Source organism: Pseudomonas sp. GXM4 (genome assembly GCF_008923895.1).
In the GTDB taxonomy this organism is placed as follows: Bacteria; Pseudomonadota; Gammaproteobacteria; order Pseudomonadales; family Pseudomonadaceae; genus Aquipseudomonas; species Aquipseudomonas atacamensis.
In genome coordinates this window covers 1-46,351 of the sequence record NZ_WBRZ01000013.1, presented here as the reverse complement: position 1 = coordinate 46,351, position 46,351 = coordinate 1, and the positions used below count along the sequence as shown (strand labels likewise).

The 46,351-nt window shown below is 57.3% G+C and carries 42 protein-coding genes and 2 pseudogenes; 19 read left to right on the top strand and 25 right to left on the bottom strand.

Features of this window, described 5'->3' with window-relative positions:
• Positions 1–53: 53 nt before the first annotated feature.
• Positions 54–527, bottom strand: a complete 474-nt coding sequence (locus F8N49_RS04170; RefSeq protein WP_024014870.1) for an Lrp/AsnC family transcriptional regulator — start codon at positions 525–527, stop codon at positions 54–56.
• A gap of 145 nt (positions 528–672) precedes the next feature.
• Here F8N49_RS04170 and F8N49_RS04165 point away from each other — a divergent pair, with 145 nt between their 5' ends.
• A complete protein-coding gene (locus F8N49_RS04165) occupies positions 673–1,302 on the top strand; it encodes a LysE family translocator (RefSeq protein ID WP_122748235.1) in 630 nt (209 codons plus the stop codon).
• Here F8N49_RS04165 and F8N49_RS04160 read toward each other — a convergent pair.
• Genes F8N49_RS04160 through F8N49_RS04135 form a run of 6 tightly spaced genes read right to left on the bottom strand, consistent with a single transcriptional unit; the run spans position 1,299 to position 9,509 of the window.
• Positions 1,299–3,434: a hypothetical protein gene (locus F8N49_RS04160; RefSeq protein ID WP_151550871.1), complete on the bottom strand. Its 2,136-nt coding sequence runs from the start codon at positions 3,432–3,434 to the stop codon at positions 1,299–1,301. The two genes, F8N49_RS04165 and F8N49_RS04160, sit on opposite strands and share 4 nt — an antisense overlap.
• Positions 3,421–4,605, bottom strand: coding sequence for a DUF3142 domain-containing protein (locus F8N49_RS04155; RefSeq protein ID WP_151550870.1), 1,185 nt, complete (start codon positions 4,603–4,605; stop codon positions 3,421–3,423). Before F8N49_RS04155 ends, F8N49_RS04160 begins: the two co-directional genes overlap by 14 nt.
• 59 nt (positions 4,606–4,664) lie before the next feature.
• Entirely contained in the window at positions 4,665–5,492 is an 828-nt protein-coding gene (locus F8N49_RS04150) for a class I SAM-dependent methyltransferase (protein ID WP_122698764.1), read from the bottom strand.
• Positions 5,486–6,640: an acyltransferase gene (locus tag F8N49_RS04145; RefSeq protein ID WP_151550869.1), complete on the bottom strand. Its 1,155-nt coding sequence runs from the start codon at positions 6,638–6,640 to the stop codon at positions 5,486–5,488. Before F8N49_RS04145 ends, F8N49_RS04150 begins: the two co-directional genes overlap by 7 nt.
• A complete protein-coding gene (locus tag F8N49_RS04140) occupies positions 6,637–7,938 on the bottom strand; it encodes a glycosyltransferase (RefSeq protein WP_122612813.1) in 1,302 nt (433 codons plus the stop codon). Before F8N49_RS04140 ends, F8N49_RS04145 begins: the two co-directional genes overlap by 4 nt.
• Positions 7,932–9,509, bottom strand: coding sequence for a glycosyltransferase family 4 protein (locus F8N49_RS04135; protein WP_151550868.1), 1,578 nt, complete (start codon positions 9,507–9,509; stop codon positions 7,932–7,934). The genes F8N49_RS04140 and F8N49_RS04135 overlap by 7 nt, the downstream gene beginning before the upstream one ends.
• Positions 9,510–9,936: 427 nt before the next feature.
• Between F8N49_RS04135 and F8N49_RS04130 the strand changes: the two genes are divergently transcribed.
• The 8 genes from F8N49_RS04130 to F8N49_RS04095 are packed head-to-tail and all read left to right on the top strand — an operon-like array spanning position 9,937 to position 18,925.
• Positions 9,937–10,851 carry a GDP-mannose 4,6-dehydratase gene (locus F8N49_RS04130; protein WP_122748229.1) on the top strand — a complete coding sequence of 305 codons (915 nt, stop codon included), beginning with the start codon at positions 9,937–9,939 and terminating at the stop codon, positions 10,849–10,851.
• Positions 10,848–11,819 (top strand): GDP-mannose 4,6-dehydratase, encoded by a 972-nt coding sequence (gene gmd, locus F8N49_RS04125; RefSeq protein ID WP_122698768.1) that lies wholly within the window; start codon positions 10,848–10,850, stop codon positions 11,817–11,819. Before F8N49_RS04130 ends, gmd begins: the two co-directional genes overlap by 4 nt.
• A gap of 3 nt (positions 11,820–11,822) precedes the next feature.
• The gene (locus F8N49_RS04120) at positions 11,823–13,265 is read left to right on the top strand and encodes a mannose-1-phosphate guanylyltransferase/mannose-6-phosphate isomerase (RefSeq protein ID WP_151550867.1); all 1,443 of its coding nucleotides are present in this window, start codon (positions 11,823–11,825) and stop codon (positions 13,263–13,265) included.
• Positions 13,266–14,063: an ABC transporter permease gene (locus tag F8N49_RS04115; RefSeq protein WP_151550866.1), complete on the top strand. Its 798-nt coding sequence runs from the start codon at positions 13,266–13,268 to the stop codon at positions 14,061–14,063.
• On the top strand, positions 14,063–15,316 hold the full coding sequence (locus F8N49_RS04110) for an ABC transporter ATP-binding protein (protein WP_024014881.1): 1,254 nt from the start codon (positions 14,063–14,065) through the stop codon (positions 15,314–15,316). The genes F8N49_RS04115 and F8N49_RS04110 overlap by 1 nt, the downstream gene beginning before the upstream one ends.
• A complete protein-coding gene (locus tag F8N49_RS04105; protein WP_151550865.1) occupies positions 15,313–16,680 on the top strand; it encodes a glycosyltransferase family 1 protein in 1,368 nt (455 codons plus the stop codon). Before F8N49_RS04110 ends, F8N49_RS04105 begins: the two co-directional genes overlap by 4 nt.
• A complete protein-coding gene (locus F8N49_RS04100; RefSeq protein ID WP_122748225.1) occupies positions 16,664–17,794 on the top strand; it encodes a glycosyltransferase family 1 protein in 1,131 nt (376 codons plus the stop codon). Before F8N49_RS04105 ends, F8N49_RS04100 begins: the two co-directional genes overlap by 17 nt.
• The gene (locus F8N49_RS04095) at positions 17,795–18,925 is read left to right on the top strand and encodes a glycosyltransferase family 4 protein (RefSeq protein ID WP_071173909.1); all 1,131 of its coding nucleotides are present in this window, start codon (positions 17,795–17,797) and stop codon (positions 18,923–18,925) included. It abuts the gene before it with no gap.
• 7 nt (positions 18,926–18,932) lie between these two features.
• On the opposite strand, the gene F8N49_RS04090 is transcribed toward F8N49_RS04095, so the two are convergent.
• The 5 genes from F8N49_RS04090 to F8N49_RS04070 form a co-directional block, all read right to left on the bottom strand.
• Positions 18,933–19,559: a glutathione S-transferase family protein gene (locus tag F8N49_RS04090; RefSeq protein ID WP_122698774.1), complete on the bottom strand. Its 627-nt coding sequence runs from the start codon at positions 19,557–19,559 to the stop codon at positions 18,933–18,935.
• 104 nt (positions 19,560–19,663) lie between these two features.
• Positions 19,664–20,590, bottom strand: a complete 927-nt coding sequence (locus F8N49_RS04085) for a LysR family transcriptional regulator (protein ID WP_122748224.1) — start codon at positions 20,588–20,590, stop codon at positions 19,664–19,666.
• A gap of 254 nt (positions 20,591–20,844) precedes the next feature.
• On the bottom strand, positions 20,845–21,237 hold the full coding sequence (locus tag F8N49_RS28510) for a hypothetical protein (protein ID WP_151550864.1): 393 nt from the start codon (positions 21,235–21,237) through the stop codon (positions 20,845–20,847).
• 107 nt (positions 21,238–21,344) lie between these two features.
• Positions 21,345–21,905, bottom strand: coding sequence for an arsinothricin resistance N-acetyltransferase ArsN1 family B (locus F8N49_RS04075; RefSeq protein ID WP_151550863.1), 561 nt, complete (start codon positions 21,903–21,905; stop codon positions 21,345–21,347).
• Between the two features lie 411 nt (positions 21,906–22,316).
• Positions 22,317–22,751 (bottom strand): helix-turn-helix domain-containing protein, encoded by a 435-nt coding sequence (locus tag F8N49_RS04070; RefSeq protein ID WP_151550862.1) that lies wholly within the window; start codon positions 22,749–22,751, stop codon positions 22,317–22,319.
• Positions 22,752–22,844: 93 nt separating this feature from the next.
• Here F8N49_RS04070 and F8N49_RS04065 point away from each other — a divergent pair, with 93 nt between their 5' ends.
• The 6 genes and pseudogenes from F8N49_RS04065 to arsH all read left to right on the top strand — a co-directional run bounded on the left by F8N49_RS04065 (position 22,845) and on the right by arsH (position 27,401).
• The gene (locus tag F8N49_RS04065; protein ID WP_151550861.1) at positions 22,845–23,807 is read left to right on the top strand and encodes an arsenic resistance protein; all 963 of its coding nucleotides are present in this window, start codon (positions 22,845–22,847) and stop codon (positions 23,805–23,807) included.
• A 250-nt stretch (positions 23,808–24,057) separates the two neighbouring features.
• Positions 24,058–24,509 (top strand): annotated as a pseudogene (locus tag F8N49_RS04060) (arsenate reductase ArsC).
• The gene (locus F8N49_RS04055; protein ID WP_151550860.1) at positions 24,506–24,862 is read left to right on the top strand and encodes a metalloregulator ArsR/SmtB family transcription factor; all 357 of its coding nucleotides are present in this window, start codon (positions 24,506–24,508) and stop codon (positions 24,860–24,862) included. Before F8N49_RS04060 ends, F8N49_RS04055 begins: the two are co-directional and overlap by 4 nt.
• A gap of 26 nt (positions 24,863–24,888) precedes the next feature.
• Positions 24,889–26,172, top strand: a complete 1,284-nt coding sequence (locus tag F8N49_RS04050) for an arsenic transporter (RefSeq protein WP_151550859.1) — start codon at positions 24,889–24,891, stop codon at positions 26,170–26,172.
• Positions 26,173–26,187: 15 nt separating this feature from the next.
• Positions 26,188–26,658, top strand: coding sequence for an arsenate reductase ArsC (locus F8N49_RS04045; RefSeq protein WP_151550858.1), 471 nt, complete (start codon positions 26,188–26,190; stop codon positions 26,656–26,658).
• Positions 26,659–26,687: 29 nt separating this feature from the next.
• A complete protein-coding gene (gene arsH / locus F8N49_RS04040; protein WP_151550857.1) occupies positions 26,688–27,401 on the top strand; it encodes an arsenical resistance protein ArsH in 714 nt (237 codons plus the stop codon).
• Between the two features lie 94 nt (positions 27,402–27,495).
• Here arsH and F8N49_RS04035 read toward each other — a convergent pair whose 3' ends face one another.
• The 6 genes from F8N49_RS04035 to F8N49_RS04010 form a co-directional block, all read right to left on the bottom strand.
• Complete coding sequence (locus F8N49_RS04035; protein WP_151550856.1) at positions 27,496–27,858, bottom strand: copper-binding protein; 363 nt, start codon at positions 27,856–27,858, stop codon at positions 27,496–27,498.
• A complete protein-coding gene (locus F8N49_RS04030) occupies positions 27,855–31,013 on the bottom strand; it encodes an efflux RND transporter permease subunit (protein WP_151550855.1) in 3,159 nt (1,052 codons plus the stop codon). The genes F8N49_RS04035 and F8N49_RS04030 overlap by 4 nt, the downstream gene beginning before the upstream one ends.
• A complete protein-coding gene (locus F8N49_RS04025) occupies positions 31,010–32,491 on the bottom strand; it encodes an efflux RND transporter periplasmic adaptor subunit (protein ID WP_151550854.1) in 1,482 nt (493 codons plus the stop codon). The genes F8N49_RS04030 and F8N49_RS04025 overlap by 4 nt, the downstream gene beginning before the upstream one ends.
• Complete coding sequence (locus F8N49_RS04020; RefSeq protein WP_151550853.1) at positions 32,488–33,744, bottom strand: TolC family protein; 1,257 nt, start codon at positions 33,742–33,744, stop codon at positions 32,488–32,490. The genes F8N49_RS04025 and F8N49_RS04020 overlap by 4 nt, the downstream gene beginning before the upstream one ends.
• A gap of 99 nt (positions 33,745–33,843) precedes the next feature.
• Entirely contained in the window at positions 33,844–34,185 is a 342-nt protein-coding gene (locus tag F8N49_RS04015) for a hypothetical protein (RefSeq protein WP_151550852.1), read from the bottom strand.
• Positions 34,186–34,373: 188 nt separating this feature from the next.
• Positions 34,374–35,006 carry an antitoxin Xre/MbcA/ParS toxin-binding domain-containing protein gene (locus tag F8N49_RS04010; RefSeq protein ID WP_256675390.1) on the bottom strand — a complete coding sequence of 211 codons (633 nt, stop codon included), beginning with the start codon at positions 35,004–35,006 and terminating at the stop codon, positions 34,374–34,376.
• 227 nt (positions 35,007–35,233) lie between these two features.
• Here F8N49_RS04010 and F8N49_RS04005 point away from each other — a divergent pair, with 227 nt between their 5' ends.
• Entirely contained in the window at positions 35,234–35,782 is a 549-nt protein-coding gene (locus F8N49_RS04005) for a 3'-5' exonuclease (RefSeq protein WP_151550851.1), read from the top strand.
• Positions 35,783–35,810: 28 nt separating this feature from the next.
• Here the strand turns inward: F8N49_RS04005 and F8N49_RS04000 are convergent, their stop codons facing one another.
• The 5 genes from F8N49_RS04000 to F8N49_RS03980 all read right to left on the bottom strand — a co-directional run bounded on the left by F8N49_RS04000 (position 35,811) and on the right by F8N49_RS03980 (position 41,707).
• The gene (locus F8N49_RS04000) at positions 35,811–36,293 is read right to left on the bottom strand and encodes a Mov34/MPN/PAD-1 family protein (RefSeq protein ID WP_151550850.1); all 483 of its coding nucleotides are present in this window, start codon (positions 36,291–36,293) and stop codon (positions 35,811–35,813) included.
• Positions 36,290–38,074, bottom strand: coding sequence for a ThiF family adenylyltransferase (locus tag F8N49_RS03995; RefSeq protein ID WP_151550849.1), 1,785 nt, complete (start codon positions 38,072–38,074; stop codon positions 36,290–36,292). The genes F8N49_RS04000 and F8N49_RS03995 overlap by 4 nt, the downstream gene beginning before the upstream one ends.
• Complete coding sequence (locus F8N49_RS03990; protein ID WP_151550848.1) at positions 38,058–39,308, bottom strand: nucleotidyltransferase; 1,251 nt, start codon at positions 39,306–39,308, stop codon at positions 38,058–38,060. The genes F8N49_RS03995 and F8N49_RS03990 overlap by 17 nt, the downstream gene beginning before the upstream one ends.
• Positions 39,309–40,475, bottom strand: a complete 1,167-nt coding sequence (locus tag F8N49_RS03985) for an SAVED domain-containing protein (RefSeq protein WP_151550847.1) — start codon at positions 40,473–40,475, stop codon at positions 39,309–39,311. It abuts the gene before it with no gap.
• 380 nt (positions 40,476–40,855) lie between these two features.
• Positions 40,856–41,707 carry a sterol desaturase family protein gene (locus tag F8N49_RS03980; RefSeq protein WP_151550846.1) on the bottom strand — a complete coding sequence of 284 codons (852 nt, stop codon included), beginning with the start codon at positions 41,705–41,707 and terminating at the stop codon, positions 40,856–40,858.
• Between the two features lie 156 nt (positions 41,708–41,863).
• On the opposite strand from F8N49_RS03980, the gene F8N49_RS03975 reads away from it, so the two are divergent.
• Entirely contained in the window at positions 41,864–42,757 is an 894-nt protein-coding gene (locus tag F8N49_RS03975; protein ID WP_178116898.1) for a cation transporter, read from the top strand.
• 27 nt (positions 42,758–42,784) lie between these two features.
• On the opposite strand, the gene F8N49_RS28195 is transcribed toward F8N49_RS03975, so the two are convergent.
• Positions 42,785–43,018 carry a helix-turn-helix domain-containing protein gene (locus F8N49_RS28195; protein WP_256675391.1) on the bottom strand — a complete coding sequence of 78 codons (234 nt, stop codon included), beginning with the start codon at positions 43,016–43,018 and terminating at the stop codon, positions 42,785–42,787.
• A gap of 315 nt (positions 43,019–43,333) precedes the next feature.
• Between F8N49_RS28195 and F8N49_RS28190 the strand changes: the two genes are divergently transcribed.
• A complete protein-coding gene (locus tag F8N49_RS28190; protein ID WP_256675392.1) occupies positions 43,334–43,498 on the top strand; it encodes a hypothetical protein in 165 nt (54 codons plus the stop codon).
• A 53-nt stretch (positions 43,499–43,551) separates the two neighbouring features.
• Here the strand turns inward: F8N49_RS28190 and lspA are convergent, their stop codons facing one another.
• On the bottom strand, positions 43,552–44,055 hold the full coding sequence (gene lspA / locus F8N49_RS03965) for a signal peptidase II (RefSeq protein WP_151550844.1): 504 nt from the start codon (positions 44,053–44,055) through the stop codon (positions 43,552–43,554).
• Positions 44,056–44,811: 756 nt separating this feature from the next.
• Between lspA and F8N49_RS03960 the strand changes: the two are divergent.
• A pseudogene (locus F8N49_RS03960) lies at positions 44,812–46,137 on the top strand (OprD family porin).
• Positions 46,138–46,351: the final 214 nt, after the last annotated feature.

The following is a 46,351-nucleotide window of genomic DNA, read 5'->3' as shown; positions in this document are numbered from 1 at the left end:
GGAATTCGTTCCCCATGTGGGAGCGAGCCTGCTCGCGAATGGTGCCACCCGGTCTACAGCGGCAGATGGCCTAACGGCAACGCGCCCGGCGCTTTCACTGTGTGAATGGCAAAGTTGCTGCGAATATCGCTCACCCCCGGCAGCTTCAGCAGGTGCGCGCTGACAAAGCGGTCATAAGCGCGCAAGTCAGGCACCACTACCTGCAACAAAAAGTCCGATTCGCCGGACACCAGAAACGCTGAGACCACCTCAGGCAGCGCAGTAACAGCGGCATAAAAAGCCTCGGCGCGTTCTTCGTTGTGCCGCTCGACCTTGACCCCGACAAACACCGTCAGCCCCAGCCCGACTTCATCGCGATCCAGATTAGCCTGGTAGCCTCGGATCACCCCCGCCTCTTCCAGCATGCGCACCCGGCGCAGACACGGCGAAGCCGACAGGCCGATTTCTTCTGCCAGCTCGACATTGCTCAAGCGCCCGTTGCGTTGCAGCGCGGCGAGAATCTTGCGGTCATAGGCGTCGAGTTTCATCTTTGGCAGATCCCGATAGTCTGACGGTTGAAAACCAGCAGGTTATGCCAAAGCTGCGAACAATTGAAGCCGACTACGCAAGCACCTGCCCTGCCCTCTCGCTCTAGACTGGCCCGAGCAAATCGACATCAAAAAGGGGTGTGATGTGGCAAGTCTGTGGCTGTTTATCCTGACGCTGGCGGTAGTCCTGCTACTGCCGGGACCAGACATGATCCTGCTGTTGCAAACCGGTGCGCGGCAAGGTCGAGCTGCGGCGCTGGCCACGGCGTTGGGTTTGGCCATCGCCCGCGCCTGCCACGTGGCACTGGCGGCATTGGGGCTGGCGGCGCTGTTCAAAACGGCGCCGTGGACCTTTGACGTGGTGCGCATCGCCGGCGCGGCCTATCTGATGTGGATCGGCATCCAGTGTTTTCGCAGCTCGCTGGTGCCGAGCCTGCAAGCCCAAGAGCAGGCGCCTGCCCAAGACCAGTGGCGCGGTGCGATCCGTCGCGGTTTGCTGACCAACCTGCTCAATCCCAAGGCGTTGCTGTTCTGCTCAGTGCTGTTGCCACAGTTTATCGTCAGCGGCGGCGCGCCGGTGCTGACGCAGTTCGCCGTGCTCGGCCTGGTGCTGGTCAGCGTCGGCCTGCTGTTCGACAGTGTTGTCGCCATGACCGGCGCGGCACTGGGCCGTTGGCTGCAACACAGTCCGACCGCCCAGCGCATTCAGCAATGGCTGTTCGGCAGTCTGTTGATTGGCTTCGCCGTACGCCTGAGCTTCATTCAACAGGCCTAGCCTTTGAACACCTTGCGCTGACGACGGGTGATCAGCAGTAGCGCAGCAACAGCGACCAGGATAACCGCGCCGATCTGCACCGGCCACTTGTACGGCCGCAGCGTCCCACGCACGGCATCGGTCACCTGGGTGACGTAGCGCTTGTCGGCATTCTCAAAATCCGGGTACGGGCATTGATTGCCGAAGTCTTGCGCCCACGGCACATAAGGGCCTTCCTTGACGTAGCGCTGATACAGCGCACTCTGGTCTTCAAGGCTGCTGTTCCAGCCGGCGGCATTGCACAACACCGCAGCAAACGCCTGACTGGTGTGCGGCAAGTTATCGGCGGCGCGACTGGCCAGTGCCGTGGCGACAAAACGATAGTGATAACGCTGATCCGGTTGCGCGGCGCTGGCCTGCTGGCGCTGCACTTCCACCGTGGAAATCAGCGGGCCGACATCCAGCTTCGTGCTCTCCAGCGTGTAATTGCCGCCGAAGGTGGCGTAATCAGGGGCCATCTCATAACCGAGGATGTCCATGCCCCACTCCCGGGCCGTCCATGCGGCGTTGTACAACGCACTGGCGCGTTTGCTCGGCCACCACGCCGACTCGGCCTTGAGCCGTTGCTCGCCATAGAGCCGGGCCTTGTGCCGCAGATCGTCACTGGCGAAATAACCGACCGCTTCCTCGTAACGGCCCTCACGCAGCAAGCGCCGACCGAGCAAATTGCGCAGATTGGCGGCCACCGACAGCGGCACATAGTTGTCGCGCTCCTGCTGCGTCAATGGCGGCGGCGCCGGCACATTCTCATCGACGTACTGCTTGAGCTCATCGACCGTCAGCACCCGCTCGGCAACGGTGGCGGCATCGAACCAGTAAAGGCTGTTGCTGCGATACAGCTGCACGAACGCTTGCAGGTATTCGCCGCGTTGCAGCGCCAGGATCGCGCTTTCGCCCTCCACCCGGCATTTTGGCTGTACCGTTTCAAACGCCCAGTCCGGCGTGCGGCGATAACCCCAGTCTTCATTCTGCGGAAAGGCCTGGGCGGCTTTGGCGTAAGCGGCGGCAGCGGCAGTCGTGTCGCCGTCACGCACTGCCAGTTTTGCCCGCAGCCACCAGGCCAGCCCGCCGTCGCCGGCGTTTACCAGAAACGCCTTGGCAGACGCGTAGTCGCCCTGTTGATAACTCATCGCCGCCAGTCGATCGGCATTGTCGAGGCTGCCACGGGTGCTGTTTTGCAAGAGTGTGACGAGTTTCTCTTCATTCGGCGGCTGCTCACCGAAAGACCAGCCCTGACGGCTGACCAGCGACGCCGTGACCAGTTGCTGCACCGCTGGCTGCTGCAGTAGTTTGGCCAGCTGAGATTCCGGCAATTCGGCCAGTTCGTTCATCAGTTGCTTGAGCGAGGTGTAACCGACGGCCGAACCGTGCAGGTTCTGTGCTTCGTACAGTTCGATGGCGCCGCTCCAGTCGCCCGCGCTGCGCAACACCCGCGCTTCTTCACCAAGGCTGGCAACGCCCAGTTCCAGTGGATCGCTGAAGCCGTCGATGCTCAGTTGCCGTGCCTGGCGAAAGGCATCGCGCGCCTGCTCCAGCGCTTCGATGCGATCGTGCGCCTCGTTGCTCATGGCAAAGGCGATGCGCCCGAGGGAATACGCCGCCCACGTGCTGCGCAAAGGACGCTGGTCCACCGGCAGCGCCAGCACTTTGTTGAAATACTCCGTGGCCAATTGATGGTCGCCGGTGGCAAAGGCCACGGCGCCGGCGACATACAAACGGATTTCCGCCGGCAGACCGGCGCCCTGCTCCTCGGCCTGACGCGCATCGCTGAGCCCGCGCAGGCGCTTGACCACCGCGTATTGCTCGGCGCTCAGGCCAACCTGCTCAGCCTGTTCGCGCGCCAGTTCTGACGCGTTGTCTTCGGCATAATCGTTGGGGTTGTGGGTCGCCGCTGTGACATTTTTCAGCCCGGCAATGGTTTTACCGAGGCGACTGACTTCGAAGCTGAAACTGCCTTCGGGCAAATCGGCCAAGGTCTGCGCGCGGTTGTCGAGCAGGCGCATCGGGAAGTCCGGGCCGCAGGCCAGCGCCGAACCCAGCGGCAGGCTGAGGCTCAGGCAGAGCAGATGGCGGGGCCAGTTACGGGTCAACATGCGAACCTCCTTGATCAATATATGCACAACGCGCCCAACCGACAGCGCGCTGTCCGCCCGCCGGCAAGCGGCCGTCACGCAGGCGGGTGAAGGTAAGCAGATTGGCACTTTGTTGCAACGAGTAACCGGCGAGCGCATCGGCACCTGCACAATCCTGCGCCTTTAGCGTGATTTGTGCGGGCCACGGGCTGTCGAGATTGCCGTGGCTTTCGAGCTGGATGTCATAGAGACCGCCCTGCTCTTTGAATGACAGGCGCAACTGACTGTTCAGCACATCTCCGCGAGCCACCGCGCGTAAAGTAGTCAGGCTCCAGGCGCGACGATCGTTGGCCAGCGGCAGGCGAAACCAGATCAGCCCGGCCAGATGCTCGAGCGGATCCTCGCGCAAAGTCTTGGCCAATTGGCTGAGTTGCAGCGGATCGGCGAGCAACTCCCGGCGCTGCCCGCCGCGCTCCAGTTGCACTTCGCTTTCCACTACCGGCGCGCCACCGTCATCGCTCAACAGCGCAACGCCGTAGGCCGGCAGCGCCAGATAGAAGGGTTTGTCGCTGATACGTGCCCAGGCCTTGGCCCATCTCAACGCCTGCTCGGGATCGAACAGACCCAGTCGCGGATCGCTCACGGCGTGGACTTGCAGCACGCTGCTGTCGACGCTTTGCAACAGCGCCGGCAACTGCGCGCTATCGAGCCAGGCCGGTAGCGCGGTGATGCTCAAAGGCAACGATGGCGGCAAGGCCGCACGCAAATTTTTGAGGAATTCAGCGTACGCCGGCAGCCGCGCGTTGCCGGCATCGTGGTCGATTTCGATACCGTTCAGCGTAAGGCCTTGCGCTTGCCAATCGGCAATGATCTGCAGAATCTGCGCGGTGACCTGCTGCTGGTCCAGTGACTGCAGCTGACCATCGAGGCGAATCACTGCGATCAGAGGGCGACCATCGGCTTTCAACAAGGCTGGATCAACCCGCGCCCGGCTCCAGCGCTCGCCAGGAAAGGCCTGCAATGCCAGCACGCGCAGCGTCGAGAAATCGTCGTGGCTGTTACGCAGTGCCGGTTCATGGGCAGGTGTCCATTGGCGCTGCCAGACGTAGAGTTGCTGGTCGAGGGCCGGCGCGACGTGTTGCTCGCAACCTGCCAGCAAGACGCTAAAGATCAGACCCGCAATAAACCGCATACCTTGGAAATCCCTGAAACCACAGGGCTGCAAGGTTACACAAAACCCTGCGCAGACGATCAGGGTTTGCGCGCGATAATCACCTGACTCTTGGCCACCACCGCATCCAGCGCCTGCTTGATCTGTGCACCGCGCGGGGAATCCAGCACCGCTTGCCACGTGTTGGCCCAGTGCTCGAGCATCGGGTGATCGGGGTTGCTGAGATCGACCTTGGCTTCCCAGAACAACATCATCCACATCGACCAGTAGAAGCCATATTGGCTGTGGCTGATGATCTCCAGCCCGGCCTCGCTGACCATGGCCTTGAACTGGTCTTCGCTGATGATGCGTATGTGGTTGGGTTTCTGAAAATACTCCGGCGCGGCGATGTCCTTTTGCAGGTCCTCGGAGCTGGGATGCGGCACGCTCAGCAGATACAACGCGCCCGGTTTACCGACACGCACCAGCTCGGCAAGAAACTGCGCGGGATCATCAACGTGCTCGATCACCTCGGTGGAGACCACACGCGTTGCCGTTGCGTCGGCAATCGGTAGCGGGTTGCAGTCGGTAACGTGGCATTCGATGTCCCGGGCCGGCGTGTCGCTCAGACGCTGGCGGGTGGCTTCGACCTTGGCCGCATCGATATCGGCAAGAATGATCTTCGCCCCGCGCATACCGCAGAAGTGCACGTTGCCGCCATCACCGCAACCGACATCAAGCAACGTGTCGTCAGCACTCACAGCGAATCCCGTATACAGCTCGTGGGTTGCCTGGTTGTACCAGCCGCTGAGTTTCGCGTCGTAAAGGCCGAGCGAGAACGGATCAACCTTGTCGGCAACCGCAGCGACCGGTTCTGCTGCAGTCTGTGCAGGCGTTATCGCCGAGAGTTTCTTCAAAAAGCTCAGCATGAGGTGGCTCCGGTGGAGGTAACAGCAGTTCGGGAAGCATTGAGGCGCTTGACCAGTGCAGCACCGCGATTGCGCATCGGCATTTCGACCAAGCGATAGTTGAGTTCGCTGAGCAGCGCGATCAGGCCAAAGGCAATCAGCACCGTAAGGATGGGATGTCCGGCCGGGCTCGGCAGACCGCTGCCCTGCAAGCGAAAGATCAGCTCACGCAGCAGCAGATAAGCGGGGATGTGGATCAGGTAGATGCCGTAGGAGCGGCTGCCGATCCAGGCCAGGCAGCGCTGAATGCGTCCGGCAGGCATCAGGTAGTCACGGTTGTACGAGGCGATCCAGACCAGCAGCGCACTGAGCACGGCGATCGAACCGATGCGGAAACTGGCCAAGGTAAAACGGTCGGTCGCCATGAAGCTCAACAGCGCTGCAATGACAATCAAGGCTGAAATGCCAAGCCATGGTCGGCGCAAGAACGAGGGCTGCCAGCGCTGATAACCCGGCTGCGCACTCCACATCGCCAACAGTACGCCAAGGGCCAGCGCGTCGGTGCGCACTACCATCAGCAACGGCGTGCGCACGGTCAGAATCTGCACCGCGACCAGCGCCAGCAATGCCCAGATCAGGTGTCGGCGAAACAACAGGATCAGCAAAGGAAAGAGCAGATAGAACTGCTCCTCCAGCGCCAGGCTCCAGTAAACGAAACTGCTGCCATATTCGTATTGGAAGAAGCTGTCGGCGAAGCGGAAATTGGCGTATTGCAGCACCCCGGCCAGGGTCGCCTGAAGATTGGCGGATAGCGTGCCGAACGCACCGGATCGATTGAAAAACATACAAGCCAGCAGGATCAGCGCCAGCCACAGCCAGGCTGAAGGCAGCAACCGAAAAGCCCGGCGCAGCCAGAAATGGCGTACATGTTGCCAGCGCTCCCGGCCCGTCGTGCAGCCTTGCAGCACCGGGATCAAGCTCCGGGCGATGACAAAACCAGAGATCGCAAAAAACAGGTCAACGCCCCACCACGTCTGCGCCCATTCGTGGATCCGGGCCAGCGACGGCACCGGGTCGGTGAACAGATTGTCCGCCAGATGGTGGAACAACACCGCGAGCACCGCGACCGCACGCAGGACTTCAACGTCCATGATGCGCTTGGCGTTCATGCCTGGGGGGCTTCCAAGGCAGGCGCACGATGCTCGAACAACTGCGTCAGAAACCCTCGCAAACGCTGTTCAGCCACAGCCTGGCTGCAGAACGCCTGCAAACTGTCGACTGCCTGCGCGGACATATCGGCATAGCGCTGCGGCTGGTTTTTCGCGACGTCATAACTGGCCCGATAGGCCTCGCATAACGAGGTCCAGTTGGTCACGTAACGCAGGGTTCTAAAGGCCTTGCGCGGGTCGTGAGGCCAGGCTGTCAGCTCATCCGTGGACTCGATCAGAAAGGCATTCGCGGTGCTCAGGTAATCGATCATCGCCGTGGTACGCGGCGCGACCGCCGGCTTGCCGCAGGACATGAACTCCATCAGCGGCAGGCACTGCCCTTCACCGTACGAGGTGTTGACCACATACCGCGTGGCCTGCACCAGTTGCTCGTAGTCCGGATCGGCGAGGTAGCCGTAGATCAGAACGATCCGGCAGCGATAAGACTGGTTTTTGTACAAGTGATGAAGAATATCGCTGAGCGCTTCTTCGGCGTCATGGTGAGTGAGCTTGAGCACCAGCGTCGCGTCTTCGACATCGCGGAAACACACACAGAACGCACTGAGCATGTCTTCCCAGTTCTTGCGCCCGTCACCGGGATTGAACACCGAGGTGTAAACCACACCGTCAAGCATCAGCGTCTGTTCGGAGGCCGGCGCGGCGAAGTCGATGCCGTCGCCGCTGCGCAGGTGCGCCGGCCCGAATGCATTCAGATTGAGGGTGCGGCTGTCCGCGACCAGGCCTTTGATCGTCAGGCTGTACGCGGCGGCCAGCGCTTGCTCGGGCATCTTCGCGCCACGGGCCGCAAAACGGTCCCAGACCGGCGCCGGCACCGCGACGATCGGGTACTCGGCACCCATGGCCTCACGCACGGCGTTGACCGTATAACTGGAATGGGTAATCGCCGCCCCGCAGGCATGCAAGACGCTACGCCAGTCGTTGCGCGGCTCGCCCGCGAAGGCTTCGTTGGGGATCGTGCTGAACTCCCACGCAAACACCGGCAGCGTCGGACAGGCCAGGTGAACGGGGGTGCGATGCGGCGGCGAGAACGACAGAAACACGCAAGGCTCGCCACGGCTCAGGCATTCCAGATACAGCGCATCGACTTCTGTCTGCGGATCGGCCACTTCCACCACCCGACCGATGCGTTCGAGCACCGGACGATATTCCTTGAGCACGAAGTAATAGCTGTACTCCGAACGCCCGAGGTTCTGCGCAATGGTGTGCCGGTTGGTTTCCGAATGAATGATGATCAGCATGAGGCGTTATCCGTCACAGGCGCAGCATCGGTGGGGCCTGCTGTCAGCGCAAAGAACTCCGCGAGCCGTCTGCGCACCGGCGCGAAGGCGCAGTATTGCTGCATGCGCGCGACGGCGGCGGCAGACATCCGCTGATACTCCTGCGGCTGAGCCTTGGCCATTCGATAGCTGTTTTCGTAGGCGTTTTTCAGCGAGCCCCAGTCGGGGCGGTGCCGCAGCGTGCGGTAGATGATCCGCGTGTCCTGCGGCCAGATCGTCAGCTCTTCACTGGACCTGACCACGAACGCCACCGAGTCATCGATGTAATCTTCCATCGCCGTGTGATCGGGGGCGATCACCGGTTTACCGCTGGACATGAACTCCATCAAGGGCAGGCATAGCCCTTCGCAACGTGACGCGTTGACGTAGAAACTGGCCGCCTGATAGAGCCTGGCGTACTGCGCGTCGTCGAGGTAACCGTGCATCACCACGACCCGACAGGCGAACGGTGTGAGTTGCGCCAGCAGGGTCATCAACTCGCTGTAATAGGACGCCAGATCATTCTGGGTGATCTTGAGCACCAGCGTCGCGTCGGGCGTTTCGCGGAACGCCCAGCAGAATGCGCTGATCAGTCGATGCCAGTTCTTGCGGCCATCCTTGGGGTTGAATACCGAGACATACACCACACCCTCAATTGTGGTTTCGACCACCGATGAGGTGTCCGGCAGATCGAGTGGCGCCGGTTCGATCACGGGCACCGGCGCAGCGCCGCACACCTCAGGCCAACGCTGTTGCAGCCAGCCATGCAGAGCGTCCGGCAGCAGATCGCGAATGCCTTCCCAGTACCAGTTGTGCAGAAACTTCACCCGCGGCACCGGTTCCGCCTGTTCGCGTCCCAAGTCCAGCGCCCACAGCCGCAGGTAATGTCGAGCGATGACCAGTCGGCGTTTGAACGTCAACGGTGGCGGGCGCGCGGCTTCAATTGCTGCGGCCAGTGCAGCCTGCTCTTCAAGGCTGATTGGCGTCGGGATCAGCGCATCGGCTGACAAGCCGAGGGTGCGCGAATCGAACATGCACCCCTTGATTGCCAGTGCAGTGCCCGGGTTGACCGGCATCGGTTGGTGTTGCTGACGAATCGTTGCGAAGCTGTCCCACAACGGCGTCGGCAAAACCAGCACCGGAAACGCTTCGCCCATGGCGCGGCGGATGGCCGTTGCCGTGTGGGTCGACAGGGTGATGACCCGACCGTGGCGCGCGAGCATGCGTGTCCAGTCCTGACGCGGATCGTCGTCCCACTGTTCATCGGGGATCGAATCGAACTCCCAGGCCACCACGCAAATCGTCGGGCATTGCAGATCAACCGGAGTTTTCTGCGGCGGGGTGAAGGACAGGAACACACTGTCTTCGCCAGCGGCGAGCAATTGCCGGTAAATCACATCGACGTCGGCGACAGATCCGGCCACGTGCACGCGCCCCAGGCTTTCCAGCACCGGGCGATAGGCTTTGAGGACAAAGTAATAGCTGTATTCCGGACGCCCGAGACTGGCACTGATGGAGCTGTCGTTGACGTCCGAATAGAGAATGAAATTCATGGCATCCCACGATGAAGCACCATCCCGGCGACTTCATGCTATGACGGCCGCGCGGCGGATCGGGTCGGCAGGGCCGGCACTCGTCCGTCATCATCGGGCACGTCTCTGTTCTTGTTTTAGTGGTCAGTTTCACCCCGCGTCGCGGCGTCCGGAAAACAACCGGCCAACTCGCGACGAAGGCCATTCTAAACACATCCATCGCGAGTCCGGGAACCGCCGGGCGAGAATAAATCGGACTATGCTGACGAGAACTGACCAGTCACGGTTTGCCCGGTTGAAATTGCCGAGCAATTGGCACAGATTGGCAATCAAACAACTACAACAACGGCTTCGCCTGCTGTTTCACCGGATTTTTCCTCCGGTCTGACAGGGCTTTCCTCAAAGCGTGCAAGGAAAGCGGCGCGAGTCATGACCAAGGGGTCGCTGTTTGAAAAAACGTCTGTTCGTCACGGGCCTCAGCGGCTTCGTGGGACAACACATTCAGTCTCGTCTGGCGTCGCCGGGCTCGTCGTGGGAGCTGCTGCCTGCCGCATCGGCCTACGACCTTACGAACGCCGACAGCCTCATCGACCTTTGGCCCGAGATGCCGGATGCAGTCATTCATCTGGCCGGCCAGACCTTCGTGCCGGAAGCCTTTCGTGACCCGGCCCGCACCTTCGATATCAATCTTTTCGGCACCCTCAACCTGCTGCAGGCGCTCAAGGCTCGCGGCTTTTCCGGCACTTTCCTGTACGTCAGCTCCGGCGACGTTTACGGGCAAGTCGCCGAAGAGCATCTGCCAATCACCGAGCAACAACCGCCGCTGCCGCGCAATCCTTACGCGGTGAGCAAACTTTCAGCGGAGTTCCTCAGTTTGCAATGGGGCCTGAGTGAAGGCTGGCCGGTGCTGGTGGCGCGTCCGTTCAACCATATTGGCACCGGGCAAAAAGACAGCTTCGTCATCGCCAGCGCCGCCCGGCAGATCTGCCGTATCAGACAGGGTCTGCAAGCGCCGCAATTGCAAGTCGGCGATATCGACGTTACGCGGGATTTTCTTGATGTCGGCGACGTGATCGCAGCGTATTTCGCCCTGCTGGAAAACGGCGCACCGGGGCAGGTCTACAACATCTGCTCGGGCCGCGAGCAAAGTATTCGCAGCCTGATCGAGCAATTGGCCGATCTGGCCGAAGTCGACGTAGAACTGGTGGCGGATCCGGCGCGCATGCGGCGCGCCGACCAGCGCCGCGTCTGCGGCAGTCACGCAAAACTGGCCAGCGCCACAGGATGGGCGCCAGCCACCACCACACAACAATCCCTGCGGGCGATCCTGTCCGACTGGGAGACGCGAGTACGACAACAATGACAAAAAGTGCACTGATTACCGGGATCACGGGCCAGGACGGCGCCTATCTGGCCAAACTGCTGCTGGACAAGGGTTACAAGGTTCACGGCCTCGTCGCCCGGCGCAGCAGCGATTCACGCTGGCGCCTGCGCGAGACGGGTATCGAAGCCGATATCGTCTACCTCGACGGCGACATGGCGGACGCCTGCTCGGTACAGCGTGCGGTAATCAAATCGGCACCGGACGAGGTCTACAACCTCGCCGCACAGAGTTTTGTCGCCGCCTCGTGGGATCAACCGGTGACCACCGGCATCGTCGATGGGCTGGGCGTGACACACCTGCTCGAAGCGATCCGTCAGTTCAGTCCGCACACGCGTTTTTATCAGGCCTCGACCAGCGAAATGTTCGGCCTGATCCAGGCTGAGCAACAGGACGAGAACACGCCGTTCTACCCGCGCAGCCCTTACGGCGTGGCCAAGCTCTACGGACACTGGATTACCGTCAACTACCGCGAAAGCTTCAACCTGCACGCCAGCAGCGGCATCCTCTTCAACCATGAATCACCGCTGCGCGGCATCGAATTCGTCACCCGCAAAGTCACTGACGCCGCCGCGCGCATCAAGCAGGGCAAACAGCAGGAGCTGGCGCTGGGCAACATCGACGCGAAACGCGATTGGGGCTTTGCCGGCGATTACGTCGAAGCCATGTGGCTGATGCTGCAGCAGGACAAACCCGACGACTTCGTAGTCGCCACGGGCGTCACCACCACGGTGCGCGAGATGTGCCGCATTGCCTTCGATCACGTCGGCCTTAACTACCGCGATTACGTGAAGATCGACCCGGCGTTCTTCCGCCCGGCCGAAGTCGAAGTGCTGCTCGGCAACCCGGCCAAGGCCCAGCGTGTACTGGGCTGGAAACCGAAAACCGACCTGGATACCTTGATCCGCATGATGATGGATGCGGACATGAAACGCGTCGCCAAGGAGTAGGCCATGCTGATTCCGGTGATTCTGTCCGGCGGTGCCGGCACCCGTTTGTGGCCGGTGTCCCGCGAGGGCCACCCCAAGCCGTTCATGACCCTGCCCGACGGCCAGTCGCTGCTTGGCAAGACCTACCAGCGCGCGGCGGCGTTGCTGGACGGCTGGGGCGACATCGTCACCGTGACCAACCGCGAGTATTACTTCCAGAGCAAGGATCACTATTGCGCAGCTCAGGTGTCGCGCCATCGCGGACACTTTCTGCTGGAGCCGAGCGGGCGCAACACCGCACCGGCGATCGCAGCAGCAGCACTGTCATTGCAGGCGCTGCACGGTGACGACGCAATCATGGTGGTGATGCCGGCCGATCACTTGATCGTCAATCAGGACGCCTTGAAGAGTGCGGTCGAGCACGCAGTGAATCTGGCGAAGGACGGTTATCTGGTGACCTTCGGCGTGGTCCCTACCGCGCCGGAAACCGGCTTCGGCTATATCGAGACCGGTGCGCCGCTGGATGCCAAGGGTGCGGCCAAGGTGCAGCGTTTCGTCGAGAAACCCGACCTGCAGACCGCCACGCATTACCTTGAGAGCGGCAACTTCCTGTGGAATTCGGGGATGTTCTGCTTCACCACCGCGACGCTCATTGCCGAACTGCAACTGCACGCACCCGAGTTGCTGGAACAGACCCGCGCCTGCATGGCCATCAGCGCACCGGTCGAAACGGTCGGTTGCCTGCAACAGGAGTTGTCACCGGCCCTGTTTGCCGAAATCACTGACATCTCCATTGACTACGCACTGATGGAGCGCTCGGAAAAAGTCGTGGTGATACCTGCCGGTTTCGACTGGAGCGACATCGGTTCGTGGAACGCGGTCGCCGCGCTGATTCCCGCCGACGCCGACAACAACCGCGCCAGTGGCGAAGCGATCTTCATCGACAGCCACAACAACTTCGTGCAGAGCGAAGGCCGGCTGGTGGCAACCGTCGGTGTGGATAACCTGATCATCGTCGACACCGCCGATGCGGTGCTGGTGGCCCATGCCGACCGTGCACAAGATGTACGCCGCGTGGCCAAGCAACTCAAGGACAAGTCCCACGAAGCCTATCGCCTGCATCGTACGGTCAGCCGTCCTTGGGGCACCTATACCGTTCTGGAAGAAGGTCCGCGTTTCAAGATCAAGCGCATCGTGGTCAAACCCGGTGGCAAATTGTCGTTGCAGATGCACCATCACCGCAACGAGCACTGGGTGGTGGTCGAAGGCATGGCCAAGGTCACCAACAACGGTTCCGGCACGACTCTGGTGGCGAAGAACGAATCGACGTTCATTGCCGCCGGCCACAAGCATCGCCTGGAAAACCCCGGGGTGATCGACCTGGTCATCATTGAGGTGCAAAGCGGCGAGTACCTGGGCGAGGACGATATCGTTCGCTTCGAAGATCAATACGGCAGGACGGTCTGAATGCTGCTTTCCCTGTACCGCTCGCTGCACAACTACCGTGGATTCATCCTCGGCAGCGTGCAGCGAGAATTTCAAGCGCGTTATCGCAATTCGCTGTTCGGCGCGCTATGGCCCATTTTCAATCCGCTGTCGATGATCATCGTTTACACGGTGATCTTTTCCCAGATCATGCGCGCACGTTTACCGGGTGTGGACGACAGCATGGCCTACAGCGTCTACCTGTGCGCTGGTCTGCTGGCCTGGGGACTGTTTTCCGAAATCACCCTGCGCAGCCAGAACATGTTTCTGGAAAACGCCAATCTGTTGAAGAAAATCAGCTTCCCGAGGATCTGCCTGCCGGTGATCGTCCTGATCAACGCCGGGATCAATTTCGCCATCATCATCAGCCTGTTTCTCGGATTTCTGCTGGTCACCGGGCGCTGGCCGGGGATGGCTTTGCTGGCGCTGATTCCGCTGATTGCTCTGCAAATGATGTTCTGCGCCGGGCTGGGCATGATCCTTGGCGTATTGAACGTATTCTTTCGCGATGTCGGCCAGTTGTTCGGCATCTGCCTGCAGTTCTGGTTCTGGCTGACACCGATCGTCTACCCGGTCACGATCCTGCCGGAATGGGTGCAGCGCCTGCTGCAACTCAACCCGCTGACCAACCTGTTCAGCAGTTACCAGAACCTGTTTCTCTACGGTCAGTGGCCGGTATGGAGTTCGCTGCTGCCGGTTTTCATTACCGGCGTGGTGTTCTGTCTGATCGGTCTGCGACTGTTTCGCCAGCGCGTCGGCGAAATGGTGGATGAACTCTGATGGGACATATTCGCGTCACCGGCCTGGGCAAGGCCTATAAGCAATACCCCAACCGCTGGGCGCGCCTGGCTGAGTGGCTGATCCCGTTTTCGCCGATCCGCCATCAACAGCATTGGGTGCTGCAAGATGTCGAATTCGAGATTGCTCCGGGTGAAGCGGTGGGTATCGTCGGCGCCAACGGTGCAGGCAAAAGCACCTTGCTGAAAATGATCACCGGCACCACTCAACCCACCCAAGGCAAGATTGAATTGCAAGGGCGCGTCGCAGCCCTGCTGGAGCTGGGCATGGGTTTCCATCCGGACTTTACCGGTCGGCAGAACGCAATCATGGCCGGTCAGTTGTTGGGCATGCAGCTTGAAGAAATCCAGGCCCTGATGCCCGATATCGAGCGTTTTGCCGAAATCGGCGAAGCCATCGATCACCCGGTGCGGACTTACTCCAGCGGCATGCAGATGCGTTTAGCGTTCAGCGTCGCCACGGCTCGGCGCCCGGACATCCTGATCGTCGACGAAGCGCTGTCGGTGGGCGACGCCTATTTTCAGCACAAGAGCTTCGAACGCATCCGCAGCTTTCGTAAATCCGGCACGACGTTATTGATCGTGTCCCATGATCGTTTCGCGATTCAGTCGATTTGCGACTCGGCGATCCTGCTCAAGGACGGGCGCGTGGCCATGCGCGGCAAACCGGAGCCGGTTCTGGATTATTACAATGCGCTGATGGCCGAACGGGAGGGTCAGGTCGTACGCCAGGAAACGCTCGCCGGCGGCGAGGTGCAAACGGTTTCCGGCACCGGCGAGGCGGCGATTCTCAGCGTACGCCTGCTCGATGAAAACCAACGCAGCATTGACGCTGTCGAAGTCGGCCAACCGGTGGTGCTCGAAGTGCAGGTCGAGGTACGCGAGGACATCGAACGGCTGGTGCTGGGCTTTATCCTCAAGGATCGACTGGGCCAGATGATGTACGGCATCAACACCCACCGGCTGAACAAGGCATTGACCGATCTGCGCGCCGGTGAACGCTTCACCTATCGCTTCGCCTTCATCATGGGCCTGGGCAAAGGCAACTATTCGGTGTCCCTTAGCCTGTCGCGTCTGGACTCGCACCTGGATCGCAATTTCGAGTGGCGTGACTACGCACTGGTGTTCCACGTGATCAACAACCCACGGGAGGATTTCGTCGGTTGTGCCTGGCTCGACGCAAAAACCACCATTACCCGTGAAACCGAGGCCCGGCCTGTCGAGCGTGCGCCATGACCCGCCTCTTGGTTGAATGCACTCACGTATTCAAACACCCCAAGGTCAATTCGGGGATTCAGCGCGTGGTGCGCAACGTCATCAAGCAGCTGCCCGCCAGCGCTGACGGCGTTGAGTGCATGCCGGTGGTGGTGATCAATCGCCAGCTCTACCGCGTGCTGCAACTGGCGCCTCTCGATACACCGTTCTGGAACAGCCTGGAAACCTTCGGTGAACGCCTGGAGCGCCTCGCCCATCGTTTCTGGCAGTGGCATCAGCGCCGCGATGCGCTATGCACTTCGAAACTGGCGCGGCGGCTCCTTTATGTCAGCTATCGGTTGACCCAGTTTGCCGTGCTCGGCCTGCCGATTCGGCTGGTCAGACGGATCAACCGCAGGCAGCTGCTTCAACGTTGCTCGCCGCTTCAACACCATCCGGGCGATCAACTGGTGCTGCTGGATTCATCCTGGCACTCGGACTTTTTCGCCCATGTCGAGCAGCTCAAACGCGACGGCGTCGGCATGATCGCGGTGATCTACGACCTGATTCCGCTGACGCATCCGCAGTTTTACGACACGCGTCTGGTCGAAGTTTTCAATGAGTGGTTCGACTGGATTACCCGCACGGCCGACGGCTACATGGCAATTTCCGCCACGGTGCGTGATCAGGTGCGTGGTGAATTGCAACGCAGAATCGGTGCCGAGCAGACTGAAAAGCGCTGGTTCGATTACTTTTATCTGGGGTCCGAGCTCGACCTGCATCACGGCGCGGCAACGATCGAACCACGCCTCAAGGATCTGTTCGCTGCATCCGGCCCGGTATTTCTGATGGTCAGCACCATCGAGCCGCGCAAGAACCATGGGTACCTGCTCGACGCCTTCGAACGCGCCTGGGCTGCCGGCTCGACGGCACGCCTGTGCATCGCCGGGCGTATCGGCTGGAAATGCGACGCGCTGCTCGAGCGAGTCCGCAATCATCCGGAACTGAATCGGCGCCTGTTCATGTTCAATGACCTGAGCGACACCAGCCTTGAATACGCATACGCGCAGGCCAGTGCGCTGGTCTTCCCCTCGTTCGTCGAAGGCTTCGGCCTGCCGCTGGTGGAAGCCATGCAGCGCGGTTTGCCAGCGATGGGTAGCGACATCGCGGTATTCCGCGAAATCGGTGGCGAGTTCATGGCGTATTTCGATCTGCTGGATCCACAAAGCCTTGCCGATCTGATCGAAACCTATCAGCGCAGCGGACAGTTTCCCGCCGCCCGCGACGTCGCTGACTGGCGCTGGATCGGCTGGCGCGAGGCCAGTGAGCAGCTGGCGACACGCAGCCTTGCCCATGTTCAGCAGGCCCCGCGCGTGCAAGCGAGGCCGCATGCGCATTGCTCTTAACGCCCGCATCCTGCAAGCACCGCGCACCGGCATTGGCCACTACGTCGCCGAACTGGTCAACGCCTTGCGCAGCGAACCCGATGTGGACGTAAGCCTGTTTCACGGATGGGGCTGGAGTTCGGCCCTGCCGGCCGCAGCCATGCCCGGCTACTCGCGCATGACGCCATTGCTGCGGCAAATTCCCGGGGCTTATCAGGCACGCCGCTGGCTGGAGCAGAAACGTTTTGATCAGGGGCGTGCACAAGGGCTCGATCTTTATCACGAGCCGAGCCTGTGGCCGTTGGCCTTCGACGGCCCGACCGTGATCACCCTGCATGATCTGACGCACCTGCATTTTCCAGAAACCCAGCCACCAGCACGTTTGAGGGAAATCGAACGTCGTCTGGCCGCCGGCGTGGAGCAGGCGCGGGTCATTCTGACCGATTCGCAGGCGATCGCTGACGAGGCGCAAACCTATTTCAACCTCCCTGCACAGCGATTCGTGGTGGCGCCGTTGGGTGTGGCCGAACGCTTCCATCCTCGGCCACTTGAGGAAATCGACAGTGTGCTCAAGGCTCACGCCGTCCAGGCGCGGGAATATTTCCTCTGTGTCGGCACCCTGGAGCCACGCAAGAACCTGAGCCTGGCGTTGCAGGCCCACGCCATGCTGCCAGACGCTGTGCGCCAGCGCTTTCCCTTGTTGATCGCGGGCATGGCCGGTTGGCAGCGCGAGCAGTTCAGCGAGCCACTGCGCCAGGCATTGGCGAGCGGCCACGTGTGCCTGCTCGGCTATCTGCCCGATGAGCAATTGGCGCAACTGTTGGCCGGCGCCCGGGCGCTGATATTTCCATCATTGTATGAAGGCTTTGGCTTGCCGGTGCTGGAAGCCATGGCCAGTGGCACGCCGGTGGTGACCACCCGTTCTTCGGCGATGCCGGAAGTGGCCGGTGCGGCTGGCAACTATATTGAAGCGGACGATGCCGAGGGCGTGCGCGATGCAATGAGCCGTCTGCTTGACGACTCGCAGCATTGGCAGGCCTGCCGCGAAGCAGGATTGCAGCAGGCGCGGCTTTTTTCCTGGCAACGTTGTGCACAGGCTACGGCCGGTGCCTATCGCCAGGCCATGGGAGGTTGAATGCGCGTTCTTCATTTCTTCAAGACGTACCTGCCCGATTCGGTCGGCGGCATCGAACAAGTCATCTTTCAGTTGTGCGAAAGCGGCGCCCAGCATGGCATCGATGGGCAAGTGCTGACCCTCAGCACCAATCCGACGCCGCCCGTGGTGCAACTGGGTCAGCACGAAGTACATCGGGCGAAGCTGGATATTCAGTTCGCCTCGACCGGTTTTTCCTGGAGCGTGTTCAAGCAGTTCCGTGAGCTGGCCGCCGAAGCCGACGTGATCAACTATCACTTCCCGTGGCCATTCATGGACCTGGTGCATTTCGCCAGCGCCGTGAACAAGCCGAGCGTGGTCACCTATCACTCGGACATCATTCGCCAGAAGCATCTGCTCAAGCTCTATCGGCCACTGATGAATCGCTTCCTCGCCAGCGCCGACCGCATCGTTGCTGCATCGCCGAACTATCTGCACACCAGCGATGTGCTGCAGCAATTTCAGGACAAGACCCGCGTTATCCCCTACGGCCTGAATAAAGCAGGTTATCCACAGCCCGATACCGAACGCATGAACCGCTGGCGCCAACAGCTTGGGGATAAGTTCTTTCTGTTCGTCGGGGTGATGCGTTATTACAAGGGGCTGCACATCCTGCTCGATGCGCTCAAAGACATCGATTATCCCGTGGTGATCGTCGGTGCCGGTCCGCTGGAGCAGGGACTGCATGCACAGGCCGCCGCGCTGGGCCTGCGCAATATTCACTTTCTCGGCCGACTGAGTGACGAGGACAAAGTGGCGTTGCTGCAATTGAGTTACGCGATTGTCTTCCCTTCGCACCTGCGCTCCGAGGCTTTCGGGATTTCGTTGCTCGAAGGCGCGATGTACGGCAAACCGATGATCTCCAGCGAAATCGGCACCGGCACCAGTTTCATCAATATCCACAACGAAACCGGACTGGTGGTGCCACCGAGCAATCCACAGGCCTTTCGTGAAGCCATGCGTACGCTTTGGGAAAACCCTGAGCGTGCTGCCGAGATGGGGGTCAAAGCGGAAGCGCGCTATCGGCAGCTGTTCACTGCCGATGAGATGGGTCGCAAGTGGACAGAGCTGTATCAGGAACTGCTGGCTGAAAAGGCTCTGTCCTACGCTTGAGTGGAGATCACGCGGTTTTCTGCAACCCGGCCACCGTGCGCGGCATTGCGACAAAACCCGGCAACGCTTCGATCCGTGCCAGCCAGGCGCGAACATTGGCGTAGTCATCCAGCGAGACATTGCCCTCCGGCGCGTGAGCAACGTAGCTGTAGGCAGACACGTCAGCGATGGTCGGCTCTTCGCCCGCCAGATACGCAGTTTTGACCAACTCCAGCTCCATGACCTTGAGCAGGTTGTGCGCACGTCCAATGACTTCCTCGGCATTCAGTTGCGCTCCAAACACCGTGATCAGGCGTGCCGCCGCCGGGCCAAACGCAATCGGTCCCGCCGCTGCCGACAGCCAGCGCTGCACACGCGCTGCGCCCACCGGGTCGGTCGGCAGCCAGCGTCCGTTGCCATATTTCTGCGCCAGATAAACCAGAATCGCGTTGGAATCAGCCAGCACCACGCCGTCGTCATCAATTGCCGGCACCTGACCAAAGCTGTTGATCGCCAGGTACTGCGGCTGCTTGTGCTCACCCTTGGCCAGATCGACGAAGATCAGCTCGGTCGGCAGTTGCAGCAGCGACAGCATCAACTCGACGCGGTGGGCGTGGCCGGAACGTGGGAAGTTGTAGAGTTTGATCGCTTGCATGGTCGACTCCGCTGGAAAGTGACGTCGCTACGGGGATGAGCGCGCCGATGGAGTCATCATCTATGGGTTGCCGGAACAACAGAATAACCAGCCACTGCAATCGATTATTTCATCTCGTGCAATAACGCCGCTGCGTTCAAGGCCGGATGCTCACGCAGCGCCTTCACGGCGAAGTCGACAAAACTGCGGATCCGCGCCGGCGCCTTGCGCCCGCCCTGATACACCACATGGATCGGCAACGGCGGCAATTCAAACTCGGCGAGGACGATTTCCAGCTCCCCCGCTGCGACCTTGTCCGCTACTTGATAGGACAGCACTCGCGTCAGACCCAGGCCTTTGCGCGCGGCGGTGATCGCCGACTGATTGGCCGTGACGGTCAGGCGCGGTTCGGTGCGCACACTGAGTGCTTCACTGCCGTCGAGAAACGGCCAGTTGCGTTGCTGACCGATCGCCGACGTCGCCACCACTGGCAGCGCGGCCAAGGCCTGGGGATGCTCCGGTCGGCCGTGTTCAGCCAGAAACCCCGGCGAAGCGCAGATTACTCGCCGCACTTCCCCGACGCGAATCGCATGCTGATTGCTGTCCGGCAGCTCACCGATGCGCACCGCGACATCAATGCCCTCCTCGACCATGTTGACGACCCTGTCCAGCAACAGCGCGTTGATCGACACATCCGGATAACGACAAAGGTAATCGGCCATCACTGGCGTGACGAACAGATCGCCGAACAGCACCGGCGCAGTAATCGTCAACTGCCCGCGCGGCAAGGCATGGCTGCCTGCCGCCGAATCCTCGGCCTCCTGCACTTCGGCAAGAATCCGCCGGCAGTCATCGCAGTAACGTTGCCCGGCTTCGGTGAGATGCACGGTGCGCGTGGTACGCACCAGTAACTGTGTACCGATATGCTGCTCCAGCGCCGCCACCGCCCGGGTGACGCTCGCCGCCGACAGACCCAGACGCCGCGAAGCCGCCGAAAAGCCTTGCTCTTGGGCGACGACAACGAAGATCTGCATTTCCTGAAAGCGGTCCATGGGATTCCTCGGCGGCGGATACGACAATCGCAGCCGAGGCTGCGATTGTGGGAGAGCTGGTTACCAACAACATAGTTTGACACAGACCCTCGCGTAAATCGGGGCCTGTAGGATGATCCGGGATAACAACAACAGCAACATAGATTGACCCAAATGGGCTGTGCTCCAAATGCAGCGTCCAATTGTTCACAACATAGTTTGACACGAACAGCTTGAGTAAGCAGCCAGGAAAAATTGGCACATGAGCTGTGGTCTCAGCACAAGCTCAGTGCGATGTCTAAATTTGTGCGCAACCTTCGGCCGGCTCTCATAAGCACATAAACCGTGTTTTTCGTCTCAAATAAACAGTTTTGGGAGAAGGAAACCTCCAGCGTCGATCTAACCCAATCACCCGGTGCAAAACGACCTTTGCTATCTTGAATAACGGTCAATGCGTAAACCAAGGCCGGGATAAGCCCTCTATCGGTGATGGCTGTTCGCTGACGTGTAGTAACTTCTAGGTCCAAGATTACCCAATCAGCAACAAGGCAGTATGGACGGGAAGGAAAATGCCGATTTGCGAGTGCCACTGCGTCTGAGCCAGTGAGTGGGCACCCGTTTATGTTCTCGCCTGCGGAAAGCAGCGAGGTAAACGCCGCCAAATTCATTCATTCCTCCCGCCGGTCGGTGAACCGACTCGAACCTAAATCATTCCTAAGCATAGCTCTCAGCTAACAGCCTGGTACTGATTGCGACGAATAGTAGTCAAGTCATCTCATACTATTGTCCCTCTGCTCCCCCTTATCTCATTGAACGGGATGATCTCTATTGGGGGCATCACAGCACAAAGCGGTTTACGCCAATAACCCACGCTGTGCCATTGGCCTCGCTTGAACCCAACCTCCGGGTAAGTGCCGATGTGGGTGAACCCGAGCGCTTCATGAATACCTATGCTTCCTGCGTTGGGTAGGGCAATGCCGGCATAGGCTGCATGAAACCCCTGTTTCTCTAAGACTGATAGAAGCTGCTTATAAAGCGCGCGGCCAACCCCTTTTCGTTGCACTACCGCGGCCACATACACGGTAACATCCACCGACCAACGATAGGCCTCTCTCGCTCGATGCGGGCTTGCATAAGCGTATCCAACGACCTTGCTTTCCAACTCGGCTACCAGATAGGGATACGTCGGCAGTGTTGCGATTATTCGTGCAGCCATCTCATCGACAGTCGGAGGCGTCAGCTCAAACGAGATGACCGTGTCCAAAACCATTGGCGCATAGATAGCCTGGATGTCAGAGGCATCAGCGGGTGTTGCAACCCTCACTCTGTAATTCATGTCCTTCCTTGCTGTCCCCGTAAAAGTATAATTTGAACGGCTGTGGCACTTATGACTCAGCCCTTCAGAAGGTCGCATCAGTCCGCGTGCTCTCATCAAGCCCTCACCGGATCCACGAACCGCAGAGAGCAGCCTTCATCACGGAAGGGGAGCTTCTGCTCGTGGAGATCAGGCTGCGGGATATCCACGACGACGTCTTTACTACCATGCACCTTCGCCAAAACAGCACCGTTATCTGCTAAGAAAATGCTGCTGAATTAGTACGCTACTGCACCTCTTGCTCAAGTTTCTCCGATGGTCCGTTGAAGACGTTTCGAAGCAAAATCACCTTGAGCGGACGCACAGCTCGGTGAGATTTTCGTGTTCTTCAATTTAGATGGCAGCTGGCTTCTACTATGGTTTCCGACTGGGCTAAGAGCAGCAACCAGAGCGAGCCCCAGCAGCGGGTTCGAACATTGAATCAACAATCGTGCAATCTGGGGTGTTCGATCCTAAGCATGCTGACTCACACGTGCCTGCCATCGAGAGCAGCTCTATCCGGATCTGCTGGAGTTTAGCTACCTTCGACTCTACTTCTGCCAAGTGCTTCTTGACCACTGACAGTGCGTCAGCACACGGACGATCAGCATCCGCTGCGAGCGCGATGAGTTCCCGTATATCGTCGAGAGGAAAGCCTAACTCACGATTCTGACGGATGAACACGAGTCTTGAACGATGCTTCTCTGTGTAGATTCGGTGCCTGCCGGTCGACCGCAGGGCCGGCGGTAAAAGGCCTATTTTCTCGTAGTAGCGAATCGTCTCAATGTGGCAACCCGTTGATTTAGACAACGCCCCGATTCCTGACATGCGGATTCCCCAAGCATTTTCTTGAACCTGTAGTAGCTACAGATATTACCCTGCTCAATCGAAAATTGATTTCACGCGTTTTAAGGGCATTTCGTGGACAGAGAACAGCTAGAGAAGAACCAGATTCCGGTCTACTTCGTCGCGGTCATTATCGCGGCTATCGGAGGTCTGCTCGCACCTAATGCTTCTCAAGCGTTAGGTGCGTTGGTGACACCAACCATCGCTGTGCTGATGTACGCCATGTTTTTACAGATCCCTTTCCTGGATCTCCGTGAAGGGCTTGCAAACAAACGGTTCATGACGGCGCTGCTGACAGCCAACTTCGTCGCCATCCCCCTGTTGGTTTGGGCGTTGACCATGGGCCTAACGGATCACCCAGCGATTTTGGTGGGTGCACTGTTGGTCTTGCTGACGCCTTGTATCGACTATGTGGTGGTGTTTACCCATATCGGTAAGGGCGACTCCAAGCTGACTCTGGCGGCAACGCCATTACTACTCTTGCTACAGCTTGTTCTACTGCCCCTGTATCTGGCCTTCATGCTGGGAAATGACTCGGCTGTGGTTATATCTGTCGGCCCATTTGTTGAGGCCTTCGTAGTGCTGATCGCTTTGCCCTTGGTCTTGGCGGTAGCAACAGCTGCCGGTGCAAAAAGGTCACGCGTCGTTGAGGGTTGGAACAATGCTTGGGCTTGGATGCCTGTGCCGGCTATGGCGGCTGTATTGGTCGTAGTGATCGGCTCTCAGATTTCAGCGGTGGTCAGAGACATGGACAAGCTGCTGCCCGTCATTCCTGTCTACATCGGTTTCATGCTCTTGGCACCATTGGTTGGTGCGCTGGTTGCGCGAGCATTCAAATTGCCGGCCATCACTGCAAGATCAGTAGCGTTCAGTAGCTCGACACGGAACTCGTTGGTGGTTCTGCCCTTGGCACTTGCTCTACCGGAGGAAATCAGAGGGCTAGCGGCGGCGGCAGTCATCACCCAAACGCTGATTGAGCTAGTGAGCGAATTAATTTACATCCGGGCAATTCCTGCTTTTGTCTGGCGCAAAATCTAAATGGCTAGGTAAGCATTAGCCCAAGATACTCTGCATGATCAAACGGTCATCCTCCTGTGCGGCAACGACTTGATAATCTTAATCGCGCATTGCGTCGGCAAATTTAGCCAGCATGAAGTGGGCCAGCAGGCCCACTTTGCAGATGCCTTTCTCTAAGACGTGTGCGGGCGGCGTCTCGCTAACCTAGTGGAAAGGGTTAGGCACGCTCTCCTAGACACATTCTCTTTACCGTATATTCGAATTATCGTATATTCGATTTTCCGTATGCGGAAGAAGTGATCATAAGCCCCCCATCAAAGTGCTTTTTGTCTGCGTCGCCAATTCAGCTCGATCCCAGCTGGCTGAAGCATTGCTGAGAAACAGCGACCGCGTTTTCAAGCGTTCAGCGCTGGTACCGAACCCACTGAGGTTGATTCACAGACTATCGCGGCATTGGAACACGTCGGCGTTGATGCAAAGGCGCTACGCAGTAAGTCCATCGAAGAGTTTCGTGACGAGCACTTCGACTACGTGATCACCCCCTGCGACAAGTCTGCGCGTGAATGTCTGGCGATGCCCAAGGCAGGTGACGTGCTTGCCTGGGACTTTGAGGATCCAGTGAGCAGCTCCCACCCGGACGCCTTCAAACACGCCCTTCACGATATCCACGAACGCATCAAATTATTTGTATTGGTGAAAACCAAACACCTGGAGGCCTCATGAACGAGCCGATCACTCCTACCGTTTTGTTCAAAAGCTTGGCAGATGACACTCGAACCAAAATAACGCTACTCATCGCCCGCGAGGGAGAACTCTGTGTATGCGAACTGACCGCCGCTCTGGACCAGAGCCAACCCAAAATATCTCGGCACCTGGCGTTGCTGAGATCCTCGGGGTTACTAGCGGACCGCCGACAGGGCCAATGGGTTTACTACCGGCTCCATCCCGAGTTGCCGACCTGGGTCGTCGAAGTGCTCAAAGGTGTCGTCGATGCCAACCAGCATTGGTTGAACACAGAAACAAAGCGGCTCTGTGAAATGAATGATCGTCCAGTCAATCAGGCCGTGTGCGACTGATCCAACCTTCGAAACGAGTCGCCCGCATGCTAATCGCTCTACTCATTTTTATTTTCACCATCGTCCTGGTCATCTGGCAGCCCAAAGGGCTGGGTGTCGGCTGGAGTGCCTCATTGGGTGCCGCGCTTGCGTTGTTGAGCGGCGTGGTCAGCCTTGGCGATATCCCGGTGGTATGGAATATCGTTTGGAACGCCACGGCGACGTTCATCGCCGTGATCATCATCAGTCTGCTGCTCGACGAGGCTGGTTTCTTCGAGTGGGCAGCCCTGCATGTCGCTCGGTGGGGAGGTGGCAGCAGCCGCAAGTTGTTTGCCTTCATCATCTTGTTGGGAGCAGCTGTGTCAGCACTGTTCGCCAATGACGGCGCGGCGCTGATCCTTACTCCTATCGTGATCGCCATGTTGCTGGCCCTGCGCTTTTCCCCCGCAGCGACTCTGGCGTTTGTGATGGCCGCAGGATTCATTGCTGATACAGCGAGTTTGCCGTTGGTGGTTTCCAACCTGGTGAATATCGTTTCGGCCGATTACTTCAACATTGGATTCAGCGAGTACGCGGCAATCATGGTGCCGGTCAACTTGGTCAGCATCGCTGCAACGCTGGGAATGCTCCTGTGGTTTTTCCGAAAAGACTTACCCAAGACTTATGACCTGACACAGCTCCATGCCCCAGAGGATGCGATACGCGATCGCGCAACCTTCGTGGCAGGATGGTGGGTGCTGCTCGCGTTACTGGTCGGCTTCTTCGTTGTCGAGCCAATGGGTATCCCCATCAGTGGCATCGCCGCCGCCTGCGCATTGGTGCTCTATGTCATCGCAGCCAAAGGTCACGCCATCAACACCAGCAAGGTGCTCAAGGGCGCGCCGTGGCAAGTCGTGATCTTCTCGCTGGGCATGTACCTGGTGGTGTATGGCTTGAAGAACGCCGGACTGACTGACCACATTGCTCAATTGCTCAACGTATTCGCTGGATATGGCATTTGGGGGGCGTCGCTGGGTACAGGACTTCTGACCGCCGTGCTTTCTTCGATCATGAATAACATGCCAACTGTGCTCATCGGCGCGCTCTCGATCCATGCAACGGAAGCGACTGGTGTAGTTCATCAAGCCATGGTCTACGCGAACATCATTGGCTGCGATCTTGGTCCGAAAATCACTCCAATCGGCAGCCTAGCCACACTGCTCTGGCTACACGTGCTGGCTAAAAAGGACATCACCATCAGTTGGGGTTACTACTTCAAGACCGGTGTGGTGCTCACGCTTCCAATCCTCATTGCCACCCTGAGCGCCTTGGCTTTGCGCCTCAGCTTTTGATTCCAGGAGATCACGATGAAAGTCCTATTCATGTGCACCCACAACAGCTGCCGGAGCATCTTGTCCGAGGCGGTGTTCAATCACCTTGCTCCTGAAGGAATGGAAGCCGTCAGTTCCGGAAGCTTCCCAAGTGGCCGGGTAAATACGCGAGCGATTCAAACGCTCGAAGCTGCAGGGATCCCTACTGGCGGCCTTAGCAGTAAAGCATCCGATGCCTTTGAAGGGTCGCCACCAGACATCGTGATCACGGTCTGCGATCGGGCAGCCGGCGAAGCCTGCCCGATCTTCTTCGGCCCGGCGCTCAAGGCTCATTGGGGGCTGGCAGATCCTTCTGAAGCTACGGGATCTGAAGTGCAAATCGAGGCGGCATTCCAGCAAACCCTGAGCAAAATCCAAGAGCGGGTAAACGCCTTCATTTCGTTGCCTATCGCTACTTTGAGCTCAGAAGAGCTTAAAACTGAGCTAGCCCGCATCGGCACGTTGTAGACCATGTCCCGCTGGTGCCAGGAGTCACTATGAAAGACCATTTTCCAAACATTGAAGCAGATCTCATCGACGTCCCAAGCATGGAGCGACTCACTCCTCGTGAGCCGTCCACGCATAAACCGCGCATCCTTCTGATCTATGGGTCGACCCGCGAGCGTTCGTTCAGCCGATTGGTAACCCAAGAAGCCGCGCGGTTGTTGGAGCACTTCGGTGCGGAAACACGAATCTTCAACCCATCAGGATTACCACTGCCTGATGATGCTCCGGATACCCACCAAAAAGTCGCGGAACTCCGCGAGCTAATGCAGTGGTCTGAAGGACAGGTGTGGTGTTCCCCAGAGCGTCATGGATCGATGAGCGCCGTCTTTAAAGCTCAGATCGACTGGGTGCCATTGGCGATGGGCGCGGTACGTCCGACCCAAGGTAAAACCTTGGCAGTCATGCAGGTTTGCGGCGGCTCTCAGTCTTTCAACGTGGTGAATCAGTTGCGGGTACTGGGTCGCTGGATGCGCATGGTGACGATCCCCAACCAGTCTTCGGTGCCCAAAGCGTTTACCGAGTTTGACGAGAATGGACGTATGAAGCCTTCGTCTTACTACGATCGCCTGGTCGACGTGATGGAGGAGCTGATGAAGTTCACCCTGCTATTGCGTGACCGTCAGGAGTACTTGGTAGACCGTTACTCGGAACGCAAAGAGTCGGCTGAAGAGCTGTCGAAACGGGTAAATCAGCGCTCCATTTAAACATCTATCAAATAAACACTCAGGGTTACGTTGATGAAATGATGGTCGGTGACCGGCACCACGATGCTTGCCGGTAACCGACAGCATTAGTAACTCATTTCTTTATGGAGACGATCGTTCCTTTACCTCCCTCGACCCGAAAGGTGAATGACACACGATCTCCTACCTTCAACCCTGCCAATTGATCATCCGATACGGAAAAGGCCATGGTCATCGGCGGCCATTGAACAGCTGGGACGGCACCGTGAGCGAGTGTCACGGTATGTTTCGCAGGATCAATGGCCTTGATCGTGCCCTCGGCATCGGCGACAGCCATCTGCTTTGATTCCTGCTTTGATTCCTGCTTCATTTCCATGCCTTCCATACCGTCCATTTTCATTGCTGACGTGTCTTTTGCATGGGCAGCGAAAGAGAGCACAACCGCAGTGCTGGCAACTGTAATAAGGGTCAGTTTCATACGACATTTCCTTTCAGAATTACGGGTTTGCTAGGTAGATTTCGACGACGCATTAAGCGATAGGCCGCGGGGATGACAAACAGGGAAAGCAAGGGCGCGGTTACCATGCCGCCGACCATTGGCGCGGCAATTCGGCTCATCACTTCGCTGCCGGTACCACTGCCCAACAGTATGGGCAACAGGCCCGCGATGATGACAGCCACAGTCATAGCTTTGGGACGCACCCGCTGCACAGCGCCTTCACGAATCGACGCCACTAGTGCACGTTCAGAGTTATCGCCAAGGTCTACACGTTCGACCCAAGCATTCTTCAGGTAGAGCAGCATGATCACGCCGAACTCCGCAGAAACCCCGGCTAGTGCGATGAAGCCGACCCCCGTTGCCACCGACAGATTGAAACCGAGCAAATAGAGGAACCATGCCCCTCCAGTGAGAGCAAAAGGGAGTGTGGCCATGATCAACAAGGCCTCATCGAATCGAGCGAATGTCAGGTAAAGCAGCACGAAGATGATCAATAGCGTGGCCGGTACGACCAGCTTGAGTCGTGCGTTAGCTCTTTCGAGAAACTCGAACTGCCCCGAGTAGCTCAAGCTCATACCAGGCTGCAACTTGACCTGTTGATTGACGACCTGACGAAGATCGGCGACCACGGAGGCAATGTCACGACCACGTACATCGATGTACACCCAGCCCGAAGGCCGCGCGTTCTCGCTCTTGAGCATTTGTGGACCGTCAGTGATCTTGATTTTTGCCACAGTACCGAGGGTGATCTGGATGCCTGACGATGTGTAGATGGGCAATTGTTCCAAGGCTCTCGGTGAGTCACGCCACTCTCGCGGGTAACGGACGCTGATCGGAAAACGTGCGAGCCCCTCAACGGTCTCCCCGATATTTTCGCCTCCGATAGCACCGGCCACGATGGATTGCACATCGGCGATATTCATGCCGTAGCGGGCGGCTGCATTACGATCGATATCCACATCGATGTAGCGGCCACCGGTCAGGCGCTCGGCCAACGCGGAGCTGACACCGGGCACATTTTTGGCTGCCTTTTCAACCGCCTGGGTGACCGAATCGATTTCCGTCAGGTTAGTGCCGGCAACTTTCACCCCGATGGGACTTTTGATCCCTGTGGCCAGCATGTCGATGCGGTTGCGAATCGGGGGTATCCAAATATTGGTCAGGCCAGGCACGCGTACCACGCGGTCCAGCTCCTCTACCAATTTTTCCTGGGTCATGCCTGGGCGCCATTGCTCATGCGGTTTGAACTGAATCGTGGTTTCAAACATTTCCAACGGCGCTGGATCGGTAGCGGTCTCAGCACGACCGGCCTTGCCGAAAACGTGTTCAACTTCAGGGACTGTTTTGATTAGGCGATCGGTCTGTTGCAGCAGTTGTGCAGCCTTCTGTGCCGACAACCCCGGCAGGGCTGAAGGCATGTAGAGCAGATCCCCTTCGTCCAGTGGTGGAAGGAACTCCCCACCCAAGCGAAACATTGGCCATAGCGCACTGACAAATACCAACAGCGCCACCAGCAGAGTGGTTTTCGGACGACGCAGAACTGCGTCCAACGCGGGTTGGTAGATCCGTATCAACCAGCGGTTTAAAGGGTTCTGCTGCTCACTCGGAATTCGTCCCCGAATCCAGTAACCCATCAACACCGGCACCAACGTGACCGACAATCCCGCCGCTGCCGCCATGGCGTAGGTCTTGGTAAACGCCAGTGGGCCAAACAATCTTCCTTCCTGAGCCTCCAACGTGAACACCGGAATGAACGACAGAGTGATGATCAACAGACAAAAGAAAAGCGCGGGGCCGACTTCGGCCGCTGCATCGGTCATCACATGCCAATGCTGCTCACCCTTCAACTCCTGCCCAGGATGAGAGGTGTGCCAGGATTCTATTTTTTTGTGTGCGTTTTCAATCATCACCACTGCGGCATCGACCATGGCACCGATAGCGATAGCGATCCCACCCAAGGACATGATGTTGGCGTTGATGCCCTGGTATCGCATGACAATGAATGCAATCAACACCCCCACAGGTAGCGAAATGATTGCCACCAAGGATGAGCGCAGGTGCCAGAGGAAGATCCCGCACACCAGGGCAACGACGATGAACTCTTCCAGCAGCTTGTAACTGAGGTTGTCTACTGCGCGGTCGATCAGCTTGCTGCGATCGTAGGTTGTTACGATTTCTACGCCTGCTGGGAGACTGCTTTTCAGCTCATCCAGTTTGCTCTTCACCGCCGTAATGGTCTCGCGAGCATTCTTACCGCTGCGCAAAATCACCACCCCACCGACGGTCTCGCCTTCCCCGTCAAGATCAGTGATGCCTCGTCTCATTTCCGGCCCAAGCTGAATCGTGGCGACATCGCCAAGGCTTACAGGCACACCGCCTGATTCCAACTTCAGCGGGATCGTCCGAAAATCGTTGAGCGTCTTTAGATAACCCGAAGCTCGCACGATAAACTCGGTTTCGGCCATTTCCAGCACGGCACCACCGGTTTCCTGATTAGCCTTGCCGATGGCTTCAGTCACCTGTGCCTGAGTGATCCCGAGATTGGCCATCTTGAGCGGATCGAGCTGTACTTGGTATTGCTTGACCATGCCGCCCACGGTGGCCACTTCCGCAACATTGGGCAGCGTCTTGAGTTCAAACTTCAGGAACCAATCTTGAAGCGCACGAAGTTGCGCGAGATCGTGCCCACCAGTGCGATCCACCAGTGCGTACTGATAAATCCAGCCCACTCCCGTTGCATCCGGCCCCAATGCGGGCTTTGCGCTGGCTGGCAACCGGCTTTGTATTTGACTCAAATACTCCAGCACCCGAGAGCGAGCCCAGTACAAGTCCGTACCGTCTTCGAACAGCACGTAAACAAAGCTGTCGCCGAAGAAGGAGTACCCGCGCACGGTCTTGGCTCCAGGTACTGAAAGCATGGTGGTGGCCAGCGGATAGGTGACCTGATTCTCGACAATCTGCGGTGCTTGTCCCGGATAAGGGGTACGGATGATCACCTGTACATCGGAGAGATCCGGTAGTGCATCGATGGGTGTGCTCTGAACTGACCAGACGCCCCAAGCTGTGACGAAAAGTGTCGCCAACAGCACCAAAAAGCGGTTGGCGACTGACCACCGGATGAGCGCAGCGATCATGGCTGACCTCCCGTTTTATCTAGACGCTCGACACGCAATCCATCGTCGGTTTGGCTCACCGCGACCCGAACCTTGTCGCCCGTTTTCAGACCCTGAATCAGGGTCGGATTGGCAAGTGGAAACGTCATCGTCATGCCCGGCATGCCCAGTGTCTTGAAGGGGCCGTGGGCGAGTGTGACTTCTTTATCGTCGATTTCGACGATCTGCCCGTCTGCCTCATGCAAACCTGAGGCTGCTGCGATACGGGGTGGTTCGCCTGCTGAACTGGCCACGATACCCTTGAGACTGGCCTCCGAGTCGAGCAGAAATTGCCCCGAGGTAACTACCTTCTGACCTTCATCCAGACCTTTAACGATTACTGTCTTGCCACTGCTTTCCTGCCCGAGCTGCACTTCAACGGGGCGATAGCGGCCAGCATCTTCGGCTAGCATCACCAAGGCACGCCGACCCGTGCGAATGACGGCCTCGCTCGGAACCCACAACACACTCTGCTCAGTTGAGCTGCTCAAGCGCACTTGCGCCGTCAAACCGGGCCTTAGGCGGCCGTCTGGATTGGGTAGTTCGACCCGTACGCGCAGGGTGCGGCTGTCCGCATTGGTGTCCGGCAGAATTGTGCTGACAGTGCCATTGACCTTGGTCCCAGGGAAAGCCGGCAACTGCGCCTCGACCTTTTGCCCCTCGGCGATGGTGCCCGCGTCGGATTCAGGAACGGACACCGCCAGCCAGACACTGCTCAGACCATTGACTCGCGCCAGCGTCTCGCCCGCCGCGACGGTCATGCCTATGCGCAGGTTGAGCTCTTGCAGCACCCCGCCAATCGGGCTGGTCAGCGTCAGATAAGGTTGGATCTTACCGCTACGTTCGACCTGGGCAATCATTCCCGACGGCATTCCACTGAGCCGTAAGCGCTGCCGCGCAGCGGCGAGCAAGTCGCGATCACCGTTGTTTTTCAGGGCCAGGAACTCAGTCTGCGCCGCCGCCCACTCGGGCACCAGAATATCCGCCAGCGCCGCGTTGGCTTTCAGCTGATCACCGGGAGCATGCGCGTAGACCCGCTCGACAAAGCCAGGAGTACGAGCCTGGATAATCGCAACATCCCGTTCGTTAAAGGCGAGGATGCCGCTCACATCAAGGCTGGACGCAAACACTCCACGGCTGACCATCGCCGAGCGCAGACCGAGATTCTGCGCCACGCTCGGGTCGATGCTGACCGTCGCTTGATCGTTGCCGCCACTGGCGTATTGCGGGACCAACTGCATGTCCATGAACGGCGATTTACCCGGTTTGTCGAACTTCTGTTGGGGGAACATCGGGTCATACCAATACAGGGCTTTGCGTTCATTTGGCGCGTTGAGATTTTGCTCAGGCGAAGCGCTCGGCACTTCGCTGACGCGTTGAAGCGCCAGCCAGTAACCACCGGCGACGCCCATTGCCATTGCAAAGCCTGCCAACAACACCCCACTCTTTTTAAGGGTCATTGGCTGGCCTCTCCGTACGCAAAATACAGTCGTGCATTGGTCAGTGCTCGCTGTTCCTCCACTTCGACTTGTTTGAGGCGAGCCTCGATGAGTTCACGTCTGGCGGCGACAACCGCATTCAAATCGCCTTTACCGGCGCGATAGCTGGCCATGCTGAGTTCGACTTTTTCTTTGGCCAGCGGCAGCAGACTTTGCGCATTGCGCTGGACCGCACGATTGAGCCGTTCATAGTCAGCCAGTTCACTTTCCAGTTGCTCGATATGCTCGCGTGACAAGGCTTCGCGCTCGGATTCGAGTTGGTTGACTTCGGCTTCTCGGGCGGCAATTTTGGGGTTCTGCCGAGTCTGCGGAAACAACGGCAGATCCCAAGAAAGTTGCACGCTTACCATGTCGCCGAACTGCCGATCACGGTGTTGATAATCCACCTCCCAACTCCAGTCGGACTTTTTCTCCGCCTGCGCCTCGCGCACCTTGGCTTGCGCTTCACGGGTCATCGGCCCGTACGCGGCCAGCTCGGGATGATGTTGCAGTTTATGGGGCAAGCCTGACGTATCGATCGGCCACTGCGGAAGACTTCCCGCCGGCGTTGCGTTGGCGGCCGGACCAATCCAGCGTTTCAGCGCCGCGCGCGCTTGAGCACGCTGGCGTATCAGATCGTCCTGCTGCTCGGCCAGTTGCGCCGCTTCCTGCTTCGGTGTCACGGCATCGGCCGGTTGTGCGCGACCGCCGGCAATTTGCGCGCGGACGGTGTCGCTCAGCAGGCGGTTCTCCTTGTAGAAGTCCTGGAACAGCGCGTCTTTGCGCTCGATTGAATAGCTGCTTATCCAAGCCAGCGCCGTGGCTTGGCGCACGTTCAGGCGTTCAACCTGACGCTCAGCAGCGGCACGCTCAACCCCTGCGTTCGCCACCTCGATCCGCGCCCTCCGCTTGTCAATATTGGGCATGTCTTGCCTGACCCCGACCATTTGCATAGTCATGAAGTCATCATTGACGCTCCAGCGATCTGGGCCGCCGATGGGATAGTTCTGCAGACCAGCCAGCAACTTCGGATCAGGTAGCTCACCCGCTGGAATGGCCGCACTGCTGGCAGCCTGAATCTTTGCATCCTGTGCAGACAGCGACGGCGCGGTGTTTTCGGCCAGCCGCAAGGCTTCGTCGAGCGTCAGCGAGGTAGCGAAGCTCGGCAAGGCCAGTACGCTTGCCGCCAGGCCGGCCACTAGGGACCAACCTGTGCAAAAGCACTTGGGGTTCATGTTTGCGATTCCTGTGATGATCCGCTGCGCGCGTCAAAAGATCTGCGCACAGCCATGCCATCCCGTTAAAACAGGATGAGGTTCAATAACGGATAGGAATCAGACGCGGGGCGGTCGCCATACCCCGGACGGGGTGGACACAGAAACGGAATCACTGGAAAAGACCAGCACGACGGGGCTGAACAGTGTCACGGGCGGCTTGACGATCGAGACTTGCAGCATCCCGCCCGTCTTGCACTCCTGACCCGGTTTGCAGGGTTTCCCATGCTCGGTCGGGCTCTTCATGTCATTGCAACAATCCATGCCCATGTCGTCCATCATCGCCATGCCCATGGCTTTCATCGGGCACGGTACTGTCGGTGCCTGCACCCCCGCCATCCCGCTGAGGGGAAGCGCCAGGCTGATGACAAAAATAAGGCAAAACCGCAGGTAGCGTTTCATGGGGTTGGAGTGTAGCCGTCAGAATCGACGCGAACAATTAATTAGACACTGGCTTTCAGCTATCGCATGCAAGCCTCTTGATAACGCGCGATATAAGCCCATCAGCATTAAGCCTGCATTATTTTGTTTTGACGCAAGACGCCCTATCTCCAGGGAAAAGCGATTCTCACGAATAGGCTGCGGCTGGATTACGATGACATGCCCTCAGCCACCTGAATCAGCATTTCTTCGACTAGATGTGTGCCAATGGTTGTAGTGAGCATCGCCGATGGGCTCTCTCCCTCAAAACGGGCTTTGGGTTTTGAAAGCCATCGTTTGGCCTTCCCTTTGTCACCAAAGATCACCTCGGCCATGGCAGTAATGTGTCCAAACCGGAACAGGCGGTCGCTCTCATGCAACGTTAAGAGCTGATTGGCTGCCAATTTTTTTTTGAGCGTTTTGGGTTGAATGATTCTGTCGCGCTCTTCGTCGCTTAGGGTTCCATCATCACAGAGCACCTTGATCAGGCTGGCCGAGAAGCCAGCTACAATCACGTCGTGAATGTCCAGATCCGAAGCATTGACCGAGATATGAAGAAGCGCGTCCAGACGCGTGCGGTAAGCATGATAGACATCATGACGCAGGACGCCAGCAAACATTGGCCGCACTGATGTTGCGTTGTCCAGGGGCATCAGCACTAATGTGCCATTCGCTACCGTTAGCTCCAGGTCGTCCCCAACACCTAACCCCATTTGGTCAAGCAACTCTGGAGGTAGGTCAATGATGATGTCGCCAGTACCGTCCTCAGTATTCTGGCACTTGACTATCCAACGCTCGCTCATGATTGTCCGGCCCTCATCCGCGATTAGAGAATGACACACATCATTATGCTCGGGCGCAGAGCTGACCAAAGGAACGTGCACTCCTCCAGTAGACATGCACTGCCGCTGCTCGAACGCCGGATAGCGAGTAAAACAGCAAAAAATCGGTCAATGGCTTCGCCGCCTTACCACCGTCACATGGTTACGAGCTTGAGCGTGATCTGGCAACTACACGAAAAGGATATGACATGAACCCTGATGAGCTTTATGTTTCCGTCGACGTCGAGACTTCTGGACCTATACCAGGCGAATACAGTTTGCTTTCCATTGGAGCTTGCCTTGTAGATCAACCTGCCACGTCCATCTATCTTGAACTACGACCTGACAGTCCAAAACACGACCCAGAAGCACTCGCAGTATCGGGGCTGAGTCTGGAGAAGTTGGAGCGCGAAGGACTCACTCCGCAACAGGCGATGCTGACATTTGGTGAATGGCTGAAATCATCCTGCCAAACGGGGAAGAAGGTCATTTTCGTAGGACTCAATGCACCGTTTGACTGGTCATTCGTCAACTACTACTTCCATAAATACTTGGAAACCAACCCCTTTGGTTTTACCGCTATCGACATGAAGGCCTACTTCATGGGAGCTGTAGGTTGCAGCTGGCAGGAAACAAAATCATCCAAGATGACCGCTGCGCTGAAGCCGCTCAGCGAACCGAACCATAACGCATTGGATGATGCTCGCTTTCAGGCAGAGCTCTTCGCACTAATGCTGGCGGGTAAAGGTAACCGCTGACATGCCTTCCATGGCACCGACTTGAAGCTTATCTAAGCCAGGTTGCCTCAACATATCTGCCGCCCCTGAACGACCACGCCTTGATGCCTTCTGGTTTTTCGGACTTGCCAACGATAACGGCTATTGGGTGCGGCAGATCCTGCGTGTAACGCGCAGCAAATCTGGAGAAACTTCCTATGTCTGCCGGAGAAATCACCGGAACAGATTGGGGATGCGTATGCCAATAGCCCACCAGACGTAACCCTTGTTCGTTAGCAGCTTGGATCTCCTGGCAGCACCGCTCCGCATCCAACTCTAGCCAAGACCAGCCTGACCGATCGGCGCGATGAGGCAACGTGGCCAAGGCCAGCAGCAACCCTTTCGGATTAACCGGGTTGACGAATAACTGTCCCCCTCGCTCCACGCCAAAGAGGCCCTGCCGATGACTATCCAAGATGTCCGCGACAGCTTGCGACACCAATAGCTCGGAATCCACCTCCGCCCATCTCCAGCGCCAAGCGATATCCGTCATACCATGTCATCCTTATGTTCCGGCCATCCGCGCTCGAGTAGGAGTTGCTGCGCCCCCTCTTGAAGTTTGGGCCCATGGTATTGGCCTCCTAGGCTCGGCACATCTTCAGGCCTGTAGATACTGCTGACCCAAGATGCAGTGGTGATGTTGCCGGTCAATGCACGTAAAGCCGTGTGCGACACCATAGAGGCGATATTGGTCATCCCCAGCGATCCGCCTGGAATAAAGCTCTCCCCACAAGCGGGCAGTGGAACCACACCTCCTCCCGGCCACTCTGTAAACTTATGAAGAAAATCGCCGATGTCCGTGAATAAATGACGGCCATCAAAGGTACCGGCTGGTGCGAATAGCGCGTGGCCTACCTGGGTATACGGTTCGCTCCAGGCTTGTAAAAGTCCCCAAGAAACGCCGCTGGATTTGGCTCGCCATACAGTGACCTCCGACTGCCAGTCCGCTGTCGTAATCACCACAAGATCTGCGTTATCGAACACTTCTGGTTTGCTGCTCATAACTACTTCGGCGAAAGTCGAATAAGCGGTGCATTCTGTAGTCGGAAGATCTAACAGAATCTTGTCCCTCAACGCTGAGGCTTTCAGCCTCCCTAGGCTATCCGCTCCCAGAACGTGCCTACCCAGATTGGCTGACACCAGAGTGTCAGGATCGATGAGGGCAAGGTGGCCGACACCGGAGCGTGCCAATTGTATTGCCACCGCACTGCCTAACGAGCCAACGCCAACACAAACGACCCGAGCATTTTCAAGGTGTTTTGCAGTGCCGCTTATATCGCGGGACAGAATGGACGCACGATCAAGCACGTCTAGGGCAGTTGCGCGAACAAGTGCCGGAGGATGTGCATTTGCGATGGCTGGCCGGCGGCGCGCTGTGCGCAAGCCAAACTTTGCCCCCCGCTCTTGCTGTACGCCAAGCGAGCGCACATTGAGGCAATAAGTTGGAGCATCCGTCCCCCCAGGAAGCTCCAGGACAATCCATCGACTCGCCAACGTTCCGTGCAGCTCAAACCATGCCAGCAATTGCTCGGCATCGTCTGGTTGAAGGTGTGGCGTGAGCCAGAGCAATAAATCTTCTGGATCCGGAGTGCGGATATCCGGATAAGTCTGAAGCTTGACGTAAAAACCAGGAGTTTCGGCCGCGCGAATGACAGCGGAGCGCCCGACAACCCGTCGGTAATGCCCTTTGAGTGCAGCTACGTTCGATCCTAGCCAAACCGTTTCCTGTCCGGATGGCACAGCCCGGCGCGGATCGCTGAGAGCAAACAACTGCGAGGCGGCCTGAGGCCGATCCAAAAGTAAGAGGTTCTGGAATGACTGACCGTGCTGAAAAGACCAGTAGGTAGTGATCTCATTCTGAAATTCGATATCGCGCGTTGCCTGACTTGATCCCATCTTGGACAACGAAACGATCTGGGCCAAGCGAGCAAGGCTGTCCTCTACCACGACCTCCGGGGAGCCCATAATGGGGCGTTCCTGAAAGCCATGAAGGCAAAGCCCCGACTTAGTGGCATGCGGCCAAACCAGCCATGGAGAAGGTTCGACGTTTAGCCGCAAGAGCCCACGGGGAAAGTTGGAGGGAAAACCAATACGCAGTCGCCGCTCCTGCCCCGTGTAATCGATGGGCAAGGGGAAGTGAAAGCACGCCGCTTCGTCAGCCCGCATGGGTGCGGGCTGGAGCAATGCATCGGCTGCATCCTGACCTAGGGTATTTCGCAGTGCGGCGATTCCGCGCTGCAATGGCGTCTTAAGAGGATCAGCCAAGGCGTCCAACTGGCTTTACGCTCGACTGAGAGGTTCCGCCACCGCTGGCCCCTCCGAAGAGGGAACCCATCGAAGCAGAGTTTCGAGTAGTGCCATCCGGTCGGCCGGGCATCGTCCAATTCGCAGGGATCTCATTGTTTACCGCCGTAATGAATGCCGGCGCGATACCGAAATTCTTTTTCACTGCCTCGGCAAAAGAATCATTGGACTCAAAATTTTCCAGACCCAAGGACACGGATGCACTGGCGTCCGCATGCCACTTGGCAAACGCTTTGCGATAGCCTTGCCCCTCGCCCGGTCGATTCCACTTCTCTGCAAAGTTTTCGCCGTTATCGGCAGGGTTGCAGACAAAGCAATCGCTACCTCTTTGCGCGATGTGCTGCGGCATTCTGCGAACGATTTCCAGAATTGCATCGAGCGGTGCCAGAGGCTTCGACTGGGACTCCTTCACGACATCCAGGTACGCGTGAGTGGCCAGAGTGGTGATAACTGCAGATATGGGCCGAGTATCAGCGCTCCTAGTTTTGATGGCCCATTCATCGCGATGCCGCTTAAGCAGCTTTATGGTCGCACGCAGGGGATCTTGATCGATGTAGTCCTGATAATGCGGCAAAGGATCTTGTGTCGCGGCATCAAGCATTCGCTGGCTTTTGGCAATCACCAAGCTCTCCAAGGAGATTTCCTGGGCAGAAGCAACCTGTAACCAATTCGAGTAAGGGATAGGGCTGCTTGGTTTCCACCCTGTGACCCGATCCGGGACCTCCAGCTTACCCTCGCCGTTTGCTTCGCCATTTCCATTGATCGCGCGGGCAGGCGTGACATCGATGTGGAAACCCGGATTTTCGTCGGCATAAATGATCCGGATGCCACGACGTAATTGCTTAACTTCTTCCTGAACGCGAGAGCCTTCCCTAAAACGCTGCTCAATCGCTTCTAGAACTTCGTTCGCACTAGCGCCTTGAGCGTTAGGGAGCCAGATAATCGCGTCCGCATCAATGGTGTCCAGATCCGCAGGCGCACCGAGGATTGGCTTGATGGTCGTTTTCAGCCGCATCGAGCCTTGAACAAAAATATGTGCCTCAGCGAGCAGCGGGTTGTCGGAGGCCGAGAGGATTTTTTCCAGTTGGGAGTAGCGGTCATTTATTTTTTCGTACTGCGCTTCCGACAGCGAGATTTCCCGCGCGGCGCGAAGCAGAAAATATTCCCAACTGCTGCGCTTGGTCTGTTCGTTGCTCAATAGCATTTACCTAGCCTCCTGGGCCACCGAGCCCAATTGCAGTGTTTGCGTAAACCGATCTTGGTTTTCTTTGTCCCGATCGAAGATCAGGTACGTATGTTGGTGCTGCGTTGTAAGCAACGCGCCAAACTCGATGGCCAATGCCGCAGGAATAGCAGCGAAGACGTGGATAGGGGTAGGAGTCAGAGCTTCAAGCTGGCTCAGTCGTATTTGAAGTGCGTCACGAAAGGCATGAATCACCCGACGGTTTTGTACCATCGCATAGCTTGGCTCTGGGATCGACAGCTCTGCTATACGTGCACCGGGCAGAGCGTCGAGCACGTCGCGAACTGGAACTTGCGCAGAAATGGAGAGCACAAGCGCCAGCGGCCCATCGCCGTCGGAGGGAGGTGTAAACAAAAAAACGGGCGGCTCCGCGGACTGATCGGGCCAGCGCAAAAGATGCTCGCGGTGAAAGGCGAAGATCAAGCGCTTGGAGCGGTCGCCGATACTCTGGCCCAACATCATCAAAGCCGGAATGTCGGCCAAGCCTACCACTGCTAGCGCGGGCGAGTCGCCATAGGTGCCGCCGCGACGCTTGAGTTGCTGCTCAAGCTCATACTGCACACTGTCTTTGACGTTTTGCCAATAAGTGGTGTCCCTGCCGCGTGGTCCGGGCGCAGCGAAGGTGATTTTGATGCCTTGATCGAAGGCGGTTAATCCCTCAGCAGACATCGCAGTCAACAGATCGCGAACGGGAATATCGGTGATCGTCTGGAAATGCTGACTCTGGACGATGAGAGGAATGGCTCTGCCACCATCGGGGGTCGTTGCGGCGAGCCGGATGCGTTCCAGGTACGCTTGGTGTAAACCACTCAAATCATTTTCAGGGTAACCATCTGCGTCACGATCAATTTTGTCATGACAGCCTGGGCACAGGAGCATCAGGTTAGCGGTATCGTTGGTATGCGCCTCAGCGTCATGATCTGCGCGACCCCGAGGCCCCTTCGGACTGGCGGGTAGGATATGCGCCACTTCGCCCCATTTCATCGGTTTGCCGGCACGATAGTCGAACGTTAGATCTGTACCACACAGTTCACAATGACCAGCGGCCTGTATCCATACGATCCGCTTCGTCTCATCATTCGTGTTAAAGCGCCCGCTCGCGCCTTTAACGTCTTCTTGCTCTGCCATTTCGACCTACCCCCGAGAAACATCCATGATAAAAAACGATGATGGCCAGATAAAATCATCTTAAGGTCATTCACTCCAATTACAAGAAAGATCTGAGCGTGGCGGATGCTGAATCGGTTTAAGCACCGAGGTCGATTTGAGCAACAGAAAGGGAATAATGGCGGCGTCGTTTTCTGGCAAACGCGATTGGGTAAGAGTGCTGGCCGCAGCGTATGTATCGAAATTAGCGAATTTATGCAAAAGACATAAACTCGCTAATTTCGTTACATATCTGTTCAAAACCACATGAATTCGATTTCAAGGCGACTCTACAGCCGCTCACGAAGGGCCGCTAACAAAAGAATTAGCTGATTGATCACTATAGTCGTACGTTTCCAAAGCTAGCGCCGAAACGGTGCGATCAGTTGCGCTCGATACCCAGTCGGATAGTCCCGCTCTTGGAGACCTACTTGGGCATCACCGAGCTTGTCCGCTCCCTCATAGAAGGTTCCAAATAGCTGATCCCATAAAAGGAAGAACTCCCCAAAGTTTACCTGGGCATCCTCGAACTCCCGCTTATGGTGCCAGCGATGTGTCTCCGCGACTGCCATCACGTTGCGTAGCCAACCCAGCGAGTAATCGAGGTTTGAATGCTGGAAGGCCAAGTGAACGGTCAAGATGCTGAACCAAGTTGCGACAACCGCCGACGGCGCGCCTGATGCGAGCAGAATTACTAATCCCGGTCCGGCCATTAGCGCCGCATGTAGAGGATGTCTGCGCTCCCCATTCATCCAATACAGTCTATCTGCGCTGTGATGAATCATGTGCATACGCCACAGCCAATGCACCCGATGGCTGATGCGATGCATGACATACAGGCTTAAATCGAGGACGGTTGCGACCAGAACCAGCTGTAACCAGAGGGGACTCTCGCTGGGAAAAAGACGAACTGATGCCGGCACCGCATCGCCAAGCTTGGCCAGGACTTCAGCAGTGAACTGAATGACGGAGAGGTTGACCAGCATATGCAATGCGTCGGTGGTGGTGTCTTGATGATCTTCGAGCCAAGACCTACGAAAAGGTTGGAATTTTTCCAATCCGGCGATCGCGAACACGCTCACCATGGCGATGATGAGTGTAGTCGGCCATGGCGGAATGCCGGTGTATAGCGCCCAGATCATGAAGGCAGCGCTGCCACCAAATATGAGCGGATAGCTCATCCAGCGTATGGCGTATCGGAAAATAACAATCATCTCTCACCTCCTGTAGGAAGCGAAGACGATATGTTAGAGGCCGGCGTTTGAATTGAATGAAAGAGCTACAATCGAGGAATCAGCATTCCCGCTTGACCTTATAGCGGCTAGAAGGTTTGTAATCGAAAGGACTGAAGGCATTAGGAGGAGCGGTCCATGAGTTCTTGTGACAAATCCTGTGGCTGCGGCCCGGCTTCGACAGGCCCAGAAGCAGCAGCAAAACCATTGAATGAAAGAACTTGGATCAGTAAGTTTTCGGTGCCAAAAATGGACTGTCCTTCCGAAGAAAGGATGATCAGACTCGCACTGAAGGGCTTGCACGAGATTGCTTCATTATCTTTTGATCTATCCGGTAGACAGGTAAGTGTATTTCACGAAGGGCCTGTAGATCAGATTGCTATCAAGTTGGAGTCACTTGGCTTGGGAGCAACGCTCCTGGGTACGCAGCCAGTCAGCCCTGAGTCCATATCGGCTAACAGTGCCAGTGAAGAGCTGAATGCTTCAAAGGAAGCCGGCACTCTAAAAATCTTGCTAGGCATCAACGGCGCGATGTTTGTCGCAGAAATGGGTGCTGGCCTCATTGCTCAATCGACTGGGCTGATTGCCGACTCGCTGGACATGTTTGCTGATGCGGCCGTCTACGGGCTGGCTCTCTATGCAGTCGGTCGCAGCGCCGGGATGCAGGTACGTGCGGCGCATTTGGCGGGTATGTTTCAGATCATTTTAGCCTTGGGTGTGCTTTTTGAAGTTGCTCGACGCTTTCTCTATGGCAGCGAACCTGAGTCAATGTTGATGATGGGGATAGGCGCCGCCGCGCTGGTGGCGAACGTTACTTGCCTGTGGCTGATCTATCGCCACCGCGAAGGTGGCGCCCACATGAAAGCGAGTTGGATTTTCTCAGCCAACGATGTGATTGCGAACGTAGGCGTAATCGCTGCGGGGGCATTGGTCGCGTGGACAGGGTCTTCGTACCCAGACTTCGTGATTGGTACGGTCGTTGGTCTGATCGTGCTGAACGGCGCACGTCGAATCCTGGCGCTGAAAGCTTAACTATTCGAATCGGCAAGCGGCCTGTAGCTAAGGCCGCAAAGCTGGCGCGACACTCGCTTCGCGCAGGTTCACCTCGGCGAGCGCCGATGAAGGATCTATACCCAACAGCGAGCGAAAGGTTCTGGAGAAGTGGGCAGAGTCGGAGAATCCTGACTCGTGAGCGGCAGCGGTAATAGGTTGCCCGCACGCCAGATACCGAACTGCCTGGGTCAGCCTTAGCCACTTCGCATAGCTACGCAGCGGCAAACCCGTCTGCTCCACGAACCAATGCGAGAATCGAGTTGGGGACAGGTGGACCAACGCGGCCAACTCTTCGCGTCGCACCTTGCCCTGGTAAATGGCCGTACTGACTACTGCCAGGCGCTGATCTTCGACTGGAAGTACATCACCTATCTGTAGAGCTTTTCGCACTGCGGACCGAGTGTCTCCCGTGCCTCCCGTCAGGGAGTTCGCAATTTCTGCGGCTTCAGCCGGAGCGATCTCGATTAAAGTCGGCCACATGCTTTTCGGCAGAGCTTGGGCCTCTTCTGCCAAAACATCCAAGTAGATTGAAACAATGAAGGCTCCGCTGATTCGATGCCGAACTCCGGCAGGAATAAACACTGCAAACTCGGTGTGCTGACTTTGCAGGCACTCAACTGTTATGGGCGCGTCCAGACCTATCGTTATCTGATGAGCCTGATGGTGATGCCAATCCTGATGACCAGCACGGCCAGCGAAGACCGCCAGCCCAGTCGTTAGCCACGCGCGACCAGACCACCTGACGGAATCAATTGGAAGGTGGCGCTCCATCGTCAGCGCTTACTTGAGGGCGCTGGGCTTTTCACGCTCGAGATCAATAAAAGCGATACCCCGCCAACGATGGCGATATCCGCGACATTGAACGCTGGCCAGTGCCAGCCTTGATAGTGAAAATCCAGATAGTCCACGACAAAGCCTCGGACAGACCGGTCGATGAGATTTCCCACGGCGCCACCCAAGACGAGACAATAGCCCAAGGCTTCGCTCCAGGGACGTTCTCGTCGAAGTACCGCGATGAGCGTCAATGCTACGGTCAGCGCAATAACAACAAAAAAGGAACGCTGCCAGCCTCCGGCGTCAGCCAAGAAGCTGAACGCGGCGCCAGTATTACGGGCATGCACTATGTTGAAGAATGAGCTTACGGCGACCGAGGAGCCCAGGTCATAGAGGTGCTCGATAGTGAACTTGAGCCCCTGATCGAGCAACGCCAATGCAGCTGCGATTCCCCACCAAAGCCCAGGTCTGGAAGCCCGCGTGGTCGTAATGCACGTGATCATTGACTGCCCCGTAATAAAACCTTCATTTCGTCCGCTACTCGCACCGTTTGTATGGCGTCGACTCGTGCTCGTCCGATTTTTCCCCCACGATTCGAGAAAAGCAAAGCAGCCGTATTACACGCCACTTGACCAACGCATCAGTCGCTCTCTCCCGGCCGTCCAAATTATCAGCCATAGCTGTAAGAATGGAGCTTAGGCACGGGCTGAGTAAGGTTTTTGAGCCGTTCCCAGCCATGGATAACCTTAGACCATTTCGTTTCTAGTAGATAAATGTCACTCGGACAGTATTCGTCGATAGCCGCTGGCAAGCCATGATTCGTGTCACTCTCATCTACGCAGTAAGCGTAAGCCATTCTGAATTACCAACAGCCTCCCCCTCACCGCGAATACAGCTACCCACGTATTGGCTCGGTGGACACTATTAGCTCCGCAGTTGTGTCAAAAAAAGCGTTTCGTTGGACGGATACGATCTGAGCGCAGATCGCGTGTGAATACCCCGCTTGAGCTGCGGATCATAAGGCTCTCATGAACTGTAACGTAGCAAACAAGATCTGCACATCAGCTGACACGCCCCAAATAAAGCCAATCTAAAAAGCAGAGATACATTACAAAATTGTAATTTTCTGATCATGTCCACGTTATCTCCAGATTGCAACGATACAACTCGGCGACGATGCGGGAGGCACATCCTGCTTTCTGTAAACAATAATTCCAGCCGAAGAGCTTTCTAGTTCTGCCGAACCTAAGGAGTGATGTATGAATAACAACACGAAATTTTCGATGGCCGCGTTGGCGATCGTTGTCAGTTCTGGCCCTTCCACGGTATTTGCGGAAGAAAAGGCCGAAGGATTTGTGGAAGGCAGCAGCCTTACTGTTCTCAACCGAAACTATTACTTCAATCGTGATCATCGCAACGGCCAATCGAGTGCAACGGGCAACGGTTACTCCGAGGCCTGGGCACATGCCATCATTAGTAAATTCGAGTCCGGGTTTACTCAGGGCACTGTGGGTGTCGGTGTTGACGCGTTCGCCATGATCGGATTGAAACTCGACACAGGTGACGGGCGTAATGGTGGCCGTAGTTCGTTCGATGTACTACCGGTCAATAGTGATGGGCAGGCTAGAGACGAATATACTAAAATTGGAGGTGCAGCAAAAATTCGCGCCTTTGACACGGTAGTAAAGGTCGGCGACGTATTCCCATCTAACCCAGTCGTTGCCGCTGGTGACTCCAGACTTCTACCAGAAAGTTTCACAGGCGTAACGGCGACAAACACCAGCTTTGACGGATTGACTGTTCAGGCGGGCCGCCTTCACGCTATGAGCCAGCCAACTTCCAGCAATATGCGCGACAATTTCGCGACATTTTATGCCGGACCTGTTAATTCACCGTGGGTCGGCTACTTTGGCGGTGACTACAATCTGAACAAGAATGTGATCGTTAGCCTCTACTCCAGCCGCCTTAAAGACGCCTGGAATCAATATTAGGCCGGCACGGGATTAAACTATTCGCTTTCGGATGAACTCTCCGTATTCGGCGGCTTGAACTACTACAAAGCCGTCGACGAAGGCAAAACATTGCTAGGTGAATTCAACAATAATATTTGGAGTGCTAAAGTCGGCGTGAAGTATGGCGCACACTCTGTCGCATTGTCTCACCAACGAAACAATGGTAACGACGACTTCGACTACCTCCGCCAATCGGATTCCATTTTTCTCGACAACTCAATCCAATACAGCGATTTCAACTCGCCTAAAGAGCGTTCATGGATGGTCCGATACGACTTGGATATGACGACATATGGCGTGCCAGGACTGTCGTTTATGACACGTTACGCCCGTGGCACCGATGCCGATTACTCCAACGCTAATGGAACCTACATGCGACGGGATGCAGAGGGAAATCCGCTGACCGATCAGAAACGCTGGGAACGCGATATTGAGGTGAAATATGTCGTTCAGACCGGATCTTTGAAGGACATGTCTTTCCGCCTGCGCCAAGCAAACACTCGTGCTACAGCGTTTGAATCTGACCTTGATGAAGTACGTGTGATTGTTGAGTATCCATTAGCTGTCATGTGACATCGAACGGGATGACTCGCTGTGCGAGCGTCCCGTCCTTCGAAAAGTTACAGAAATGTCATTTTTCAATCATCTTCACGTTAGGTTATGTTTTTTATACTTATCGTGAGTTGATAGAATCTTAGCTAGCGCATCTGGCTGGGGTTCTATGGATGAGTAGCTAGATTGTGAAAATCCAAACTCAATGCTGTTCAGTTGTCATATCCATTCACCT

What these genes read in the sequence shown, in the direction of transcription:
- F8N49_RS04145 (WP_151550869.1), bottom strand. Translation starts at nt 6,640, where the DNA reads ATGAACGCCAAGCGCATCATGGACGTTGAAGTCCTGCGTGCGGTCGCG.
- F8N49_RS04010 (WP_256675390.1), bottom strand. Translation starts at nt 35,006, where the DNA reads ATGAGCGAGCGTTGGATAGTCAAGTGCCAGAATACTGAGGACGGTACT.
- F8N49_RS04095 (WP_071173909.1), top strand. Translation starts at nt 17,795, where the DNA reads ATGCGCGTTCTTCATTTCTTCAAGACGTACCTGCCCGATTCGGTCGGC.
- F8N49_RS04155 (WP_151550870.1), bottom strand. Translation starts at nt 4,605, where the DNA reads ATGCGGTTTATTGCGGGTCTGATCTTTAGCGTCTTGCTGGCAGGTTGC.
- F8N49_RS04115 (WP_151550866.1), top strand. Translation starts at nt 13,266, where the DNA reads ATGCTGCTTTCCCTGTACCGCTCGCTGCACAACTACCGTGGATTCATC.
- F8N49_RS04005 (WP_151550851.1), top strand. Translation starts at nt 35,234, where the DNA reads ATGAACCCTGATGAGCTTTATGTTTCCGTCGACGTCGAGACTTCTGGA.
- F8N49_RS04140 (WP_122612813.1), bottom strand. Translation starts at nt 7,938, where the DNA reads ATGCTGATCATCATTCATTCGGAAACCAACCGGCACACCATTGCGCAG.
- F8N49_RS04150 (WP_122698764.1), bottom strand. Translation starts at nt 5,492, where the DNA reads ATGCTGAGCTTTTTGAAGAAACTCTCGGCGATAACGCCTGCACAGACT.
- F8N49_RS04075 (WP_151550863.1), bottom strand. Translation starts at nt 21,905, where the DNA reads ATGAATTACAGAGTGAGGGTTGCAACACCCGCTGATGCCTCTGACATC.
- F8N49_RS04015 (WP_151550852.1), bottom strand. Translation starts at nt 34,185, where the DNA reads ATGAAACGCTACCTGCGGTTTTGCCTTATTTTTGTCATCAGCCTGGCG.
- F8N49_RS28190 (WP_256675392.1), top strand. Translation starts at nt 43,334, where the DNA reads ATGCCGAACTCCGGCAGGAATAAACACTGCAAACTCGGTGTGCTGACT.
- F8N49_RS04050 (WP_151550859.1), top strand. Translation starts at nt 24,889, where the DNA reads ATGCTAATCGCTCTACTCATTTTTATTTTCACCATCGTCCTGGTCATC.
- F8N49_RS04070 (WP_151550862.1), bottom strand. Translation starts at nt 22,751, where the DNA reads ATGTCAGGAATCGGGGCGTTGTCTAAATCAACGGGTTGCCACATTGAG.
- F8N49_RS04100 (WP_122748225.1), top strand. Translation starts at nt 16,664, where the DNA reads ATGCGCATTGCTCTTAACGCCCGCATCCTGCAAGCACCGCGCACCGGC.
- F8N49_RS04090 (WP_122698774.1), bottom strand. Translation starts at nt 19,559, where the DNA reads ATGCAAGCGATCAAACTCTACAACTTCCCACGTTCCGGCCACGCCCAC.
- arsH (WP_151550857.1), top strand. Translation starts at nt 26,688, where the DNA reads ATGAAAGACCATTTTCCAAACATTGAAGCAGATCTCATCGACGTCCCA.
- F8N49_RS28510 (WP_151550864.1), bottom strand. Translation starts at nt 21,237, where the DNA reads ATGAATTTGGCGGCGTTTACCTCGCTGCTTTCCGCAGGCGAGAACATA.
- F8N49_RS03980 (WP_151550846.1), bottom strand. Translation starts at nt 41,707, where the DNA reads ATGATTGTTATTTTCCGATACGCCATACGCTGGATGAGCTATCCGCTC.
- lspA (WP_151550844.1), bottom strand. Translation starts at nt 44,055, where the DNA reads ATGATCACGTGCATTACGACCACGCGGGCTTCCAGACCTGGGCTTTGG.
- gmd (WP_122698768.1), top strand. Translation starts at nt 10,848, where the DNA reads ATGACAAAAAGTGCACTGATTACCGGGATCACGGGCCAGGACGGCGCC.
- F8N49_RS03975 (WP_178116898.1), top strand. Translation starts at nt 41,864, where the DNA reads ATGAGTTCTTGTGACAAATCCTGTGGCTGCGGCCCGGCTTCGACAGGC.
- F8N49_RS04055 (WP_151550860.1), top strand. Translation starts at nt 24,506, where the DNA reads ATGAACGAGCCGATCACTCCTACCGTTTTGTTCAAAAGCTTGGCAGAT.
- F8N49_RS04105 (WP_151550865.1), top strand. Translation starts at nt 15,313, where the DNA reads ATGACCCGCCTCTTGGTTGAATGCACTCACGTATTCAAACACCCCAAG.
- F8N49_RS04000 (WP_151550850.1), bottom strand. Translation starts at nt 36,293, where the DNA reads ATGACGGATATCGCTTGGCGCTGGAGATGGGCGGAGGTGGATTCCGAG.
- F8N49_RS04085 (WP_122748224.1), bottom strand. Translation starts at nt 20,590, where the DNA reads ATGGACCGCTTTCAGGAAATGCAGATCTTCGTTGTCGTCGCCCAAGAG.
- F8N49_RS04025 (WP_151550854.1), bottom strand. Translation starts at nt 32,491, where the DNA reads ATGACCCTTAAAAAGAGTGGGGTGTTGTTGGCAGGCTTTGCAATGGCA.
- F8N49_RS03985 (WP_151550847.1), bottom strand. Translation starts at nt 40,475, where the DNA reads ATGGCAGAGCAAGAAGACGTTAAAGGCGCGAGCGGGCGCTTTAACACG.
- F8N49_RS04110 (WP_024014881.1), top strand. Translation starts at nt 14,063, where the DNA reads ATGGGACATATTCGCGTCACCGGCCTGGGCAAGGCCTATAAGCAATAC.
- F8N49_RS04120 (WP_151550867.1), top strand. Translation starts at nt 11,823, where the DNA reads ATGCTGATTCCGGTGATTCTGTCCGGCGGTGCCGGCACCCGTTTGTGG.
- F8N49_RS04160 (WP_151550871.1), bottom strand. Translation starts at nt 3,434, where the DNA reads ATGTTGACCCGTAACTGGCCCCGCCATCTGCTCTGCCTGAGCCTCAGC.
- F8N49_RS04045 (WP_151550858.1), top strand. Translation starts at nt 26,188, where the DNA reads ATGAAAGTCCTATTCATGTGCACCCACAACAGCTGCCGGAGCATCTTG.
- F8N49_RS04035 (WP_151550856.1), bottom strand. Translation starts at nt 27,858, where the DNA reads ATGAAACTGACCCTTATTACAGTTGCCAGCACTGCGGTTGTGCTCTCT.
- F8N49_RS04020 (WP_151550853.1), bottom strand. Translation starts at nt 33,744, where the DNA reads ATGAACCCCAAGTGCTTTTGCACAGGTTGGTCCCTAGTGGCCGGCCTG.
- F8N49_RS03990 (WP_151550848.1), bottom strand. Translation starts at nt 39,308, where the DNA reads ATGCTATTGAGCAACGAACAGACCAAGCGCAGCAGTTGGGAATATTTT.
- F8N49_RS04135 (WP_151550868.1), bottom strand. Translation starts at nt 9,509, where the DNA reads ATGAATTTCATTCTCTATTCGGACGTCAACGACAGCTCCATCAGTGCC.
- F8N49_RS04030 (WP_151550855.1), bottom strand. Translation starts at nt 31,013, where the DNA reads ATGATCGCTGCGCTCATCCGGTGGTCAGTCGCCAACCGCTTTTTGGTG.
- F8N49_RS04170 (WP_024014870.1), bottom strand. Translation starts at nt 527, where the DNA reads ATGAAACTCGACGCCTATGACCGCAAGATTCTCGCCGCGCTGCAACGC.